Raw genomic sequence first — 56,631 nt, 5'->3', positions numbered from 1 at the left:
ATGATTAAAACCGACCACATCCTCTTCATCGCTTCCGGCGCCTTCCATTTAAGCAAACCCAGCGACCTGATTCCCGAGCTGCAAGGCCGCTTCCCCATCCGCGTGGAATTGAGCAGCCTTACTGTGGAAGACTTCCAAGCCATCCTCACCAGCACCGATGCCAGCCTCACCAAGCAATACCAAGCCCTGCTGGCTACCGACGGCGTAGAGCTCGATTTCGCCCCCGACGGCATCACCCGCCTGGCCGAAATCGCTTTCCAGGTGAACGAGAAAACCGAAAACATCGGCGCCCGCCGCCTGCACACCGTGCTGGAAAAACTGCTGGAAGACGTATCTTTCCACGCCCCGCAAGGCACTACGCAGATTACTGCCGCCTATGTAGACGAGCGGCTGGCCGAAGTAGCCGAACAGGAAGATTTGGCGCGGTATGTGCTGTAAGCCGTTCGGATAAGGAAAAGGCTACCTGAAAATTTTAGCTTCGCAGAAACTCGCGAGCTCGTTTTCAGGTAGCCTTTTCCTCTGTATACAGCTTTATTTCAGTCGGCCGCAGGCAGCTTTAGCTTCAGTTGGCTAGGCGTTCGTTTTCGGTGGCGTTCGGTGGCGAAGCTGTAGTATTGGGCGAGGCGGGTGGCGGCGGTAGTGTCGCCGTTTTCGGCTTTGGTTTGCAGGCGGGCGAGTTGATGTGGTTTGAGCTGGAAGATGCTGCTGGTAAATCAAGGGGGCTTGGGGGATGTCGTGTTGTTCGTCCAACACTGTTTGCAGGCATGGTGGCAGGGCAATGCCGCGCTATTTGAGCCGGTATGCCCAGCTGGCAGCATCAAGATAGTGGTATTGAGCGAGGAAGCTTTCGGTGGCGGCGAGCTGGGTTGGGCGTTGAGCATAGCGGGGATTTTTGGCAGGTGGTGAAGGAAGAGGGGGCAGGTGTTGTATGGTTATTTGTCTATGCTCTGGCAGTTTTGTATTGGATAAAGGCTACCTGAAAAATCGAGTCGGCGAAGTTTTAGGTGGTTTCTAACCTTTACTGCCTGCTATACCGAAGTGCCAGGCACCGATATCGAGGCGCACACAGAGGTAGCGCCAGAGCAGGGGGCGGCGAACGGGGAGGGTGGCGGCAAGGGGGCGTAGCAGGGCGATTTTGGCGGGATCGGTGAGCAGTAACGCGCCTTTCACGGCGGTTTGCAGTTGTTTGGGCGAGAGCTCGCCAGCGCGGGTTAGGGCTGCGGCAGCAGGATGTTGCGCGAGGCGGCCAGTTGGCGGGGTGGGGGCAAGATAGGCTTTGAGCAGCAGCCAGAGATAGGCTTGCTCGAGGTTAGTGCCGTGTTGGCGGAAGCGGTTGCGGATTTGGTCGAGTAGGGCTTGCAGGACATGCTCTTCCTGCATTACGAGGGCGGGCAGGAGATGTTCGAGCAGCTCGGTGCTGGGCAGCAGGGGATGCTGCTGAAGGCGGGCGAGCTGCTGCCAAACGAAGGGGCTGATGCCGCCGTTGTGTTCGGCCTGGTGCCAGCAGCTGGCGGGCAGGGCGGGCACTTGAAACAGGCAGAGCAGGGCGGCAGAGGCATATTCGCCATCGTAGGCGGCGGCTTGCCAGTCGGCTTGCAGGGGCAGATACGGGGCAGACGGGCGGTGGCGGTGGATGCGCGCCTGCATCAGGGCCTGCCGCTGGCGGTAGAGGTTTTCGGCTTCTTCAGCTTCGGCGCTCATCGGTTGCGGGGCGGCGAAGCTGAGGTGAACGGGGGAAGGCAGGGTGAGGCTGTCAGCGTCGGCCAGTTCTCCGGCCAGTCGGCGGGCAGCGGTGGCATCGAGCCTGCGGATGCGTTCGATAAGTGGCGGGTGGGTGGCGGCGAGGCTGCCGGGGCGGATGCGGCCGAACATCAGGTGGGCGTATTCGGGGGCTTCGGGGGAGGCGAGGCGGCAGGAGGCGGTACGGGCGCTTTTGCGCAGGGCTTCGATGAGCGGGGCGGTTTGTCGGGTGAGCTGCACGGCGGAAGCGTCGGCCATAAATTCGCGCTCGCGGCACACGGCGGCCTGCAGCCAGAGGGCAAACACGCTGCCCGCCGAGCCCAGCGCAATCAGGAGGACGCCGAGGGCTTGCAGCGGCAGGGACTGCATCACGATTTCCACGCCGTTGTCGAAAGGATGGTTGTCTACATTTTTGCGGCGGCGGTATTCCAGATAATGTTCGTTATCGCGGCCGTAGAGGAAATAGCGCCCGCTGCTGGCGATGCCCTGCAGGCCGTGCAGCCAGGCGGCCAAATAGCAGTTGAGGCGCATGTCGCCGTTGCGGATGTGGCTGAATTCGTGGGCAACGATGGCTTGCAGCTCGTCGCGCGTGAGCAGGTTGATGGCGCCTTGGGTAACGCCGATCACGGCGCTGCGCGGGCTCATGCCGGCGGCAAAGGCGTTGATGCTGCCGTCGCGGCGCAGCAGGTACACCGGCGGGGTGGGCAGGCCGGCGGACAGCGCGGTTTCCGCCACCACGTTGAGCAGCCGCCGTTCGGCAAAGGTGGCGTCGGCCAGCTGCAAGGCTTCGCCACCCAGCCGCTTAGCTATCGCTTCGCCGCCACGCCGCAACTCGCGCAGGCGGTGCAGGCTCAGGCCGATGGTGAGCGCGCACACAAACAGGGCGGGCGGCAGGTAGTACCACCACAGGCTGTGCTGTACTTTGGCGCCGAACAAAAACGGCAGGCTGCCGAGCCCGGCGGAAGTGATGGCGACTGTGCCGATCAGTGCCAGCACATAGAACACCACTAGCCGCACGGTGCGGTGGCGCGATTGCTGCTGGCGGTGGAAGAAGCGCATGGGGAAATCCTTGGGAGGGGGAATATGGCTAAAATCATGATTTCTTCCCACAAGGCGAGCCAACGCAGTAGGAAGGAAGCTATAGCTTGAATATAGCCAATCCGGCGGGCGAGGTAAAGGCTACCTGAAAGAGGGTTGGCATTGGTTTTAACTTCGTTGAAGCGGCGCTTTAGCTTCGCAGAAACTTAGCCTTGGCTTCGCCAAGATTTCGTTTTAACTTCGTTGGAGCTGCGCTTTCAGGTAGCCTTTCTGCCGCCCACTTGGCAAACCTGCCGTCGTGCTATACCCTTGCCCCGATTCGTTAAACCACCTAAAAGGAACCGAAATGCCCGCCTCTTGCCCGCTGTGCCGTGCCGAAAATGAAACCGTGCTGTGGCAAAATAGCCGCCTGCGCGTGATTGCCGTAAACGACACGCCCGCCGCACCCGCGTTTTGCCGCGTGATTTGGCGCGACCATGTGGCCGAGATGACGGATTTGCCCGCAGCAGAGCGGCAGGAAATGATGGCGGCGGTGTGGCGCACCGAAGCGGCGATGCGCCGGGTGTTGCGCCCGGCTAAAATCAATCTGGCCAGTTTCGGCAACCAAGTGCCACACCTGCATTGGCATGTGATTGCCCGCTTTGAAAACGATGAGTTTTTCCCCGATTCGATTTGGGCCGCCCCGCGCCGCGAAGCCGTGCCCGAGCTGCCGGAAGGCTGGCAGCGGCAGGTGGCCGAATTGTTGGCCAAGGAAGGGGCGGCGGACGGGCTGGTATAATGCCCGCCGTCTGCCAAATTTGAAGGCTACCTGAAACATGGTTGGCACAACATTTTCAGGTAGCCTCCACACCACTAACAGGTTGTCTGAACCTCAGTTTGATTTTTCGTTTTAACTGCGTTGAAGCTTGCGCTTTCAGGTAGCCTCCACTCAATGATTAAGGAAACCCGCCATGCTGTTCCCCCATCTTTCCCGCCGCCGTTTTCTCAGCGCCTCCGCCACCCTGGCCGGAGCAGGCGTGTTGCAGGCGTGCAGTGCTCCCGCCATGCCCGTGCTGCCGACCAACCAGAGCAGCACAGGCAGCGGCAATACGTCAGCCCGCCCTGCCCGCAGCGGTAGCGGCACCACCTTGCGCGTGGTGGCTCCTTCCGGCTTCGCGCCCAAGCCCGAACAGGCGCAGGCCGGGCTGTTGCGCCTGTATAACGCCGGTTTCACCATCACCAACCAGCAGGCTGTGGAGCGCCGCAGCCAGCGGTTTGCCGGCACCGATGCCGAACGCATCGCCGATTTCCAAGACGTGGCTTCCGGCAAAGTGCCCACCCCGCAAGTGCTGATGGGCATGCGCGGCGGCTACGGCGCAGTACGCTTGCTGCCCCATATCGACTGGCCTTCGCTCGGCGCACGCATGCGCGAACACGGCACCCAGCTTTTCGGCTTCAGCGACGTGTGCGCCATCCAGCTCGCCCTGCTCGCCCAAGGCAATATGTGCAGCTTCGCCGGCCCCATGCTTTATAGCGGCTTCGGCAAAGCCCAGCCCTCGGTATACACCATGCAAGCCTTTATCGACGGCAGCACCCGCGCCGATTTGAGCATTCAAGTATCGGAAGTGCAGGCCGCCAACGTGCCCACCCTGCACGGCACTATGTGGGGCGGCAACCTCAGCGTGATTGCCTCCCTGGCCGGTTCGGCCTACCTGCCTCAGCCCGAAGGCGGCATCCTCTTCCTCGAAGACGTGGGCGAACAGCCCTACCGCCTCGAACGCATGCTGCAAACCCTGCATCTGGCCGGCATCCTCAAACGCCAACAGGCCATCGTGCTCGGCAACTTCCGCATGGGCAGCGCGCGCGACGTGTACGACGGCGGCTATGACCTCTCCAGCGTGATCCGCACCCTGCGCCGCATCAGCGGCATCCCCGTGCTCACCGGCTTCCCCTTCGGCCACATCAGCGACATCGCCACCTTCCCGCTGGGCGTGCAAACCACCATCCGCGGCAACAGCCCCGGCGGCTACAGCGCCTCCTTCAGCGGCCACCCCACGCTCAACCCCGCCGCCCTCACGCTCAGCAACCTGCTGCCGCCCCCGCCCTCGTTCGACAGCCCCGCCGCAGCGGAAGACAACAGCGAAGCCAGCGAATAGCCGTAGGATTTCAGGTAGCCTTCTCAAAGCAAAAAGGCTACCTGAAAAATAACAAGCAGAGCGTATTCTGCCGCCCAATCCCTTGCCAGCCAAAGGCTACCTGAAACCCAAACCATGACCCGCAAAAAAAACGACGCCTTTACCCGCCTCACCCAAGCCCTCGAAGTTTTGCCCAACGTCGGCCCCAAATCCGCCCGCCGCATGGCCTACGAACTGTTGCGCCACAAGCGCGAAGGCGCCGCCGAGCTAGCCGCCGCCCTGCAGCACGCCCTCACCGCCGTGCAGCATTGCCGCCTGTGCAACACCTTCTGCGAAGGCGAGCTCTGCGTCATCTGCGCCGACCCCGCGCGCGACGGCCGCCGCCTGATGATTGTGCACCTGCCCGCCGACGTGGCCGGCATGGAAGCCGCCCATTGCCACGACGGCCTCTATTTCGTGCTCATGGGGCAAATCAGCCACGCGCAGGGCATGGATTTGCAGCACATCGCGCTCGACAAACTCGTTGCCCGCCTGCAAGAGAGCGAAGTGGAAGAAGTGATTATCGCCACCGCCTTCACCCCCGAAGGCAATGCCACCGCCTATGTGTTGGCCGAGCTTTTTAAAAATCTGCCCTACCGCGTGAGCCGACTGGCGCAGGGCATGCCGCTGGGCAGCGAGCTGGAATACATCGACGCCGGCACACTGGCGCAATCCGTGTATGAACGGCGGCTAGTGAAAGAGCAGGGAGGAAAGGGCGAATAGCCAGTGGGCAGGAAAGGAAAAGAGGCTACCTGAAAGGTTCAGGCAGCCTTTTCCGCACACCGCCAAGCCGTATTTTATTCTTTATCAAAACCACTTCCGCCCGAAGCTGCTAAAATCCCTCATGCCGCACAGTTTGCGGCGATCAGCATAAAGGAGGCATCTCATGGATCTAACCCGATTAGCCGAACAAACCCGCGCCCTTGCGCTCGATATCCTGCACCAATCCGCCATCGGCGAAGGGCAGATTTTCGTGCTCGGCCTTTCCACCAGCGAAGTGGTCGGCGGCCGTATCGGCAAAAATTCCAATCAGGAAGTGGGCGAAGTGATCGTGAAAACCCTGCTCGACATCCTGAACGAACGCAAAATCTACCTCGCCGTGCAAGGCTGCGAGCACATCAACCGCGCCTTGGCCGTGGAGCGCGAGCTGGCCGAACAATACGGGCTGGAAATCGTGAACGTATTGCCCGGCCTGCATGCCGGCGGCAGTGCGCAGCTGGCCGCCTTCAAATATATGCGCGACCCGGTGGAAGTGGAATTCATCACCGCCCACGCCGGGCTCGACATCGGCGATACTTCCATCGGCATGCACATCAAACACGTGCAAATCCCCCTGCGCCCGCAACAGCGCGAACTGGGCTCCGCCCACGTCTGCGCCCTGGCCAGCCGCCCGCGCCTGATCGGCGGCGAACGCGCCGGGCACTATAAAGACAGCATCCGCCGCGTGTGAAGCCAACCGGCAGGACAAAGGCTACCTGAAAGTATGAGCCGCAACGCAGTTCAAATCACGGCACGCTTTTCAGGTAGCCTTCAAGCAGCGGGATAGATGTTTACAATATCTTGTTTTTTGTTACAATCCGATCATCGGCAATACCCTTTTTCCCCTTTCAAAACAGACAGGAGCGGCAAGATGAAGCAAACCATGATGAACACGGCAGCGGGCGTATTGGTGGCAGTGCTATTGGGCGGCGCGGGCTTGGCTTGGGCACAACCCACACCAGCGCAAATTCAGCAACAACAGTTCCAGCGGCAGCAAAACGAACTCGGTATGTATTACCAACAGCAGCAGAATAATCAGCAAGCTGCTCCACGCGGCCCCACCGCCGCTGAAATACGCGCCTGGGAGCAGCGCGAGGCGGAGGTGCAAGCCGAAATCGCGGAACTGCGTCGCACGCCGTTTTATGGAGTGGTTGTGTTTGATTTTTCTGCCAACAAGTTGGTATGGGTAGCCGGTTTTAAGAGTGAGCAAGTGGCACGGCAAAAGGCAATGCGCCGGTGCTCGACATCCGATTGCCGAGTGGTGGCGGTATTCAACAACACCTGCGCGGTGCTGACCACGCCAGACAGCGGAGTGAAGGCACCGTCTGATTTATTCTTCGGCTACGACACAGACGACAAACTCGCGGCAGAAAAATCCATGCAGCAATGCGAGCGGGCAAACGGGCGGGGTAATTGTGGATATTCCTCCGTGGAAACGAAACATGGCACGGCATTCTGTACGGGCTACGATTACAGTGCGTACGGGCAGTAGATAAAATCCCCGGTTGGAGGCTGAAAAGGCTACCTGAAATATTTTCAGGTAGCCTTTCCTCTTGCCGGCCCGCCAATACTGCTACAATGCCCGCCTTCCGAAACCACCTGCCAAAGGCTACCTGAAATGTCTGCCGACCGTTATGCCGTGTTTGAAAACCTAAACACTCCCGAAACCAGTGCTTTCGCTGCCGCCGAACATGCGCAAACGCAGGCCTGGCTGGAGAGCCGGCCGGATTACGAGCCGATGCGCCGCGATATTTTGGCGGTGTTGCAAGACGAGCAGCAGATTCCGTTTTGTCAGGAGCACCGCGCGCGGATGTATCACTTTTATCAGAGCGAGGAGTTTCCGAAGGGCGTGTACCGCGTGTGCAGCACGGCTTCGTATCGCGCCGGGCTGCCGGAATGGGAGGTGTTGTTTTCGGTGGCGGATTTCGATGAGGTGTTGGGCGCGGATGTGTATTTAGACGGCGTGTCGCACTATGTGGAGCAACCGAACCGGGTGTTGCTCTCGCTCAGCCCGGGCGGCGGCGATGCGGCGTTTACGCTGGAATTCGATTTGGAAACGCGCCAAGTGGTGCCCAACGGTTTCCACTTTCCGGCGGGCAAAAACCATATTGCCTGGCGTGATGAAGACAGTGTGTGGGTGTGCCCGGCTTGGGACGAGCGCCAGCTTACGGCTTCGGGCTATCCGCGCGAGGCGTGGCTGTTGCGGCGCGGGCAGAGTTTCGAGGAAGCGCAGCCGCTGCTGCAAACGGCGGCGGAATCGGTGTGGGTGCACGCTTGGCGTTATCTGGATGCGCAGGGCGCGCCGCTGGATTTGCTGGAAGAAAGCACGGGCTTTTTCAGCCGCCGTTATTTTCAGGTAGCCTCCGACGGGGCGTTGCTGCCTTTGGGGCTACCTGAGACTTGCGAAATCTGCGGCTATTTGGGCTGCTGGCTGCTGGTGTTGCTCAAGCACGACTGGCAGCGGGCCAACCAAAGCTATGCGGCGGGCAGCCTGGTGGCGGTGAAGCTGAACAAGGGCGTGTTGGGGAAGGCGCAATGCCTGTTTGCGCCGCAGTCGGGGCAATCGGTGGAGGACGTGGAAACCACGCGCCATTTTGTGGCGGCCACCTTGCTGGATAATGTTTCAGGTAGCCTCAAAGCCTGGCGTTTGCAGCAGGGGCAGTGGCAGCCGGCCGAAGTGCCCGAACTGCCTCTGGAAGGGGCGGGCGTGCTGGAATTTGCCGACCAGCCTTGGGGCGGTGATGTGCTGTATATCGCGGCCAGCAGCTTCCTTTCGCCGCTCACGCTCTATACGCTGGATTTGCAGAGGCAGGAGTGGTGCGTGATGCGGCGGCAGCCTGCGCAGTTTGATCCGGAGGGGTTGGGCGTGCAGCAGTTGCACGCTGTGTCGGCCGACGGCGAGCGCATTCCGTATTATCACGTGGGCAACGGCGAGCCGAAGGCGCCCGCGCTGGTGTATGCCTACGGCGGCTTCGGCGTGCCGGAACTGCCGCATTATTTGGGCATCATCGGCCGGCATTGGCTCGCGCAGGGCGGTGCGTTTGTGTTGGCCAACATCCGGGGCGGCGGCGAATTCGGCCCGGCTTGGCACGCTGCCGCCCAAGGCGCGGCGCGCAAACATAAAAGCGCGGAAGATTTGGTGGCTGTGGCGCAGGATTTGGCCGTGCGCGGTTTGTCTGCGCCCGAACGCATCGTGTTGCAGGGCGGCAGCAACGGCGGATTAGTATGCGCCGCTGCTTATTGTGCCGCGCCGCAGAGCATCGGCGGCATGGTGTGCGAAGTGCCGCTCACCGATATGTTGCGCTATCCGCACCTCTTAGCCGGCGCTTCGTGGCAGGAAGAATACGGCAATCCCGATGCCGAGCCGGATAGGGGCTACCTGAAAAAACTTTCGCCCTACCATAATCTGCACGATGGCCAAACCTACCCGCCCGCCCTCATCACCACCAATCTGAGCGACGACCGCGTGCACCCCGCCCACGCGCTCAAATTCCACGCCCGCCTGCGTGAAATCGGTGTGAATAGCCGCCTCTACGCCCCCGAAGCCGGCGGTCATGCGGGCAATGCCTCGCAGGAAGAAGTGGCTGCCGAGCTGGCTGCTGTGCTGGTGTTTTTGCGACAAACGGTGGGCAAATAGCGGTATGGCTGCAGCGGATACCGGGTTGGCGAATGCCGCAGCGGTTGCCGAAATTTCACTATAAAGGCAGATGCCTGCTATTGCTTGTTGATATCGGCTTTTTGGCGCAGTTTGCAAAGGCCGTGCGCTATGCTAATATGCGCACCGTTGTTTTCAGGTAGCCTCAAATCTTTGCAGGGCACGGATAGCAAAACGCATATAAATCCGTTACAATGCCGTTTTTAGAGAACTACCTTTAAAAATTTTTTCCCCGTTTATTTAAGGACAAGGACCCCGCAATGGAAAATATCGAACAACGTGTGAAGAAAATCGTTGCCGAACAATTGGGTAAGAGCGAAAGCGAAGTGAAAAACGAATCTTCTTTCAGCGAAGATTTGGGCGCCGACTCTCTGGACGTGGTTGAGCTGGTAATGGCTTTGGAAGAAGCTTTCGGCTGCGACATCCCCGATGAAGAAGCTGAAAAAATCACTACCGTTCAACAAGCCATTGACTTTGTTACTTCCCGCTCCAACTAATCGGCAGCAGGTTTAACAGCAGAATATCAGCCTCTGCCCCGGCGCATTTCCCGCCAAGGGCAGGGGTTTTTGTTATTGCGGCCGCTTTTGGGCAGGCCGGAGGATAGATAACTAATCATGAGTCAGAGAAGAGTGGTGGTAACCGGGCTGGGGCAGATTTCCCCGGTGGGCAACAACGTGGCCGATGCCTGGCAAAACCTGTTGGCCGGCGTGAGCGGCATTGGCCGGATTACCCGTTTTGACGCGGGCGAATTAAGCGCCCAAATTGCCGGCGAAGTGAAAGATTTCCAAATCGGCGATTATATCGGCGCCAAAGAAGCGCGACGCATGGATGCCTTCATCCACTACGGCATTGCCGCTGCCTTGCAGGCTGTGGCCGACGCTGGGCTGGACGACTACGCCGCCTTGGATAAAACCCGCGTGGGTGTGAACATCGGTTCCGGCATTGGCGGCCTGCCTTCCATTGAAGAAACCGGTATTGTGGTGCACGAAAACAGCCCGCGCCGCATCAACCCCTTCTTTATTCCCGGCTCGTTGATCAACCTGATTGCTGGCCACGTCACCATCCTTAAAGGCTACCAAGGCCCCAGCTACGGCATTGTGTCTGCCTGTACCACCGGCGCGCACTGTATCGGCGATGCCGCCCGCATGATTCAATACGGCGATGCCGACGTGATGTTGGCCGGCGGTGCCGAAGGCGCGGTGTGTATGCTTGGCGTGGGCGGTTTTGCCGCCATGAAGGCGTTGTCTACCCGCAATGACGACCCCGCCACTGCTTCCCGTCCGTGGGATAAAGACCGCGACGGCTTCGTGATGGGCGAAGGTGCCGGCGTGCTGGTGTTGGAAGAATACGAACACGCCAAAAAACGCGGCGCGAAAATCTACGCCGAACTGGCCGGTTTCGGCATGAGCTCCGATGCGCACCACATTACCGCGCCGAATGCCGAAGGCCCCGCCTTGGCCGTGGCACGCGCCCTGAAAGATGCCGGTCTCAATCCGAGCGACATTGATTATGTGAACGCGCACGGCACGTCTACCCCGCTGGGCGATGCCAACGAAACCACTGCGCTGAAACTTGCCTTCGGCGAACACGCCAAAAAACTGGTGGTCAATTCCACCAAATCCATGACCGGCCACCTGCTCGGCGGTGCCGGCGGCGTGGAGGCCGTGTACTCTGTGTTGGCGCTGTACCACCAAAAATCACCGCCCACCATCAATATCTTCGAGCAAGACATTGAAGGCGGCTGTGATTTGGATTACTGCGCCAACGAAGCCCGCGACCTGCCCATCCGTGCAGCTATTTCCAACTCATTCGGTTTCGGCGGCACCAACGGCACGCTTGCGTTCAAACGTTTTAACGGCTGATTAAGCACCGGTATTTAGAGTATAAAAGGCTACCTGAAAACGCAACGAAGCGGAGTTTCTGCAAAGCTAAAACCCGTTTGCCGTTTTTCAGGTAGCCTTTATAGCAAATAAATACACTGTCGATACCGGACAGCGAGCCATGGGCAGTGCAGATAGCACGGCAAGGTAAGCCAACACAGTGGCGAAAGTTAAGTTAATTTGGTATATCACCAGCAATCAACACAGGAGCACACCATGCAAATCTGCATCATCGGCGCCGGCGCTTGGGGCACGGCATTGGCCATCCACTTTGCCCAAAACGGCCAGCAAGTTTGCCTGTGGACACGCGAAACCGAACATGCCGCCACCATGCGTGCCGAGCGCATCAACTCAGGCTACCTGAAAGATTTCCCCTTCCCCGAAGCGCTCAGCATTGCCGACACACCGCCGCCCAAGCCCGAGCTTGTTATCATCGCCACGCCCACCGCCGGCTTGCGTGGCAGCCTGCAAACCATGCGGCAATGGGGCTGGGGCGATATTCCCGTGCTCACCGCCTGCAAAGGTTTCGAGCAAGGCAGCGGCCTGCTGCCACACCAAGTGGTGCGCGAAGAGCTGCCAGATAACCCGCGCATCGGTATTTTGTCCGGTCCCAGTTTTGCCCAAGAATTGGCGCAACAGCTGCCCTGCGCTGTTACCCTCGCTTCCGACAACACTGCCTGGATTGAATCACTCGCCACCACGCTCAGCTCCGCCGTGCTGCGCCTGTATGCCAACGACGATATGGTGGGTGTGGGCGTGGGCGGTGCAGTGAAAAATGTGATGGCCATCGCGGTGGGCATCGCCGACGGCCTGCAATACGGCCTTAACGCCCGCGCCGCCCTGATGACGCGCGGCTTGGCCGAAATCAACCGCCTGGCGCTGGCTTTGGGTGCAAAGCAAACCACCCTGATGGGTTTGGCCGGCATGGGCGACCTGATCCTTACCTGCACCGGCTCGCTCTCGCGTAACCGACAAGTTGGCCTCAAACTGGCCGAGGGCAAACCACTGCCTGTGATTTTGTCTGAACTCGGCCATGTGGCCGAAGGCGTGTACACCATCCGTGAAGCTGGCGCACAGGCGGCCAAACTTGGCATTGAAATGCCTATCACGCGCATCCTGAACGAGCTTTTAGACGGCCGTGTTGATGTGAATGATGTGGCCGAGCGGCTGATGCTGCGCGAAATCCGCAGCGAATAATTACCACCGGAACCTATCTTGCCATCGTAATGCGAGCGGATTTTAAAGAAGGTTAATTATAAATTTTCCCGGCGCTTGTTCCGTATGGCGCAAGTTTCAGTATAATGCGGCCAGGTTGCTGATTCTGGCAGCCAGAGATTTAGCAAGAGACAGATTCATGAATAATCAACTTGAACATTTGCAAAACTCCATCGAAACGCTGGTGAGCCGTTATCAGGCTGCTGTGCGTGAAAAGCAGGCGCTGAGCAAAAAAATCAGCGAGATGGATGCGGCATGGCAGAAACAGCGCCATGACCATCGCGCTACCATGGATGGCTTGCAATTGGCCTACAGCGAAAGAATGTCGCGCCTGGAGCACGAGCTCTCTAGCCAGATTGAAGCTTTACAGCAAGAAAACGCCGTTTACCGCAAGCTATTGGAGCAAAGTGCCGCGGATATCCGCGCCTTGCTACAACGCTTGCCGGTGCCCGCCGCCAAGGAGCAGGTTGTATGAGTATCGAACAAGTCAATGTAGATATCTTAGGCCGTCAGTTCAACATCGGCACGCCCAACAGCGAGAAAGAAACCCTGCTGCAGGCGGTGCATATGCTGAACCAGAAAATTGGCGTGATCCAATCTTCCGGCCGGATTGTGGAAACCGACAAGATCGTGATTATGGCCGCGCTGAACCTTACTCACGACCTGCTCAAAATGAGTGCGAAAGACGGTTTGGCAATTGGTGAAATTGAGCGTAGAATAAGCACCATGATAGAAAGTTGCGATAAAGCACTTGATTTGGAAAAGTAAACCGATTATTCTTCTTTAATAACCCTGCGGTGTTTGTGAAGGCACACTATTCCTTTGAACCAATAATTTCGCTTCAGGCTGCAGATTGAGTGGTGGGCGTGCGCGTTCCTCGTGGACGTACCCGAAACTGCCGGAAGTGGCCAACCTTGATTCAAGGTTCAAGCGAATCGAGCCAAAGCGGCATTCGCGGGGTTACCCATACTAAAAGCCGGTATCGTGGATGCCGGCTTTTGTGTTGGCTGCAAGATTTTCAGGTAGCCTCCTTTCCGGTTGAGGCTACCTGAAAAGTTTAATTCCGACCGAAGCACTCAGCCAATATGTTAAAATAACCGCTTATTCCCATAGTTAAACACACACCAACCACCATGGCACTCCTACAAATCGCCGAGCCCGGCCTCTCTGCCGCCCCGCACCAACACCGCCTAGCCGTCGGTATCGACTTGGGCACTACCAACAGCTTGGTTGCTACCGTGAAAAGCGGCCATGCTGGTTGTCTGCCCGATGAAGAAGGCCGTTTCCTACTGCCTTCGGTGGTGCGCTATGGTGCTGATGGGCAAATCATCACCGGCCGGGCTGCCCTGCAAAGCCAAACTGCCGACCCGGCCAACACCGTCAGCTCCGCCAAACGACTGATCGGCCGTAAATTAGAAGATATTGATACCAGCCATTTGCCCTATCGTTTCGGCCAATCCAACCAACTTATCGACCTGCATACCCGCCAAGGTTCGAAAACGCCGATCGACGTATCTGCCGACATCTTGCGCGCACTCAAAACCCGTGCCGAACAGAGTCTTGGTGGCGAGTTAGTGGGTGCGGTCATCACCGTGCCGGCCTATTTTGACGATGCTCAGCGCCAAGCCACCAAAGATGCCGCCCGCCTGGCCGGGTTGAATGTACTGCGCCTGCTCAACGAGCCCACCGCCGCTGCCATTGCCTACGGGCTGGATAATGCCGCCGAAGGTACCTTTGTGGTGTACGACCTCGGCGGTGGTACCTTTGACGTATCCATTTTGCAGCTCTCCAAAGGCCTGTTTGAAGTGAAGGCCACCGGTGGCAATTCTGCGCTCGGCGGCGACGATTTCGATCACCGCATGCTGTGCCATCTGATTGAAGTGAATCGTCTTTCTATTACCAACGCCCAAGACAGCCGCCTGCTGTTCAGCCTGGTGCGCCGTGCCAAAGAAGAGCTTAGCAGGCTACCTGAAAGCCGTATCCAAGCCGTGCTAAGCGATGGTACATCGATCGACACCATCTTCACCCGTACCCAATTCCATGCCCTCACCCAGCACCTCGTGGCGCAAACCCTTGTGCCGGTGAAGCAGGCGTTGAAAGACGCCGGCATCAGCAAAGGCGATATCGGCGGCGTGATTATGGTGGGTGGTGCCACTCGTATGCTGCATGTGCAACAGGCCGTGGGCAACTTCTTCGGCCAGACCCCGCTCACCAACCTAGATCCCGACCAGGTGGTCGCACTCGGCGCCGCCATGCAGGCCGACGTGCTGGCTGGCAACAAGCGCGACAACGACTGGCTGCTGCTCGACGTTACCCCTCTCTCACTTGGTCTCGAAACTTACGGCGGACTCGCCGAAAAAATCATCCCGCGCAACAGCACCCTGCCTACTGCCCGCGCCCAAGAATTCACCACCTTCAAAGACGGCCAAACCGCCATGACCATTCACGTGGTGCAGGGCGAACGCGAGTTGGTGGCCGACTGCCGCAGCCTCGCCAAATTTACCCTGTGCAGCATCCCACCGATGGTGGCCGGTGCCGCCCGCATCCGCGTAACCTTCCAAATCGATGCCGACGGCCTGCTTTCTGTGTCTGCCCGCGAGCAAACCACCGGTGTGCAGGCGCAAATCGAAGTAAAACCTTCCTACGGCCTCGACGACGAAACCATCACCCGTATGCTGGCCGACAGCATCAGCCATGCCGGCGGCGATGCCGCCGCCCGTGCCCGTGCCGAGGCCGTAGTGGAAGCCGAAAGCCTGATTGATGCAGTGGAAGTCGCGTTGGAGCTGGACGGCGACCTGCTCGATGAGAGCAGCCTGGCCGCCATTCGCGCTCAAATCGCCACCTTACAAAGCCTGCTCCCCGAGGCCGAAGCCAACCCCATCCGCAACGCCACCGCCGCCCTTGCCGCCGGCACCGACGACTTTGCCGCCAAACGCATGGACCGCAACATCCAGCGCGCTCTCACCGGTCAGCGGGTGGAAGATATGGCGTGAATAAGGCAGAGTTTGATAGAGGCTACCTGAAAACGAGGTTTCTGAAAAAAGAAGTGGAGTTTCTGCGAAGCTGAAAATTTCAGGTAGCTTTCTTCCCATTGAGGCTGCCTGAAACCCATCCCATCCCGCCGCTTGCCGCAGCAGACGGGATTTGTTATCATCTGCGGCGCATTAAGAGTTGGGAACCCATGCCAACCTGCCTGCCGCAAACGGCGCGTAAGGTGGACGGCCGAGAGGCCGATGTGGCTCGTCTGAATCAGGCCGGGCAATATCTCTTCCCGCCTGGTGCGGGATTTTTTATTGCCCGTTGAGCCCTCCTTGCTAGGCTGCAAGGTTTATCTATTATCTGAAAGACATATCATGAGCGAATACCTCTTTACCTCCGAATCTGTTTCCGAAGGCCATCCCGACAAAGTGGCCGATCAAGTATCCGATGCCATTCTCGATGCCGTCCTCGCCCAAGACCCCAAAGCCCGCGTGGCTGCCGAAACGCTGGTGAACACCGGCCTGTGCGTGCTGGCCGGGGAAATCACCACCACCGCACACGTGGACTACATCAAAGTGGCGCGTGAAACCATTGCCAAAATCGGCTACAACTCTTCCGAGCTCGGCTTTGATGCTAACGGCTGCGCGGTGGGCGTGTATTACGACCAGCAATCACCCGACATCGCCCAAGGCGTGAACGAAGGCGAAGGTATCGACCTGAACCAAGGCGCGGGCGACCAAGGCCTGATGTTCGGCTATGCCTGCGACGAAACTCCCACTCTGATGCCCTTTGCCATCTATTACAGCCACCGCCTGATGCAGCGCCAGAGCGAACTGCGCAAAAGCGGCCAGCTGCCTTGGCTGCGCCCCGATGCTAAAGCGCAAATTACCGCCGTGTACGACAGCGAAACCGGCAAAGTAAAACGCATCGATACCGTGGTGCTTTCCGCCCAGCACGATCCGTCTATCGGCCATGAAGAACTGAACCAAGCCGTGATTGAGCACATCATCAAGCCCGTGCTGCCGCCTGAAATGCTTACCGCCGACACCAAATACCTCATCAATCCCACCGGTCGCTTCGTGATTGGCGGGCCGCAGGGCGACTGCGGGCTCACCGGCCGCAAAATCATTGTCGATACCTACGGCGGCGCAGCCCCGCATGGCGGCGGTGCATTCTCCGGCAAAGACCCGAGCAAAGTAGACCGCTCCGCTGCTTACGCTTGCCGCTATGTGGCGAAAAACATCGTGGCCGCCGGCCTGGCCACCCAATGCCAGATTCAGGTTTCCTACGCCATCGGCATCGCCGAGCCCACTTCCATCGCCATCGACACCTTCGGCACGGGCAAAATTAGCGAAGACAAACTCATCGCCATCGTGCGCGAACATTTCGACCTGCGCCCGAAAGGCATTGTGCAGATGCTCGATCTCCTGCGCCCGATTTACAGCAAATCCGCCGCCTACGGCCACTTCGGCCGCGAAGAGCCCGAGTTTACTTGGGAGCGCACCGATAAGGCTGCGGCTTTGAAAGCGGCAGCAGGTTTGTAATCCCGTTTTCCAAACAGATTAGAGGCTACCTGAAATTTCAGGTAGCCTCTTTAAATGGTGTAATCAAAAAGGATGGACAACAAGCTCTCACTCTATCTTGCTACGCTATTATGGAGTAAGAAGCTTCATTACTGTCTGACTAATTTGAGGGTTAAGTGTAACAGCAATCGTACATATGTTTGCAGCCATACATAAGGCGTTATTAAATTTTTCTTTTAACTCGTGTTTATCTGTATCTTCAAATATTTCCCGTCCTTCCTTATCCATACCTATATGGCCAGCAAGAGCTTCAATTGCCGATAATATCTCTTCGGAACTGGAAATTTTATATTGTTCAACCAAATGAATAATACGATTGATATATTTACATATGCTCAATTGTAATCTTTCGCTTATGTTATCTGCTGCCATAACGCTATTTTTTAAATTTTGCATTTCTTGGAGAATTTTTTCTAGGTCAGATTTCGCCAATCGTTTTCCGATTGTGTGGTTTCGCATTATCCGAGAGAAATTCCGTAGATCTTTTAGAACATGTTCATCAAAATAAGTTGTAAATGTATGCATTTCCCCTGATAAATCTTGTCCCATCATTGCTTGAGAAAATCTGGATTTTAAGTATTGGCAATCTTGTTCTGCATCAGGTTCATAGACAATCAAATATTCAATAATTCCTTCAAGCAACATTGTTATCTTGGCAAAGGCAATCGGAAAATCCTCTCTCTTTTCAATGGATAAGACATCCTGCCAAACATCCCAACAATATTCTTTTTGTCTTAATCTTAATTCTTCCAATAAATCTAATAATTTCTGTGCGGGATTATCATTTATCATATTAACTCCTACAAAATCTCTAAAAGCAACCTGCACTCCGAAATGCTAAAGTGCAGGCTACCTGAAACTCATATCAACACAAAATCAGATTAGCCCAATCGTCTCCGCAAGCTCTTTTTGTAGCAGTGTGACAAAGTCTTCCAGCTTCATGCTGCCCAAATCCTCGCCTTTATGGCGTACGGCCACTTGGCCGTTTCCCATTTCCTTATCGCCCACCACCACTTGGTAGGGGTAACGCATTTGGCTGTTGTCGCGGATTTTGTAGCCGATTTTTTCGTTGCGCAGGTCGGCTTCGGCGCGCAGGCCGGCGGCTTTGAGTTTGTTGACCACTTCCAGGCAGTAATCGGCCTGTTTTTCGGTGATGTTCATCACCACCATCTGCACGGGCGCGAGCCACAGCGGGAAGGAGCCAGCGTGCTCTTCAATCAGGATGCCGATGAAGCGCTCCAACGAGCCCAAAATGGCGCGGTGCAGCATCACGGGGCGGGCGCGGCCGTTGTCTTCGGTGACGTATTCGGCACCCAGGCGTTCGGGCAGTACGAAGTCGAGCTGGATGGTGCCGCACTGCCAGGAGCGGCCGAGCGCGTCTTTGATGTGGTATTCCACTTTGGGGCCGTAGAAGGCGCCTTCGCCGGGCAGCTCTTCCCATTGCACGCCGCAGGCGGTGAGCGCGTCGCGCAGGCCTTGCTCGGCTTTATTCCAAGTTTCGTCGGTGCCGGCACGCTGTTCGGGGCGCAGCGAGAGTTTGATGCTGACGTGCTCGAAGCCGAATTGTTTGTAAATTTTCATGACCAACTGGTTGAAAGCGCGGGTTTCTTCGGCGATTTGGTCTTCGGTACAGAAGATGTGGGCATCATCTTGCACGAAGCCGCGCACGCGCATCAGGCCGTGCAGCGCGCCGGAAGGCTCGTTGCGGTGGCAGGAGCCGAATTCGGCCAGGCGCATGGGTAGGTCGCGGTAGGAGCGCAGGCCGTGGTTGAAGATTTGAACGTGGCCGGGGCAGTTCATCGGTTTCACGGCGTAGTCGCGTTTTTCGGAGGAGGTGGTGAACATATTATCTTTGTAGTTCGCCCAGTGGCCGGATTTTTCCCAGAAGGTTTTGTCGAGGATTTGTGGGGTTTTGACTTCGCGGTAGCCTGCGGCATCAAGCTCGCGGCGCATATGCTGCTCGATGGTTTGCCACAGCGTCCAGCCGCGCGGATGCCAAAACACCATGCCGGGGGCTTCGTCTTGCAGGTGGAAGAGGTCGAGCTGTTTGCCGAGGCGGCGGTGGTCGCGTTTTTCGGCTTCTTCAATACGGGTGATGTAGGCTTTGAGCTCGTCTTTGGTGGCCCAGGCTGTGCCGTAGATGCGCTGCAGCATTTCGTTGTTGCTGTCGCCGCGCCAGTAGGCACCGGCTAGCTTGGTGAGCTTGAAGTGTTTTAAAAACCGGGTGTTGGGCACGTGCGGGCCGCGGCACATATCCACGTATTCTTGGTGGTGGTACATGCCCATGGCTTCCACTTCGGGCATGTCTTCAATCAGGCGCAGTTTGTATTCTTCGCCGCGCTCTTGGAAGATTTTGATGGTTTCGGCGCGCGGGGTCATGATTTTGACCACATTGTAATCTTGATTAATCAGCTCTTTCATCCGTGCTTCGATGGCGGCTACGTCTTCGGGTGTGAAGGGTTTTTCCATGGCGATGTCGTAGTAGAAGCCTTCTTCAATCACCGGGCCGATTACCATTTTGGCGTTGGGATAGAGCTGTTTCACGGCATGGCCGACCAAGTGCGCGCAGGAGTGGCGGATGATTTCCACGCCTTCCGGGTCTTTGGGCGTGATGATTTGCACGGCGGCGTCTTCGGTAATCGGGTCGCACGCATCGCGCAATACGCCGTTCACTTTGCCGGCCACGGTGGCTTTGGCCAGTCCGGAGCCGATAGAAGCGGCGATTTGGGCAACGGTTACGGGGGCTTCGTATTGGCGCACGGAGCCGTCGGGCAGGGTGATGTTGATTTGGGACATGATGGTTTGTCTTTCTTTGAAATGGATAAACAGATGAATGGTTTGGGTTTCAGGTAGCCTTTATCGTTGCATTAGGCGAAACCGAAAAAGTAAAACAGCAGGAACAGGCCGGCAAATGCTATGGCGGCCAATGCGGCCAGTGTAAGCAATAGCGCAAGCGCGGGAGGTAAACGGCGCATATGGCGGGTTCCTTGCAGCGGTTTGGCCGGAGTTTCAGGTAGCCTTAACAGCAATCCAAAAGGCTACCTGAAACAATGTTTCTAAAGGAAGCCAGGTTTCTGCAAAGTTAAAACTAGTAGCGGGCGGCCAAACAAAAAAGAACAACTGAAGTTCCCCAGAAACCCCTGTTGTTCCCACGAATTCTGGTAGGCACGATTGGATTCGAACCAACGACCCCCACCATGTCAAGGTGATGCTCTAACCAACTGAGCTACGTGCCTGTTTAAGGGGCAGCATTATACTGTTTTCCCACCCCCCGCGCAAAGAAAGCGCAGGGCCGGCGGCGGTTTGCCATATCGCCGAAGTAATCATTTTTTCTGCTAGGCAGCGGGCGGCAGACAATATGGTCAAGACGGTAAGGCGGGCTGACGCAGTAGGAAGAAAGAAGTGCTTTAGCTATAATCGCCGGATTATTGATAACGTGTTATTCCCCATGCTCAAATTTACCCTTCATAAAAAAGACGGCCACGCCCGCCGCGCCACCATCGAACTCAACCACGGCAGCATCGAAACCCCCGTATTCATGCCCGTCGGCACCTACGGCTCGGTCAAAGCCATGACCCCGCAAAACCTGCACGACATCAAGGCCCAAATCATCCTCGGCAACACCTACCATTTATGGCTGCGCCCCGGCTTGGAAGTCATCGAACAATTCGGCGGCCTGCACGACTTTATCGGCTGGAACAAACCGATTTTGACCGACTCCGGCGGTTTCCAAGTGTTTTCGCTATCCGACATGCGCAAACTCACCGAAGAAGGCTGCACCTTCAAAAGCCCGATTAACGGCGATAAGCTTTTCCTCTCGCCCGAAATCTCGATGAAAATCCAAACCGTGCTCAACTCCGACATCGCCATGCAGCTCGACGAATGCACCCCCGGCGAAGCCACACGCGAGCAGGCCGAAAAATCGCTGCAAATGAGCCTGCGCTGGGCGGAACGCAGCAAAAAAGCCTTTGAAGACCTCAAAAACCCCAATGCCCTGTTCGGCATCGTGCAGGGCGCGATGTACGAAGACCTGCGCGAACAGTCCCTGCGCGGGCTGGAACAGCTCGACTTCCCCGGCCTCGCCATCGGCGGCTTATCAGTGGGCGAACCCAAGCCCGAAATGTACCGTATGCTGCGTGCCGTCGGCCCCATACTGTCCGAACACAAACCGCATTACCTGATGGGTGTCGGCACGCCGGAAGACTTAGTGTACGGCGTGGCGCATGGCGTGGACATGTTCGACTGCGTCATGCCCACCCGCAATGCCCGCAACGGCTGGCTGTTCACCCGCTTCGGCGACATCAAAATCAAAAACGCCAAGTACAAACACGATACCCACCCGCTCGACGAATCATGCACCTGCTACGCTTGTACGCATTTCAGCCGCGCCTACCTGCACCACTTGCACCGTGCCGGCGAGATTTTGGGTGCGCAGTTGAACACTATCCATAACCTGCATTTCTACCAAACCATAATGGCCGAAATGCGCGAAGCCATCGAACAGGGCAAATTTGCCGACTGGCAGGAGCAATTCCACGAGAATCGGGGGAGAGGGGTAGATTGAGTTGTAGAAAAGGTTGCCTGAAAACAACCTGAGTTAATTTGGAATGATGAACCAAGCATCAAAAATTTATCGGATTTTTTAAGTTTTAAATAGCAAGTAATGGTTTGGCAAACTTTTTGATAGAACGATTCTGATCATATATAGTCAGAATTATTAAATATGGAATACAGACTTTTGAATTTTTGACAATAAATTGTTTGGTATAGTAGGACTACTAAGTTTTATGGCATTAATTTTAGCAGTAGACGCTTTATTGCAAAGATTTCGGGAAATCGTCATCATGAATAACATGAATAAAAAGTTACTTTCAATTTTGGTTTGTGCTTTGGCCTTATCAGCCTGCAAAAAAGACGAACTCGATGCATCCGGTAATACTGACTCAAACCAGCAGATAACTCAACCTGTGGCAAAGCAAAATGAGGGTACGACTAATCTGGACATACCGGGAATAGGAAACTCTCCCCGGAATCAAAATATTAGTGTAGGTACGGGTAATAGTAATGGAAATAGCAATGGCAACCCCAGAATTACTAATGGCAACAATTCTGGAAATAATGTTGCTAATAATGCCAATAACAATAACAGGAACGATAATAATGGAAATAACAACGTTAAAACCGTCTTCCTGAAGGAAGCAGCTGGTGATGTGCCTGGCTACGGGCGTGGTTTTTACCGTTATGGTAAAGACCCTTCCCAAATTACCGATGCCGACTTGGAAGATGCCTATCGCGCAGGCTACCACCTGATGTATATGCCGGCAGATTTATCTCAATGGCGGAATCAGGATTTGCCCCAGTCGTATCTAAATGCATTGGATCAGGGCTTATCCAGAATGAAAAATGTTAATGCCATTTTGCGTTTCTCATATGATTACACGGCAGCCGGCCAAGATACCAATCTGGCACAGGTTCGACGCCATATTGAGCAGCTGCGGCCCATTTTGGCTAGAAACCGTGACAATATTTTCGTATGGCAGGCGGGCTTCATCGGTGCATGGGGGGAATGGCATTCCTCTGCCAATCATTTGGATACAGATCAAAATAAAGCTGAAGTATTTAAGGCGTTGCTGAATGCAAACAATAACGGCATTTATGCCAAACTTCAGTTGCGTTACCCAGGCGATTTGATGGATTTTCTCAATAACAGTAATTTGCCTAAGGGGGTGGTCTTTACAGGTATGCATAATGACTGTTTTATGGCAGGAACGCACGATGTAGGTACCTATTTCCCACATAACGGGCGTTCATCCGAAGCTTTGCGTAGCTTTGTACGAGCTAATAGCATACACCAGGTATTCGGTGGCGAAACCTGTGAACCGCAAGCAGGCGCTCGTACGAGCTGTGCTGACATTTTGAGAGAGGGTCGTGAGTATCACGTATCGTATCTGAACTACGATTACCACAAAACCTTTATCAATAATTGGGAATCTGGCTCCTGTATGACAGAAGTCCGTAAGAGAATGGGCTATCGTTATGTAGTGGAAGAACTCAGTGCTTATGCTGACCAGCAAAACAGTAATATCATCCATTGGTCGGCAAAAATTGCCAACCGAGGCTGGGCTAATGCACCTGATTGGGGCTATAGACTCTATCTCGTGGTAAACGGTGAAAAGATCTTGTTGGACAAGAGATTCTCAGTGCAACCCAGCACTGCGCAAAGCTTCCGTGGCAGCTTCTTGAAGAGCCAGCTGAACGGAAAAGCGCCGATTCTGCTGATTGATACAGAAGACGCCAATTATTCCGGTCCGCATCCGCTGCAATTTGCCAATGCAGATGATGCCAACGCACAAAAAGTAAAGGACGGCTCATTCAGCACCGGGTTGGCACTCAAATGGCTGTTGTCAATCTAAGCTAATTTGGCCAACACAGCAGGGAAACTTCTGTTTTGAAGTTTCCTGCTGCCTGTTTATGACGAACAGGAACAACAGGGTTAGATTTTCAAGTAGCCTTCCCGCGCGACAGGCTACCTGAAAGCATAAATACCATAATCAAATACCCAATCTATCGAGATACGGCTATGTTCCCCAAAAAACTTTGCCGCCTTCTGCCTCGGCGCAATCGCTACTCTGTTCTTGTTTCCCACTCACTATTCTAGTCATCGCCGCCAAGCCGAAATCGAACAGTAAATCAAACTGCTTACTCCATGCAGAAGCAATTGGCCGCCGAGTTGGTCAACGGCGGCATTCGCAGCAGTCTGCAAACCGTTCAGGAAGACTACCCGAGTGTACAGGCGGTGGATGGATTTTGCTGCACACACCTCACGTTTTAAGCAGGAAGCGGTGCTGATTCCGTAAGCAGACGGCGCAGACATCCGCTGGTCGGCACATTACAATGATACGGATCAGGTGGTAGATAGCAGAGCTTTATGTTTTAAATTCAGGTGGCCTTCTCCACCAGAACAAAGCCCTGCCATTCGGCAGGGCTTTGTTGCGTTGTGTTTCAATTCTGGCTTATTCCCACTCGATCGTGGCAGGCGGTTTGCCGCTGATGTCGTACACTACGCGGTTGATGCCGCGCATTTCGTTGATGATGCGGTTGGACATTTTGCTCAGCAGCGAATAGGGCAGTTCCGCCCAGTGTGCGGTCATGAAGTCGCTGGTGATGACGGCGCGCAGGGCGACCACGTAGTCATAAGTTCGCCCATCGCCCATCACGCCCACGGATTTCACGGGCAGGAACACGGCAAATGCCTGGCTGGTGAGGTCGTACCAAGAGGTGCCGTTTTCGTCTTTATGGTTGCGCAGTTCCTGAATGAAAATGTCGTCTGCCTGGCGCAGCAGGTCGGCGTATTCGCGCTTCACTTCGCCCAGAATCCGCACGCCCAAGCCGGGGCCGGGGAAGGGGTGGCGGTACACCATTTCGCGCGGCAGGCCGAGCGCCACGCCCAGTTCGCGCACTTCGTCTTTGAACAAATCGCGCAGCGGTTCGAGCAGTTTCAGCTTCATGTTTTCAGGTAGCCCGCCCACATTGTGGTGCGATTTGATGGCGTGGGCTTTTTTGGTTTTCGCGCCGGCGGATTCAATCACGTCGGGGTAAATCGTGCCTTGCGCCAGCCATTTGGCGTTGGTGAGTTTTTTCTCTTCGGCGTCAAATACTTCGATAAATTCTGCGCCGATGATTTTGCGCTTCTGCTCGGGGTCGGTCACGCCGGCGAGTTTCGCCATAAACTGCTCGCTGGCATCCACGTGAATCACGCGTACGCCCAAGTTGTCGGCAAACATTTTCATCACGTTTTCGGCTTCGTTCAGGCGCAGCAGGCCGTGGTCGACGAATACGCAGGTGAGCTGGTCGCCGATGGCGCGGTGGATGAGCGCGGCGGCCACGGAGGAATCCACGCCGCCGGACAAGCCCAAAATCACTTCGTCGCTGCCGACTTGTTCGCGGATTTTGGCCACAGCTTCGTCGATGTAGTTCGGCATGGTCCAGCTGGGCTGTGCGCCGCAGATGTCGAGCACGAAGCGGTTGATTAGGGCGCGGCCTTGTTTGGTGTGGGTGACTTCGGGGTGGAATTGGATGCCGTAAAAGTGGCGTTCGGCGTTTTCCATCATGGCGATGGGGCAGGAGGGCGTGCTGCCGATGGTGCGGAAGTTTTCAGGCAGCCTGCACACTTTGTCGCCGTGGCTCATCCACACGTCCAAGGTGTTCGGTGCGCCGTCTTGAATGCCGCTGGTGAGCGCGCTGTCTTGCGTTTGCACTTGCGCGTAACCGAATTCGCGCTGGTTGCCGGCCCGCACTTCGCCGCCCAAATGGTGCGCCATAAACTGCATGCCGTAGCAGATGCCGAGCACGGGCACGCCCAAGTCGAACAGCCCCGTGTCGGCTTGATATTCACTGTCGTACACGGAGTTGGGGCCGCCGGAAAGGATGATGCCTTTGGGATTGAAGGCTTTGATGTCGGCCAGCGGCATGTCGTAGGGGTGCAGCTCGCAATACACATGGGCTTCGCGCACGCGGCGGGCGATGAGCTGGGCGACTTGCGAACCGAAATCGAGGATGAGGATTTTGTCGGGGCTGGTCATATCGGTATCTCTGTGTGGATTTGGATAGGATTTCTGGTTTCAGGGAGCCTCTACACGCTTTGGGCGGAAGTTCAGGCTACCTGAAATCTGGGGGTTAAGTGCGGCAGGTTGGTCGGCTTAACGGTAGCGTCGCAAGATGCGCTGAATGTGTGTGCGGCGCTGCCGGCACACCGCCGCTGTGTCTGCATCGGCGCCGGTGTCATAACGGGCGCGCTCAGCTTCCACCTGTGTGCCATTTTGCCACCACCATGCTTCTTGGTCGCGGTTGAAACATGGTTTGCTCAGCTGCATCAGTTTGTCGGCTTGCTGCTCGGCGGCTTTGGGAAGCGCGAAATTATCGTTGTCGGCACAGGCGAACAGATAAGTCATGACCTCGATACTGTCGCGGTTAATCTGCCGGCATTGCTGGGCGGTGGGCTGGGCGGCAGCGGCCAAGGGTAGCAGGGCCAATATCATCGCTAAACGTTTCATGCCTACTCCTTACGTGAGAAAAAAAGCCAAACGAAGCATTGGGATAGTGTTTTCAGGTAGCCTCACCATCATGGCAGGCTACCTGAAAACTCAAGCAAACAGTTTTTTCACTTCCGCGCCCACATCGTCGGCGCGCATGAAGGTTTCGCCGATCAGGAAGCTGTGCACGCCGTGGCTGCGCATGAATTGTACGTCTTCGCGGCTGCGGATGCCGCTTTCGGTAATCACGATGCGGTCTTCGCCGGCGATTTCTGGCAGCAAATCCAGCGTTTGCTGCAGGCTCACTTCAAAGGTGCGCAAGTTGCGGTTGTTCACACCGCGTAGCGGTGAGGAGGTAGCATCGGCGGCTACTTCTTGCTGTTGGGTGGCGAGGATGCGGGTGAGGATGCTGCTCATCGGTGGGTTTGTTCTTCGGGCAGGGCGGCGTGGCGCCGGTTGAATTGCTCTAGGGTTTCCAGATTGTGCAGAAAGCGCGAAAGCTCTCGCAGGGCGTTGGTGTATACGTCTTTTTTGAATTCAATCACTTCGTCGATGGGTGCCCAATAGTCGTGCCAGCGCCAGGCATCGAATTCCGGCTGGCTGCTGGCGCGCAGGTGCACATCGCTTTCGCGGCCGGTGAGCCGCAGCAAATACCAAATCTGTTTCTGCCCGCGATACGCGCCGCGCCATTGGCGGCGCACCCAGTTGCCGGGCACGTCGTAGCGCAGCCAGTCGCGGGTGCGGCCGAGGATTTTCACGTGATGCGGCAAAAGGCCGACTTCTTCGGCCAGCTCGCGATACATGGCGGCCTCGGGGCTTTCGCCGGGCTTGATGCCTCCCTGCGGAAACTGCCAGGAATGCTCCTGCACGCGTTTGCCCCAGAAAACTTCGTTGTGCTGGTTGGTGATGATGATGCCGACATTGGGGCGATAACCTTCTCTGTCCAACATAATATTTTTCGCCCAATTTGAATAATTTTAAACGTACGGATTTTCCCACAAAACGGCACGGCAGGCTACCTGAAAGCTTTCAGGTAGCCTGCCGCCTTGTTCCATTTTCATTTGAATCCGCTATATCTTGTTTACCTACGCGGATGATGCTGTGCTACCAGCTGTTTGAGCCGCTCGTTGGCCACGTGGGTGTAGATTTGCGTGGTGTTCAGGCTAGCGTGGCCGAGCATCATCTGCACGCTGCGCAGGTCGGCGCCGTGGTTTACCAGATGGGTGGCGAAGGCGTGGCGCAGGCCGTGCGGGCTGAGCTCGCTGATGCCGACTTCTGCGGCGTAACACTTCACCATCTGCCACACCAGCTGGCGGCTGATGCCGCTGCGTTTTTGCCCCACGAACACGAAATCGCACGGGGTGTGCTTGAGCAATTCGCCGCGCGCGGTTTTCAGGTAGCGTTCCAGCCAATGCACGGCTTCCGCGCCCAGCGGCACGATGCGCTGCTTGTTGCCCTTGCCGATTACGGTAACCACGCCGCGCTGCAAGTCTAAATCCTGCAGCTGCATTTGGGCGGCTTCGGACACGCGCAGGCCGGTGGCATACAGCGTTTCCAGCACGGCTTTGTCGCGCAGGCCGAAGATGGTTTCCGTGTCGGGCGCGGCCAACAGCGCGTCGATTTGCGCTTCGCCGATCAGCGGCGGCAGGGCGCGGCCTTGGCGCGGCGGGCGCAGGTGTTGCGCGGGGTTGTCGCTGCGGCGGTTTTGTAGCTGCAAAAAGCCGTAGAGCTGTTTGACGGCGGAGAGGGCGCGGGCTTGGGAAGCGGGTTTTTCATCCGGGGCATACACGGCATCGGCCAAGGCGTCGGCATCGGCCTGCTGCCAATCCAATCCTTGCGCGTGCAGGCGGCGGGCGACTTTTTCCAGGTCGCGCCGGTAGCCGGCCAGGGTATTGGCGGCGAGGCGGTGGGTGAGGAAGAGCTCGTCCAGCGTTTGCTCGATGGGCTCTTGCCAGGCGGCGGGCAGCGGTTTGGCCGGATTCACAATGCCACTCCTTCGTGCGCGAGCAGCCAGCGTTTCACTGCTAGGCTGCGCTCGGCATCGCCGCCCATGCTGAAGCCGCCCAGCCCGTTGGTTGAGAGCACGCGGTGGCAGGGGATCAGCAGCGGCAGCGGGTTTTTGCCGCAGGCGCCGCCCACGGGGCGCGGGTGGCTGCCGATGCGCCCGGCAATCCATTGGTAGCTGCGGGTTTCGCCGAACGGAATCTGGGCAATCTGCGCCCACACGGCCTGCTGAAACGCCGTGCCTGCGGGGGGCACAAACGGTGGCAGCGGGGCAGGGCTACCTGAAAAGTAGCTGTCCAGCCATTGTGCCAGCGGGGTTTCGTTTGGCAGTGCGGGCAGGAAGGGCGCGGCGCTGTGCTGCAGCAGGATTTCGGTGGGCAGGTCGTTGTGCAGGCGGCACAGCAGCGTGCCGAAGGGGGCTTGGTAGCAGTATTGCATGGCGGTGTTCCGCTAGGCTGTTTCACGCAGCGCGTCGAGCACGGCTTGGGCGTGGCTGGCGGTTTTCACTTTGCGCCATTCGCGCGAAATGTTGCCTTGTGCATCCAAAACGAAGGTGCTGCGTTCGATGCCGAACACTTTTTTGCCATACATGTTTTTCTCTTTGATGACATCGAACAGGCGGCACACGGTTTCATCCTTATCCGACAAGAGCGGCACTTCCAGCGCGTATTTGCATACGAATTTCTGGTGGCTGGCCACGCTGTCGCGCGATACGCCGGCTACCTGAAAACCGAGCGCCTGAAATTCGGGCAAGAGCGCACTGAATTCCTGCGCTTCGGTGGTGCAGCCTGGCGTGCTGTCTTTGGGGTAGAAATACAGCACCAGCGGCAGGTGGTCGGCGGCGGCGAAATCGTTGCCGTTTTGGTCGGGCAGGGTGAAAAGGTAATTGGTGCTCATGGCGGCTCCTAACGGGATGAAATCGGCTGGCATTATAACGTTAAACCGGGGCGTGTGTTTCAGGTAGCCTTAATGTGTGGTATAAGCACGGCGTTTTGTTTTCAACGCACACTTTAAGGATTAACCCCATGAACGCAATCGATTTGCTCACTACCCGCCGCTCGGTGCGACACCTTGCCGAACCCGCCCCTAACGATGCTCAGCTGGAAATCATTTTGCAGGCTGCCACGCAAGTGCCTGACCACTGCAACCTCACGCCGTGGCATTTTGTGGTGGTACAAAGCGAAGCGAGCCGGCCGGCATTCCGCCATATTTTGAAGCAATGTGCCGAAGAAATCGGCGGCGAAGCGGTGCGCAAGGCTGAAGTGGTGGGACAGATGGCGCCGATGGTGATCGGCGTGGTGTCCAAGCCCAAGCTGGACTGCCTCAAGCCGAAGCCAGAGTGGGAGCAGATGCTCAGCGCCGGCTGCGCTGCCTATGCCGCCCAACTGGTTGCCAAGGCGCAAGGCTTTGACAATGTGTGGATTACCGGCCTGTGGGTTAACATCGCCGCGCTGCGTGAAGCCTTCGGCCGCGGCGCACACGATAAAATCATCGGCCTGTGATGATCGGCACGGCACAGAAAGAGGCCGACGGCCCGAAAAATACGGATTTGAGCGGATTGGTCAGCCGTTGGTAATTAAGAATTTCAGGTAGCCTTTTGCCGACTCTTTACTGGGAGCAGATGGTTCCAACTTATCGTGGAATTGCAGCTGATGTGCGGGAGTCCAAGCTGCCCGTTACTTGGCTTTAGCTTTGTTGCAGCTGAAGCTTTCAGGTAGTCTGTTGCATAGCACTATCTGGATTGTCCAAACAACAAAAAGGCTACCTGAAATTTTCAGGTAGCCTTTTATTATTCAGCTTAATGCCAATCTTACTTGGCAGCTTGGTCTACGCGTTCGCGCAACTCCTTGCCGGCTTTGAAATGTGGCACGTATTTTTCAGGTACGTTTACTTTCTCGCCGGTTTTCGGGTTGCGGCCGATACGTGCCGGACGGTGGTTCAGGTCGAAACTGCCAAACCCACGAATCTCGATACGCTGACCACGAGCCAGTGCCCGGGTCATGGCGTCTACCAAAACCTTCACGCTTTGCTCCACATCCTTAACAGTTAGGCGGGAATGCCCTTGAGCCAGGTACTTCTCGGCCAGATGGCCCATCAACTCTGATTTGGTCATTTTGTGCTATCCTTATTCATTTTCGCCGCCAAGCTTGGCCTTGAGCAAATCGCCCAGGCTGGTGGTGCCGGCATGGCTAGCCGCTGCGTTCACGGTGTTGAGCGCTTCGCGGTTTTCTTTGGCAGTGCGGGCTTTTACTGACAGCTTGATATTGCGGTTTTTGCGGTCTACAGTAACGATGACAGCTTCCACTTCGTCGCCTTCTTTAAGCTTGGTGGTTAAGTCTTCCACGCGCTCACTGTCGAATTCGGAAGCGGGTAGGTAGGCTACCACTTCATCGGCCAGCTGCACTTCGGCACCTTTGGCTTCAACGGATTTCACGGTGCCTTTCACCAAGGCGCCTTTGTCGTTGATGCTGATGTAGCTGCCGAAGGGGTCGCCTTCGAGCTGTTTGATGCCCAAGCTGATGCGTTCTTTCTCTACATCGATAGACAATACAACGGCTTCCACATCCTCGCCTTTTTTGTATTTACGTACGGCTTCTTCGCCGCTTTCGCTCCAAGAAAGGTCGGAGAGGTGTACCAGGCCGTCGATGTTGCCGGGCAGGCCCACAAAAATACCGAAATCGGTGATGGATTTAACTGCGCCGGTGAGTTTGTCGCCTTTGTTGAAGTTGGCGGCAAATTCTTCCCACGGATTAGCCTGGCATTGTTTCATGCCCAGGCTGATGCGGCGGCGGTCTTCGTCGATATCCAGAATCATCACTTCTACTTCGTCGCCCAGCTGAACCACTTTGCTCGGGTGAACGTTTTTGTTGGTCCAGTCCATTTCGGAAACGTGTACCAAGCCTTCGATACCCTGTTCGATTTCAACGAACGCGCCGTAATCGGTGAGGTTGGACACCTTGCCGAACAGGCGGGTGCGGGCAGGGTAACGGCGGGCGAGGCCGCTCCAGGGATCTTCACCCAGCTGTTTCATACCCAAAGATACGCGGCTGCGGTCTTGGTCAAATTTCAATACTTTAGCTTCTACTTCCTGGCCCACTTCCAGCACTTCGCTGGGGTGTTTTACGCGGCGCCATGCTAAATCGGTGATGTGCAACAGGCCGTCGATACCGCCCAAGTCTACGAATGCACCGTAGTCGGTAATGTTCTTCACGATACCTTTCACCACGGTGCCTTCCTGCAAGCTTTCCAGCAGGGCCTGGCGCTCTTCGCCCAGGGTTTCTTCCAATACAGCGCGGCGGGATACCACTATGTTGTTGCGTTTTCTATCCAGCTTAATCACTTTGAATTCAACTTCTTTGCCTTCAAAGTGAGAAGTGTCTTTCACCGGGCGCACATCTACCAAAGAGCCGGGCAGGAAGGCACGGATGCTGTTGATCATCACGGTGAGGCCGCCTTTGACCTTGCCGTTGATCACGCCGGAGAGGATCTCGCCGCTTTCCATGGCTTCTTCCAAAGCCAGCCAATCGGCAGCGCGTTTGGCTTTTTCGCGGGAGAGTTTGGTTTCGCCGAAGCCGTTTTCTACGGATTCGATGGTTACGGTAACGAAATCGCCGACGTTAACTTCCAGTTCGCCTTGGGTGTTTTTGAATTCGTTCAAATCAATCAGGGATTCGGATTTCAGGCCGGCGTTCACGATAACGTGTTTGTCGGTAATCGCCACCACTTCGGCGGTAATCACCTCGCCCTGATTCATTTCTTGTACGGCTGAGTATTCTTCCAGTAACTGGGCAAAATTTTCCATAAGGTTTTGTCTTTTCCACGCACGGCCAAGGAGTGCGGAGGGTTGGAGTTGATAGAAGCCTGCCACCCTTGGCGCGGCAGGCGTGAGTTAAATCAATTGTTTATGCAACACAGCCGCGCCCAAGCGGAGCGGATGCGCCGAAAACGCAGCATTATACAGTAACTTTATTTTTCCCGATACCAATCAAGCACTTTTTTTACCGATTCTTCAATCGTCAGCGCCGAAGTGTCGAGCAGATGGGCTTCAGGTAGCTTTTGCAGCGGCGCAACGGCGCGGTTGCGGTCGGCTTCGTCGCGCGCTTCGATGTCGGCCAAAATACGCTCGAAACCCGCGCCCGCAAGCGGTACGCCGATTTGTTTGGCACGGCGTTCGGCACGCACCTGTGGTGAAGCAGTGAGGAAAACCTTGAGCACGGCATCGGGGAATACCACCGAGCCCATATCACGCCCGTCGGCCACCAGCCCCTGTTCGGTTAGAAACGCGCGCTGCCGCTGCAGCAAAGCCGTGCGCACCGCCGGCAACGCCGCCACCCGTGATGCACCCATGCCGATTTCCTCGCTGCGGATGGCGGCGGAAACATCTTCCCCGTCCAACAGCACCGCGCCCTCGACAAACTCTGCCGGCAAAGCCTGCGCCAGCGCGGCCACTGCAGCTTCGTTATCCCAAGCGGTTCGGCGGTTGCGCGCATAGAGCGCGGTGATGCGGTAGAGCGCGCCCGAATCCAGATAACGCCAGCCCAAGGCATCCGCCACCCGCTGTGCCACCGTGCCTTTCCCCGATGCGCTTGGCCCGTCGATTGCGATTACTTTTTGCGGCATAGCTGTCTCCGAAAAAAACGCCATCTTACCCGAGATTGCCGATGAACGGGGCAGGGATGGCGCAGATAGGGGAGGTGTGGGCAGAAAAGGCTACCTGAAAAATGGGGCGGCTAAATGGTAGGAAACAGATTTTCAGGTAGCCTTTAAGACTGTTTTGGCAGGGCGCGGAACTTGTGCACATGGGTAGTATTTCTAAATTGAGTGCGCCTCTACAGCATGCGTCTAGCCATGCAGATTCTGCTTTTTCCATTTGCGGATGTGCACTCGGAAGTTGGTAAACGGTGCAACCGTATTGATGTGCACCCATTTCCAGATCGGCCATTTTGCCTGGTTGTCTGCCCATTTGCGCTGGTTGGGTTTAAATAACTCCTGTTCGGACAGTGTTCTCAGCCATGTACAGATTTGGGCAACCTGCTCGCGCAGTTGGGCTTGCGCCTCCTGCAGCGTGAGGCTGCCGTATTGCCGGTAAAACTGCTGGTACAGCCCGCCCAAATCGTTCCATTTGTAGCCTTCGGCGGGCGTATGAACGGTTTGACCTGCCTGCTCGTCTCGCTCCCATTGCAACAGCAGGCCGGTCCAACCGAGCTGGTAGGCCAGATGTTCGGCCGGAGTTTTGCCATCGGGCACAGCACGGCGGTGTTTGTCGGCTTCGGCAATGTCGGCAAATTCAGCGAGGTATTTGTCTAGCGCGGTGTGGATGGCCGTAATCAGTGCGGCGGCGTTGGCGTAGGTTTTCATGGAGCTGTCTTTGTGTTGATTTGCGTGCATACAATTTGGGTTATCACTTAGCCAAACCATCATGCGCCCAAGTGGGTTACAGATAAGGGAACAGGTTTCCAGGCAGCCTTTTAATCCGCTCCCCCCCCCCCCCCAGCATCCCCAGCAACTCCTCCTCGCTCAACACGGCCACGCCCAGCGTCTGTGCTTTTTCCAGTTTGCTGCCTGCGGCTTCGCCCGCCACCACGAAATCGGTTTTTTTGGACACGCTGCCGCTCACTTTGCCGCCGGCGGCTTCGATGAGGGCGGCGGCTTGGTCGCGTTTCAGGGTGGGCAGGGTGCCGGTCAGGACAAAGGTTTTGCCGGCGATTGGGCTGTTTTCGGGGTGCAGGCTGCCTGAAACGTCGCCTGTGCTGTTTTCAGGTAGCCCTTCGGTGAAGGCGGTGATTTCTTGCAGCAAGGCGGCGTGTGCAGGCTGCTTGCGCCAGTCTTGCCATTCTTGCGGCAGGGCTTGGTCGGTTTGCAGGGCGTGCAGGCTGCCTGCGAGTTGCCAGAGTTCGGCGGCGCGTTTTTCGCTGAGTTTGATGTTTGGCAGGCGTTGCAGCCATTGTTTGGGCGCGGCGTGGGCGCGGGTTTGGGGCGACGGGGCAGCGGCTTGGGGGGCGACGTGTTGCAATAGGTCGTCCAGCATTTTTTGCTGTGCAGGCTGCCTGAAATAGTGGGTGATGGCGTGGGCGACGACGCTGCCGATGTCGGGCAGGCAGGCGAGTATGGGTTCGGGGGCGCGGCGCACGGTGTCGAGATTGCCGAATGCGGCGGCCAGCTGTTTGGCGGTGCTTTCGCCGACGTGGCGGATGCCGAGGGCGAACAGGAAGCGGGCGAGCGGCGGGGTGCGGCTTTGGGCGATGCTGTCCAAGATGTTTTGCGCCCATTTGGTGGCGGCGGATTTGCTGTCTTTGATGGTTTGCAGTTTGGCGATATCCAGTTGATAAATATCGGTAAAACTGTGCAATACGTCGGCGGCGACGAGGGCTTCGATTTGTTTGTCGCCCAGCCCGGCGATGTCCATGGCTTTGCGGCTGGCGAAGTGGATAAGCCCTTGTGCGCGCTGGGCTTGGCAGAGCATGCCGCCGGTGCAGCGGGCAACGGCTTCGCCTGCTTCGCGTTCGACGGCGCTGCCGCACACGGGGCAGGTTTCAGGTAGCCTGAACGGCTCGTACTTCGCTTCCATTTGTTCGCCCAATAAATCAACGGGCTGCATCGGGCGGCGTTCGGGCAGCACGCGCACCACTTCGGGAATCACGTCGCCTGCGCGGCGCACGACCACGGTGTCGCCCACGCGCACGTCTTTGCGCGCCACTTCGTCTTGGTTGTGCAGCGTGGCGTTGGTCACGGTAACGCTGCCCACGAACACGGGCGCAAGCCGTGCCACGGGGGTAACCGCGCCGGTGCGGCCGACCTGCACGTCAATCGCTTCCACGGTGGTGAGCGCTTCTTCGGCGGGGAATTTGTGCGCAATCGCCCAACGCGGCGCGCGCGACACGAAGCCGAGTTGTTGCTGTTCGTCCAACGAGTTCACTTTGACGACCATGCCGTCGATTTCATACGGCAGGCGGGGGCGGTGTTCGGCCAGCCGTTCGTATTCGCGCAACACGGCCGCCGCGCCGGTGTACGCGCCGAAATAGCCTTCGGGCAGCGAAAAGCCGAGTTCGTGCAGCAGCGCGAGTTCTTCGATGTGGCTTTCAGGTAGCCTTTGGATGCCGGAAAGCTGGGCGATGCCGTACGCGAAAAAATGCAGTTTGCGCTGCGCGGTGATTTTGGAATCGAGCTGGCGCAGGCTGCCTGCGGCGGCATTGCGCGGGTTGACGAAGGGCTTCTGCCCAGCCTCAAATTGGCACTCGTTGAGCGCGGCAAAATCGGCTTTGAGCATCAGTACTTCGCCGCGTACTTCAATGGTTTCGGGCAGTGTGTCGCCGTGCAGTTTCAGCGGGATATTGCGCACGGTTTTGATGTTTTCGGTAACGTTTTCGCCCGTGGTGCCGTCACCGCGCGTGGCCGCCTGCACCAGTACGCAGTTTTGATACAGCAGGCTGACGGCCAGCCCGTCAAACTTCGGCTCGGCGGCGTATTCAACCTGCGATACGCCCAATTCCTTGCACACGCGCTCGTCAAACGCCAAAAATTCGGCGTGGTCGAACGCGCCCGTTTCGTCGTCGCGCGGCGAAAACGCGTTGTTCAGCGACAACATCGGCACGGCGTGCACCACGGTTTCAAAGCCGTCCAGCACCGCGCCGCCCACCCGCTGCGTGGGGCTTTCGGGCAGCCTGAACTGCGGGTATTCGGCTTCCAGGGCTTCCAGCTCGCGGTAGAGCCGGTCGTATTCGGCATCGGGCACGCTGGGCGCGTCCAAAGTGTAGTATTCATGGGCGTAGCGGTTGAGCGTTTGCACGAGGGTGCGGATGCGGTGTTGAGGGGTGGACATGGTGGCGGGTGGTGTGAACAAAAAAGACGGCGCATATTATCACGCGCCCAAGGGGAAGAGGCTACCTGAAAGGAAGGAATAAAGGCTTTCAGGTAGCCTGTATAATACGCGGCATCTCTAAAGAAGGAGCCTGCCATGGCCGAACTGAACGACCATACCTACGAGCAAATCACCGCGCTGTGCGAACAAGGCGACGAGCTGGCCGATGCGGAGCGCTATGCCGAAGCCATCGAACGTTTTTGGCAGGCATGGGATTTGCTGCCCGAGCCGCAAACCGAATGGGAAGCCGCCACTTGGATACTGGCTGCGGTGGGCGACACCGAATTTTTGCGCGGCAGCCACGAAGCCGCCCGCGAAGCCCTCAGCCACGCCATGCGCTGCCCAGATGCCATCGGCAACCCCTTTTTGCATTTGCGGCTCGGCCAGGCGCAATTTGAGTTGGGCAACTTCGAGCGCGCCGCCGACGAACTCATTCGCGCCTACGCGTTGGGCGAAGAGGAAATGTGGGCGGGCGAAGACCCGAAATACCTCGACTTCCTTGCCACTGTGTGCGAGGACATCGAAAACTACAGCCGTAAACATTGAGCCGCGTTGTTTTGCCATTTAAGGCTACCTGAAAGCACAGCTTCAATGAAGTTATAGTGAATTAAATTTAAACCAGTACAGCGTTAGCTCGCCTTGCCGTACTATTTGTACTGTCTGCGGCTCGCCGCCTTGTCCTGATTTAAATTTAATTCACTATAAAACAAGGCTTTCGCAGGAGGCTGAGTTTCTGCGGAGCAGGCCGAGGCCGCAACGAATTGAAGCAAGCCGAGTTTCTGCATAGTTAAACTGTAAGCTATTGTTTCCATATAGCCAGCAACTTTCAGGTAGCCTCTTACCCTATGGATTGATAAACCACCCATGCCCCCACGTTCCCGCCCGCTCACCCCCGCCGAAACCAAACTCGCCCGCAGCGTGTTTGGCAGCGGGTTGCGTTATGAACGCATCCGCCTGCACGGCGGCGCGTGGTGGCTGCTTACCCGCAATATTGCCATTGCCCCTTCGGCCACGTTTACTTCCCCGCCAACCGCTTCTGCCCCGATTTCGCCAAGCGCCCCTTGATCGAACGCGCCTGGCTGGTGCACGAGCTGACGCATGTTTGGCAGCATCAAAACGGCTTCCCCGTGTGGCTTGGCGGCAGTTTGCAGGCTTTGCGTTTGGGCTACCTGAAAAATCGCGCCTACCGCCTGCCCATGCTCGATACCGTACCGCACTTAAACCGCCTCAATATGGAGCAGCAGGCTGAAATCTTCGCCCTGTATTACCGCGCCGCTCTTTGCTGCGACCCAGTGGCCACCCCCTACCTGCTGCAGCTGCAACGCCTGTTGCAGCCGTTTTTCGCCAATCCGAAAAGCCGCGAACTATGGCCGAAGTGGTTTTGAGGGCGGGAGTGTAGCTGTTTTTTCAGGTAGCTTTTTGTGGGTGATGGAAAGGCTACCTGAAAATATCCAGCTTAGACTTTTTTCTCCTATCCATTTGTTTATAAAGATGGGAAATGGTTGAAACTAGGAAGAAATTTTAAAACTGACTCAATAATTTGAAAAATAATAGAAAATCAAGCTGTTTGCATTAATTGCATTCTTGCAAAGCAGCAGATTTATCGCTTGCATATTGCCGTGCCGCAAACTTACTCACTGAGAAATTTTACGCATGGTGTTTTATTATTCACCTACTTTTGAAGGAGTATCCATAAACACCATTCCACCTCTCCGGCTACCCGCGCATCGGCACGAAGCGCGAGCTGAAATTTGTTGTTGAAGCCTTTTGGAAGGGTGTGAAATGCGAGGCTGAGATTTAAGCTGTAGCGGTCGACATTTGTCGCATCAACTTGGCCACCCCAAAGCTACTGGTGCGGATTTGCTGTGTATTCTGGGCGGTATTCCCTCTCGTTTCGGCTTCGACGCAGCCAAACTAACCCTGCCGGAATACTTCCAGCTGGCACGCGGCAACGCCACCCAGTTTGCGATGGAAATGACCAAATGGTTCGACACCAACTACCACTTCATCGTGCCCGAATGGTCGGCCGATACTGAATTTAAGGTAAACGCCAAAAACCTGATTGCGCAAATTAAAGAAGCCAAAGCGCAAGGCCATGACATCAAGCCCACGCTGGTGGGCCCGGTTACGCTGGCTTGGTTGGGCAAGAAAAAAGAGGACTTCGGCTGCCGCGTAACCAAACTGCTGCTGCCCAAATTGCTGCCTGCTTATGCACAACTCTTGCGCGAGCTGGCTGTCGAAGGCGTGGATTGGATTCAGATTGACGAACCGATTTTGGCTGCCGAAGCTTCACAAGTGTGGCTGGACGCATTCGCCCCCGTGTATCAGGAACTGGCCAACACCGGTGTGCGCATCGTTGTCGGCACTTATTTCGCCTCCGTGGCTGAACATCTGAACTTGCTGAAATCCCTGCCCGTACACAGTGTGCACATCGATTGCGTGCGCGCACCGGAGCAGCTCTCCGTGTTTGCCGACGGCTGGCCGGACAACCGCGTGCTGTCTGTGGGCTTGATTGACGGCCGCAACGTATGGCGCGCCAACCTGAACAAGGTAATCGACACGCTCGAGCCCGTGAAAGCCAAATTCGGCAATAATATTGTGGATTGCCTCCTCCTGCTCGCTGCTGCACAGCCCGCAAGACTTGGCCGTGGAAGAAAAACTGGACGGCGAAATCAAATCTTGGATGGCTTTTGCCGCACAGAAACTGGTGGAACTGGGCGTGGTGAAACAAGCGCTGGCACACGGCAAATCTGCTGTTCAGGTAGCCTTGAACGAATCCGATGCCGCTGCCGCCGACCGCGCCACCAACAAGAAAATCCACAATGCAGCCGTGCAAAAACGCGTGGCCGACCTGCCCAAAGGCGCCGATCAACGCAAATCGCCGTTTGCCCAGCGCATTAAGGCACAGCAGGAATGGATGAAGCTGCCCGTGCTGCCCACCACCACCATCGGCTCCTTCCCGCAAACCACCGAAATCCGCCAAGCGCGCGCCGCGTTCAAGAAAGGCGAGCTCTCCGCTGCCGACTACGATGCCGCGATGAAGAAAGAAATCGCCTACTGCGTGGAAATCCAAGAGAAATTGGAACTGGACGTGCCCGTACACGGCGAAGCCGAGCGCAACGATATGGTGGAAGACTTCGGCGAACAGCTGGCCGGTTACTGCTTCAGCCAATTCGGCTGAGTGCAGAGCTACGGCAGCCGCTGCATGAAACCGCCGATTATTTTCGGCGATGTATCCCGCCCGAATCCGATGACCGTTTATTGGTCTACCTACGCGCAAAGCCTCACCAAACGCCCGATGAAAGGCATGCTCACCGGCCCGGTAACCATGTTTAAATGGTCGTTTGTGCGCGACGACGTGCCGCTGAGCGTGGTGGCTAAGCAAATCGCACTGGCGCTGAACGATGAAGTGCTGGATTTGGAAAAAGCCGGCATCAAGGTTATCCAGATCGACGAGCCCGCCATCCGCGAAGCCATGCCGCTGAAAAAAGCGCAGTGGGACGAATACCTGGCCTGGGCTTGCGAAGTCTTCCGCTTGAGCAGCACCGGCGCGGAAGACGGCACCCAAATCCACACCCATATGTGCTATTCCGAGTTCAACGACATCCTGCCCGCTATCGCCAGCATGGATGCAGACGTGATTACCATTGAAACTTCACGTTCCGACATGGAATTGCTCACCGCGTTCAGCGACTTCAAATACCTGAACGACATCAGCCCCGGCGTGTACGACATCCACAGCCCGCGCGTGCCCACCGAAGCCGAAGTGGAACGCCTGCTGCGCAAAGCCATGGAAGTGGTGCCCGTAGAGCGCCTGTGGGTCAACCCCGACTGCGGCCTGAAAACCCGTGGCTGGAAAGAAACCTTGGAACAGCTTGAAGTGATGATGGAGGTTACCAAGAAACTGCGCAAGGAATTGGCGGATAAAAACGTTACCCGCTAAATACTGAGGCAGTTGGAATAATAGGCTACCTGAAAATGAGCGACGCGAATTTCTGCGAAGCCAAAATTTTTGGATGCTTTAAAGATAGTCGGCCAGATTGCCCAATGCACTTTGCCAATCGCTGGGGGCGATGCCGAAGGCGGTGTGGATTTTGCTACAGTCAAGGTGGGAGTCGGCGGGGCGGCGGGCAGGAGTGGGATAGTCGGCGGTGGTGATGGCATGTAGTTCGGGCACGCGGGGCAGGATGCCTTGCTCGGCGGCGCGGCGGAAGATTTCGGCGGCAAAGCCGTGCCAGGTGGTGTAGGGGCTACCTGAAAAGTGGTAGAGGCCGTAGGGGCAGTTTTCGGTTTGGGTGCGCCCGGCGATGTGCAGCAGGGCGGCGGCGATGTGGCCGGCATAGGTGGGGGCGCCGCTTTGGTCGGCTACGATGCCGAGGCTGTCGCGTTCGCGGCCGAGGCGGAGCATGGTTTTCACGAAGTTGTGGCCGTGTTCGCCAAACACCCAGGCGGTGCGCAGGATGATGTGGCGCGGGCAGGTTGCCTGCACGGCTTGTTCGCCGGCCAGTTTGCTTTGACCGTATACCGTTTGGGGATCGGGAGTGTCGGTTTCGAGGTAGGGGCGTTCGGTGCGGCCGTTGAAAACGTAGTCGGTGGAAATATGCAGGATGGCGGCGTTTACGGCGTGGGCGGCGCGGGCAAGGTTTTCGGCACCTTCGGCGTTGGCGGCATAGGCGGCGGCCGGTTCGCTTTCGGCTTTATCCACGGCGGTATAGGCGGCGGCATTGATGATCACGGCGGGCTGCTCGCGCTCGACGGCTTGCAATACGGCGGCACGGTCGGCGATGTCCAGCTCGCTGCGGTCGTAAGCGGCTACCTGAAAATTGTGGGCGGCGGCCTGCTGGATGAGGGCTTGGCCAACTTGGCCATGGTGGCCGGTGATGAAGAGTTTCATGGTTAGGTTGGTTTCAGGTAGCCTTATTTGCTTTGAGGTTACCTGAAAATAGGTTTAGGGGTGTGTTAGGATTTTGTAAATATATTGACGGTGTTGGCGCGTAGGGCGGCGCGGATACGGGCTTGCAATTCGGCTTTATTTTCTTGCTGCACTATGCCCAGCATAGGTAGTGTAGTAGGCTCGGATTTTATTTTGCAGCACCTGCCAGATTTTAGGCTGGCGTCGGCAGGCATGGTTCAGCGGCTATATTGGTTGCGGACATTTTCCATTTCTTGCAGCAGGTGCATATAGCGGGGGTAGAGCGGTGCGATGCGGGCGCGGTTGGCAGGGCTGCAGAATTGTTGCAGGCGCTCAGGGTTGTGCATAATGGCTTCGTAGTGCTTTGTTAAGTCGGAGAGTTCTTGGCGTTGCTCTGGAGTAAGGGCGCAGCGGTTGAATTCTTCATTGCCAGATTTGCTGTTGAGCTCGCCAATGGCATACTAGCCGATTATGGCTTGGCGGCGGGTTTGCTCAGTGTCGGCTTTTTCGCAGTAGCGGCCGTCAACATACATTTTCATGCTGTCGATAACGGCTTGTTTGCATTCGGCCGTGCTCATGGGATGAACAAAGGAGATGTCAGCGCAGGCGAATGGGGCAGCGAGCAGGAGGATGAGGAGGATTGGTTTCATGATTGGTAAGCAGAGGGAGGTTATTTTTCTAGCAGCCGCAGCAGGTATTGGCCGTATTGGTTTTTGGCCATAGATTGGGCCAAATCGGCCAATTGCTCGTTGGAAAGCCAGCCGTTACGCCAGGCGATTTCTTCGAGGCAGGCTACCTGAAGGGCTTGCACGTTTTGGATGGTGCGCACAAATGAGGCGGCTTCGTGCAGGCTTTCATGTGTGCCGGTGTCGAGCCAGGCGAAGCCGCGGCCGAGCAGTTGCACGGAAAGGCTACCGTCTTCGAGATAGAGTTGGTTGAGGTCGGAGATTTCGAGCTCGCCGCGTGCGGATGGTTTGATTTGTTTGGCGAATTCAACTACGCGCTTGTCGTAGAAATAGAGGCCGGTTACCGCCCAGTTGGATTTGGGTTGTTTGGGTTTTTCTTCGATAGATAGGGCTTTGAGGTGCGGGTCGAATTCGACCACGCCGAAGCGTTCGGGGTCTTTCACTTGGTAGGCGAATACGGTGGCGCCGTGGGTTTGGGCGGCGGCTTGCTGCAGGGTTTGGGTGAAGGATTGGGCGTAGAAGATGTTGTCGCCCAATACGAGGCAGACGTTGTCGCCGCCGATAAATTCTTCGCCGATGATGAAGGCTTGGGCAAGGCCGTCCGGGCTGGGTTGTACGGCGTATTGCAGGCGGATGCCGAAGTCGCTGCCGTTGCCGAGCAGGCGGCGGAAGGCGGCGTTGTCTTCGGGGGTGGTGATGATGAGGATGTCGCGGATACCGGCCAGCATTAACACCGATAGGGGGTAATAAATCATCGGTTTGTCGTATACGGGCATGAGTTGTTTGGCTGCACCACGTGTAATGGGGTACAGCCGTGAGCCGCTGCCGCCGGCGAGAATAATGCCTTTCATACGGTTGCCTTTCTGTGACAGAAGGCTACCTGAAAACAAATGTTTCAGGTAGCCTTTTTATGGTTTGCTGTGCCTATTCCGCGCCCAGTAGTTTGCCGTTGTAGCGGCCGAAGAATTCGCTGATTTCAAAGAATACTTCTTTGCGCTCGCCGTTCGGGCCGACTACGCTGATGCGGTCGTAGATGCCGTTTTGCCCTTGAACCAGGGCTTGGCCGACTTTGCGGTAGCCGGGCATGTTTTGGGCAATCCAGTGGTTTTCGGCGGCAATACCGCGCGGGGTGTCGTTTTCGTGGATAACCACGGCGCGCTCTTGGCTGCTGCCGTCGGCACGTTGCTGCTGCTGGGCGGCGGCAGGTGCGCGGTGGGGGCGGGTTTTGGCTTCCACGCTGCCGGAGAGGGCAAGGCCGAGGGCAAGGAAGCCGAGTAGTGTGGTGTTGCGGATGTTCATGAATAGGCTCCAATTTATCGGATTGATGAATGGCCGAGCCGTTCCAGGCGGTAGCGGCCATCGAGGATGCGGTGCCACCAGATTTTGTTATCCAAGTACCATTGTACGGTTTTGCGCATACCGGATTCAAATGTTTCCTGCGGCTGCCAACTCAGCTCGCGGCCGATTTTGGCGGCATCGATGGCATAGCGCAGATCATGGCCTGGGCGGTCGGGCACAAAGGTAATCAGGTCGACATAACGCGACACGCCAATAGGTTTTTCGGGAGCAAGTTCTTCCAGCAGGGTACAGATGGTTTGTACCACTTCAAGATTGGTTTTTTCGTTGTGGCCGCCGATATTGTAGCTCTCGCCGATTTTGCCTTGGGTAATGACTTGATACAGCGCACGGGCATGGTCTTCCACAAAGAGCCAATCGCGGATTTGCTGTCCGTTGCCGTAGACAGGCAGGGGTTTGCCGGCTAGGGCGTTCAGAGTCATCAGCGGAATGAGTTTTTCGGGGAAGTGGTAGGGGCCGTAGTTGTTGGAACAGTTGGTAAGGATGGCGGGCAGGCCGTAGGTATGTAGCCAGGCGCGCACAAGGTGGTCGCTGGAAGCCTTGCTGGCAGAATAGGGGCTGGACGGGGCATAGGGCGTAGTTTCTGTAAACAAATCGCTGGTGCCGTGCAAGTCGCCAAACACCTCATCGGTGGAGATATGGTGGAAGCGGAATGCCACGCGGCGGCTTTCAGGTAGCCTTTGCCAATAGGAGCGGGCTGCTTCGAGCAGGTTAAAGGTGCCGACAATATTGGTTTGGATAAATTCGCCAGCGCTGTCTATGCTCCTATCCACATGGCTTTCTGCTGCCAGGTGCATCACCGCGTCGGGCTGATGCTGGGCAAATATGCGGTCGAGCTCGGCACGGTTGCAGATATCAATTTGCTCAAAGGTATAACGGGGGCTACCTGAAACTTCTGCCAAGGATTCGAGGTTGCCTGCGTAGGTGAGCTTGTCGAGGTTGATAACAGAATCTCGAGTGTGATGGATGATATGGCGGATAACTGCCGAGCCGATAAAGCCGGCTCCACCGGTGATGAGGAGGTGCATAAAGCAGATACTTGGAGTGTTCTAATTATGTTCCAGCTCTTCCAGCATGGCATAGAGCTTGGTTATATGATACTCAAGAGTAGGATTGTAAGCTAATGCCGATAGTGGTTTGTCGATTTTATGTCGGCCTTGCTGTTTAAGAGCAACAGCTTGGCGAATAGCTTGATCCAAACTGTGCTTATCTTCCCGCGAGAAGAAGAAGCCTGCCTCGTTATTCATAACTTCGCAGCATGCTATATTTTCCGATAAAACAACACGAGTGCCACATAACACTGATTCCACGCCCACTAAGCCGAAAGGCTCATATAGCGAGGCCATGATGGTGTAATCAGCGGCGCGGTAAAGATCTGGCATATTTTTGCAAAAGCCTAATTCCTGCACGTTTGCAATCGGATAAGGAAGCGGTGACCCGGCAACGGCAAGTCGGATGGGCAAGGTAATAGTTTTAAAATAATCTGCCAATAAATCTAATCCTTTGCGTTTATGGCCTGTGGACGGGAATAGGAAAATAACATCCTCATCTTTCCACCCATATTGTTGCCGGATAGAGGCAATTCCTTCTGAATGGCGGGTGAAGCGGTTTGTATCGGCAGGCGGGTGGATTGTTTGGATTTTTTGTGCCGGAATATTATATAGATTAATCAGCTCCTGACGCATCATTTCTGAGTGCGCCATAATGGATTTTGCAGTGGTATAATTGGTACGATTTCGATATACAGCCAATTTGTCAATCAAGTTTGGCGATTGCTCCATGGCTTTTAGGTAGCCTAAATGAGTCCCACCACAAATATAAATATCGGCATAATCAGAAGGGTTGCAGGCAATCAGATATTCATCAGTGTGATGAATTTTATTTAGCTGTCTGGTAAAGAAAAATGGCCGCAGTTTTTTCAGAGTATGTTTTTGATTAATTAATACTGGTTGAATTTTGGAGTATTCCGGTAAGCTATGATCAAATTTCGAGGCATAAACCTTAACTTTTTTTCCATCATTTGAAAGCTGCTTTGCCAAATCAATCGTATAACTTTCTATTCCACCACCAGTGGCGAATTTATGGGTACTTAATGCGATGGGTTTATGCATTTTGTTGCTCCAAAATGGTGGTGATTTGTTGGTTTAACCAGTTTGCAGCTTTTGCAATAGGGAAATCTCCACGATGTTGCCAGCTAATTTCCTCACTTTCTGAAAAACATTCCTCAGAGTGGGAAACTGCCATAAAATGGGGAACATCTTTGTGATGCAGTGGGCCCCATGTATTTATATTATGGTCAACATAAAAACTTAGAAGAGGTTTTTTCAGGGCACACGCTAAATGCACTGTACCACTATCTACCCCAATAACAATATCAGATGATGCTGTTAGCGCAATATATTCCTCTAGTGAGGTCTTTGGAGCAAGTGATAAATCAATGTCAGAAGTACATAATAGTTTTAATTTTTTAAAATATTCTTCTGAGTTTTTAGTGTTGCATACAATAAATTTAGCTTGACTAAAATAATTTTTATTGAACAAGTTCAGTAACTCTGATAACTCTTTTTCTGGCAAGCATTTAAAAGGAACGCTACCCTGCGGTGCTAAAAATATACGAATCTTCTTTTCGGTATCACATTGCCAGAATTTCCCAGAAATTTGTTCAGTTAGATGGATTTTTAATTCTGGGATAGCCTCTGGGATAGAGAAGTATTGGGAAAAAGATGATGTATGTAAATGTCGAACTACGTGATCATTTGGATTGTAGGGACAGTAAAAGTCATAGTTATGAACATTTTGCATAGAGTAATATTTACGTGCCCGTTTTTTAAAAATCATAATAGCACGAGGAGAAAGAATAGATGAAGCGGTAATGCTTCTACTATCCAGGCATTCACCAAAATCTAGGAGTAAATCCCATTTTTTTCGCTGCCTAAGATAGTTGATAGGAGTTCTATCTATCGTTTTATCTATTAATGGAGAGTTGGAAAAAATATTTTTATTTCTATTAGTAACCAGTACGCCTAATTGGATATTTGAGTAAATGTTTTTTAATTGCTTGGCATAAGCTAGATTGATAATTGCATCGCCGACAGCATCCCCTAATGGGCGGATTAGGATGGATTTTATATTATTAAAATCAAAGCCAATAGAGTGTCGCTTTTGACCAAACAGGCGGATAATAATTTTTTTTGAAAATGGAATGTTCATAATGTTAATGGTAATGAATTACTAGAACACTTCTAAAGAGTCGATGGCTTCATTTATGCGGTAAGTTAAATCTATTGAGCTAGCTTTGGATATATAGTCATAGTCCACAACAATTTGTATGCTGTTTGGGTTATTTGGATGCCAGAAAACCGTGCTAATAGAGAAGAAGTTAGATATTTTGTTAACTGGTATGCCATATAAACCATATTCCATTTGGGTGTAATATAGCCAGTAGTTGTATTTTATTAGATCTAATTCGCTCTGTGGAGGGCTTGGTATATGAACTTTAGATGAGTGTGGGTAAATGGCGATGGTATTCTTATTGAAAGTGGTTGCAATATGAATAATTGATGTGTCAACACTAACAATTAACTTTGCTTTCTTCACCAAAGGAATTATATCAATAATATTTCTAGATTGAAAAATAATGCTTTCGCTAAATCCTAGTATGCTTAGTTTTTCTTTTTCTCCAGTAATAAAGATTTTATACCCTAAGATATTCAGTTGATCGTATATGCATTGAGCTTGTTTTGGGGATAAACAATGCGTGTTTTTACTACCAAGTGGATTAAATATTATGAAATTTTTCTCAGATACTTGGCTTGCAACATAGTCCTCTTCAGCTTGAGAAAAAAATAAGTCATAAGACATGTCTCTATAAGTTATATTTTTACCAAATATATCTAATATTCTTCTTAAAGGTTCGATTACATGTACTTGTTGCAATTTGCAAGGGATAGTTACATTAAAAGTTTTAAACATATCCTTATTACAACCAATTAATATTGGTGATTTTATCAATGCATGATAAAGTAAGTCTTTATAGGAGGGTTTTCTCGCAATGCGTACTTCGATGGCTAAATCAAAATTCTTTTTTCTAAGTAATAATAAGGAGTAAAAGAAATTTGTTAGTTTGTTATCATTGTAAAGAAAGGTTTCTTTTATATAAGGGTTATATTTTAATAAATCCAAAGATTGCTTTCGTGATGAAACAGAAACTTCATAACCTAATTCTACTAAATTTCTAAGCAGGCCAGTACAGACTACAGTGTCACCAATTACATTATTGAATATTAATAATATATTGCCTTTTTTGGGTAAGTTGGATACAGGTTTTCTTGCAAATATTGTGTCGATAGCTAATAAAGGTAAGTAATAGAAGAAAATTTTTGCCTTCTTGTAGGTAAATTTACGCTTGTAATTCCATAATTTTAACTTATATTTAAGTGACATTTTGATCTTTATTATACAACCAACCGACATTACGAAATTTGTTGGGATAACCATTTTACTGCCAACTCAATAGGGAAATTTTCAGTAGCTACTGGGTTGTTATTGTTTTGAGAGGCAGTAATCATCAAGTGAGGAGTGTTTGGATTTGATAATGGATGCCAAGTATCTATATTATGTCGTGCATAGAAGCTTAATAATGGTTTTTGTAATGCACACGCTAGATGGACAGTTCCGCTATCTACGCCAATGATAATATCTGCTGATGCTGATAAAGCTAAATATTCTTTTAAAGTAGTGGGTGGTGATAGACCTAATAGTATGTCATAACGGCATAATTCCTTGAGGGTTTGGAAATATTCTTTGCTACCAATTGTGTATCCCATTAATACCCTGATTCTGGAGAATACGGGAAGACTTTCGTTAAGTAGTTGTGCTAACTCTGAGGGGGGAACTTGTTTTTTCAATTGAGCATTCCCTTGAGGGGCTAGCAGTATATTTAGAGTCTTGCCAAGATTAGCAGGTAGGGTAAATAGCCTATCCCAAATAGGCGACACTTTATCTATTTCCACGTGTGGAATTGTTAATTTCGGAATAATTCTCGGTAAGTCGAAATATTGACCAAATATAGAAGTCTGAAGATGATTTACGACATGACTATTTGGATCAAACGGGCAGCAGAAATCATAATTAGAAATTGTCTCGCGATTATAGTATTCTTTATCTTGTTTAGAGAAAATTATTGTCGTCTCAGGAGATAAGATTTTATCAGCGATTAAATCAGGGGTATTGTATGTTTCTCTGAAGTCTAATAGTAACTGCCATTTTTTATGATTTTTCGTATATTCAAGAAAATTACAAGGAATAATTTTATCAAAGAGATTACTTGCTATAAATAAATCTCGGTTTCGTCCAGCCATAATGCCTAACTTTAGATTTGGATATATACTCCTTAATTGTTCTGCAAAAGCGAGATGTATCAGGCTGTCACCTAAGGCAAAACCAAATGGGCGAATTAGAATTGATGATATATTATTCAAATCAAAGTTGTTGCACTTCTTTTTTCTCCCAAATAAATAAGCAATAATCACTTTGGATAATTTCATATAATTATAAGCCGTTAATTAAGATAAATTGTTTAAAAGTTTGGCTTGTCTACGTCAGGATGAAATAAATGGACATCTGTAAGCTCATTATCCTTATTTATTCGCTGTTTCAGATATATTGCATAATAGTGTAAGGCTTCAGAATGTTCTTTTTTTTGCCATAGCCGTTTGGAAAGTAAGCGGTATTCACTATGCCCTACCTTAAGGTGATCTAAGATTGGGTCACTTTTGTGAATGGCTAATAGGTTGATATCTTTGGTGAAGAATGTGTATCCAAGGCTTTGGAAAAAATCAACTATTTTATCTCCGCCAGATTTTAAGATTTCGACCAACATAACGGGTCTATTTTTTTTAATGCTATCTGTTGCGCCATTTAACACTTCTATTTCCATTCCTTCCACATCCATTTTGATTAAGTCAATTCGTGACAAATCTAAAGTGTCAATAGATAGTAATGGTACTTTTTGCGTATGCTTCTGATAGTCTATTTGTTGGCCAATAAACTCATTATGGTCAGAAGGGCGTAGTTCTAAGCTACCAAACGATGCATGTTTGGTGTAGTCAGGAACTGGTATATCCAAGAAGTGGGTAGATGGATCTGGTAGTATTTTGGTATTACCTAAAGCAGCGTGAATGGCTTTTACATTGAAACAGTTATTTAAAGCTATGTTTCCTGCTAAGGCATAATAAATACGTTCTTGAGCTTCAAAAGAAATAACGTTACCCCATCCTGTCATTTCTATGCCCCAGGCAATGGTATGTGCACCTATATTCGCACCACAATCTAGTGCAACCACTCCTTCGCCATGATAATTCTTACGTAAATTCAGTAGGTTCAGAACTAGTTCGATTTCGGAAGGGTCGAAACTACCTTGGCTGAGATATTGATATCCTACTCCATAACAATTACCTTGTTGATCATAGGCATAATCTTGGTGATTCACGATCATTGCTCCGGTATTTGTAGATGTCAGCACGAATGGTAACGGGCGGTGAATATGCTTCATAAAATTATTTCCAAGTATTAAAGTTGAGATTAGTAATAAAATGCTTGATATTTCAGGTAAATTTAGCTACTCGCTCAACACAGCAATATCCGCCACCGCGTTCATCTGCTCTGCCAAGCGGTTCAGCAGGTTCAGGCGGTTTTGTTTTACGGCGGGGTCTTTCGTCATTACCATCACGCCGTCGAAGAAAGCATCGACTTGCGGCTTGACAGAGGCCAGTTCGGATAAGGCCGTCTGGAAATTGCCTTCGGCAATGGCGGCGGTAATTTTCGGTTGCAAGCCTTGAGTGGCGGCGTACAGGGCTTTTTCTTCGTCCTGTTGCAGCAGGCTTTTATCGACTTCTCCCAGCGCGGCATCGGCTTTTTTCAGCAAGTTTTGTACCCGTTTGTTGGCGGCGGCGAGCGCAGTGGCTTCGGGCAGTTGTTTGAACGCGGCGACGGCTTGTAGTTTGGCAGTCAAATCGTCCAGACGGCGCGGCTGTTTGGCGAGTACGGCGGCAACGATGTCTTGCGGATAGTCGTTTTGCAGCAATATGGCAAGGCGCGCTTGCATGAAGTCGGCGGTTTCAGACGGCGTTTTCTCGTTGAGCAAACCTTTGGGGAAGCTGTCGAAGGTCGTCTGAATCAGCTCGTTCACGTCTAAACCATACTGCATCAGCATCCTCAGAATGCCCAAAGCGGCGCGGCGCAGGGCGTAGGGGTCTTTGTCGCCGGTAGGAATCAGACCGATTCCCCAAATGCCAACCAAAGTTTCCAGCTTGTCGGCCAGCGCTACGGCGGTGGCGGTTTTGCTTTCAGGTAGCCTATCGCCGGCAAAACGCGGCTGATAGTGCTGCTCGATGGCTTCGGCGATTTCTTCGGTTTCGCCGGCCAAGCGGGCGTAGTATTTGCCCATCGTGCCTTGCAGTTCGGGGAACTCGCCAACCATTTCGGTAACCAAGTCGGCTTTTGCCAAACGCGCGGCGCGTTCGGCTGCGGCGGCATCCGCGCCCAAGGCCTTGGCGATGTGGGCGGCGATGTTTTGCAGGCGTTCGATGCGTTCGGCTTGCGAGCCGATTTTGTTGTGATACACCACGTTTGCCAGCTTGGGCAGGCGGCTTTCCAAAGTCGCTTTTTGGTCTTGTTTGTAGAAGAACTCGGCATCAGACAGGCGCGCGCGCAAAACGCGTTCGTTGCCTTGGATGATGTGCGACGGGTCTTCGGTTTGCAGGTTGGAGACCAGCAGGAAGCGGTTCATCAGTTTGCCGTTTTGGTCGAGCAGCGGGAAGTATTTTTGGTTTTGTTGCATGGTCAGAATCAGGCATTCTTGCGGCACGGTGAGGAAATGTTCTTCAAAACCAGCTTCCAAAACAATGGGGTATTCGACCAGCGCGGTTACTTCGTCCAGCAGCGCTTCATCGGCGGCAACGGTAGCTTTCAGACGATCTGCTTGTTCGTTCAAGGCCGTCTGAATCGCGGCCTTGCGCTCGGCAAATGAAGCGACGACTTTGCCTTGCTCGAGCATTTGTGCGGCGTAGCTGTCGGCATTTTCAATGGTGATTTCGCCGTTGAACAGGAAGCGGTGTCCCAAGGTTTGATTGCCGCTTTGCAGGCCCAAAACACTGACGTTTACGATGTCGCCGCCATGCAGCACAATCAGCCCGTGAACGGGACGCACGAAGGTAAATGTGCTGCTGCCCCAACGCATTACTTTCGGAATCGGCAGTTTCTTAACTGCTTGATTGATAATGTCTTCCAAGAGTTCGCCCAACGGTTTGCCGGTTTGGATATATTCGTAGGCGTACACGTCTTGCTTGCCGTCGTGGATGATGGTCAAGTCTTCGATTTTTGCTCCCGCGCCGCGCGCAAAACCTTCCAAAGCCTTGGTCGGCGCACCGTCTTTCATGGCATTCGACACGGCAGGGCCTTTTTTTACGATTTTCTGATCGGCTTGCACGGCTTTGACGTTTTTGACTTGAACGGCCAAACGGCGCGGTGAAGCGTAGGCGATATATTCTGATGCGCCGTCAATCAGTTGCGCTTTTTCCAAGCCTTCGGCAACAGAAGCAGCGAAGTGGTTGCCAAGATTGTTCAGAGCCTTGGGGGGGAGTTCTTCGGTGAGGAGTTCGATTAAAAGGGTTTGGGTGTTCATTGCAGCGTGTCGTTTGGTTTCAGGTAGCCTGCCGTTGCTGTAGAGGGTGCTGGGCTTTTGATCAGGAGGCGGGCAGCACTTGTTTGTTAGGTTGGTGAGAATTCTAGCATTTTCAGGCTGCTTGCGCCTTGTTTTTAATCAGCGGGAAGCCCAGTTTCTCACGGCTTTCCACGTATTTATGCGCCACGGTGCGGCTCAGCGCGCGGATGCGGCCGATGTAGGTGGCGCGTTCGGTAACGGAAATGGCGCCGCGTGCGTCTAAGAGGTTGAAAGTATGGCCGGCCTTGAGGACGAGTTCGTAGGCGGGCAGGGCGAGGCTGGTGTCTTCCACGGCCAGCAGGCGTTTGGCTTGCGCTTCGTAGTCGTTGAATTGGCGCAGCAGCCAGTCGGCATCGCTGTATTCGAAATTGTAGGTGGATTGTTCGACTTCGTTTTGGTGGTACACATCGCCGTAGGTAACGGTGTTGCCGTCCGGCGTTTTTGCCCAAACGAGGTCGTAAACGTTTTCCACGCCTTGCAGGTACATCGCCAGGCGTTCGATGCCGTAGGTGATTTCGCCAAGCACGGGGGTGCAGTCGATGCCGCCGACTTGTTGGAAGTAGGTGAACTGAGTCACTTCCATGCCGTTGAGCCAAACTTCCCAGCCCAAGCCCCATGCGCCGAGGGTGGGGTTTTCCCAGTCGTCTTCCACGAAGCGGATGTCGTGCACTTTTGGGTCGATGCCCAATTCGCGCAGGGAATCGAGATAGAGGTCTTGAATATTGGCCGGGGCGGGCTTGAGGGCTACCTGAAATTGATAGTAGTGCTGCAGGCGGTTGGGGTTGTTGCCGTAGCGGCCGTCTTTGGGGCGACGGCTGGGTTGAACATAGGCGGCAAACCACGGTTCGGGGCCGAGCGCGCGCAGGCAGGTGGCGGGGTGGGATGTGCCGGCGCCAACTTCCATATCGAGCGGCTGGAGCAGGGTGCAGCCTTGGGCGGCCCAGTAGTTTTGCAGTTTGAAGATGATTTGTTGGAAGGTGAGCATGGTTGTGCAGGAAAGTTGGAAAAAATAATGGCGGTATTGTACTTGGTTTGCCGATTAAACAAAACAAAGCTAAAGGCTACCTGAAAAATGGTTGTTGGGATTTTCAGGTAGCCTTTTCATCTTTAAGGCATGGCTGAAGCACTGTGCTTCATCAGGCATTATGGTTTGCCGCTTGCCGGCCGTTTTAAGGCTACCTGAAAAATAATCAGACGATTTCAGGTAGCCTCTGTCAAACCGGCTAGGCTTCGGCAAAACGCACACCGGTAAGCTGGGATTTCAGAATGGCTTGGCGCAATGCCTGCAATGCCTGCGGGCGTACAAAGTTGCGGCGCGAGGCCAATACGATGCGGCGGTTGGGTACGGGCGGCTCGAAGGGGATGATGGAAAACAGCAGGTGGTCGTTGTCCGTGAGAGCGCTGGAGGGCAGTACGCTGATGCCCAGGCCGCTGGCCACCATATGGCGGATGGTGTTGATGGAACTGCCCTGCAGGGTGTTGGCCAGGCCGAGGATGCGCTGGCGGGAGGCCAATTTGCTACAGCTTTCTAAAACTTGGTCGCGCATGCAGTTGCCTTCGCTGAGCAGCAGCACTTGCTGTTCTGTCAGCTGCTGCACGGATACGGCGTCGAGCTCTTCGAATTCGTGCCCCTTCGGCACGATGACGAAAAACGGCTCGTCATACAGCGGCTCGGTGATGATGCCCGGCTCTTGGAAGGGCTCGGCCACCACGATGGCATCCAATTCGCCTTTTTTCAGGGAATCGGTGAGGTTGGCGGTGTGGTGCTCTTCCAGCATCAGGGGCATATCGGGTGCCACTTTGCGCAGCGATAAAATCAGACGCGGCAAAAGGTAGGGAGCCACGGTAAAAATCAGCCCCAACTTGAACACGCCAGCCAGCTCATTTTGCTCGGAGGCGGCCAGATGTTTGATACGGTCGGCTTCTTCCAAAACACGGTGCGCCTGGGTGATGATGCGCTCGCCGGTTTCGGTGGGTCTGACTTCGTTGCTACTGCGGTCGAATAGCGAAACCGAGAGTTCTTCCTCCAACTTTTTAATGGCGATGGAGAGGGTGGGCTGGCTGACGAAGCAGCGTTGGGCGGCACGGCCGAAGTGGCGTTCTTGTGCAACGGCCACAATATAGCGCAATTCGGTCAGGGTCATGGCTTAGCCTTCTTCGCTTTTGCGTTGGAAGTCAGGCAGGATGATGTTGAGCTCCAGCACGTCCACACCGTTTTGTGTTTCCTGTGAGATACGGATATCGTCGAGGGAAACGTGCACGTATTTCGATAATACCCCCAACAGCTCTTTCTGTAGGGTGGGCAGGTAGTCCGGTGCTTGGGATTTCACGCGCTCCTGTGCAATGATGATTTGTAGGCGGTCGCGGGCGATGCTGGCGGATTTGGGCTTTTTGCCGAACAATATATCAATCAATGACATGGCTTACCCTCCGAACAGGCGTTGCAGGAAGCCTTTTCTCTCTGCTTCCAAAAAACGCATTGGCCGGTTTTCGCCCAGTAGGCGGGCCACCACGTCTTTATAGGCTTCGGCGGCAGGTACGCCTTCTTGATGGATCACAGGCAGGCCAACGTTGGAGGCTTGCAGCACGTTTTGCGATTCGGGAATCACACCCAAGAGCGGGATGCGCAGTACGTCTTCGATGTCTTTTACCGAAAGCATTTCGCCGCTTTCTACACGATCGGGATTGTAGCGGGTAATCAACAGGTGTTCTTTCACCTGTTCACCTTTTTCGGCATGGCGGCTCTTGCTCTGCAAAATGCCCAAAATGCGGTCGGAATCGCGCACGCTGGATACTTCGGGGTTGGTGGTAACGATGGCTTCATCGGCAAAATACAGTGCCATCAGTGCGCCGGTTTCGATGCCGGCGGGCGAATCGCAAATCACAAATTCGAAGTCCATTTTTTCGGTGAGCTCGGTGAGCACGTGTTCCACGCCTTCGCGAGTGAGCGCGTCTTTGTCGCGGGTTTGTGAGGCGGGTAGAATGAACAGGTTGTCGCAGTGCTTGTCTTTAATCAGCGCTTGGCGCAGCGAGGCTTCGTTTTGGATAACGTTGATTAAGTCGTACACCACACGGCGTTCGCAGCCCATGATGAGGTCAAGGTTGCGCAGGCCGACGTCGAAATCGATAACGGCGGTTTTGTGTCCTTTTAGAGCCAGGCCGCTGGCGATGCTGGCGCTGGTGGTGGTTTTGCCCACACCGCCTTTGCCGGAGGTTACTACAATAATTTTTGCCACGGTTATGATCCTTTCCCTTATGTGAATCTGTTTTGTTGAAATGGGTTGTTACGTTTGGCGGGCTACCTGAAGAAGGCTACCTGAAAATGGTTTGCCGCCGTTTGTATTGTGTAGCTAAATAAATATGTGTTGTTTCAAATAATCTTGTTGAGGGCGGCGATGGACAGCCGCTCTTTTTGCAAATATATCTGCACGGCCTGACGGTGGAGGTGCGGCGGCAGCTGTTGGTCGAAAGTGCGGTAGATGCCGGCGATGGATACCAGCTCGGCCTGCATCGATTGGGTGAAAATGCGGGTATTTTGGTTGCCGCTGGCGCCAGCCAGGGCACGGCCACGCAGGGGAGCGTAAATATGAATATGGCCGTCGGCAATGACTTCGGCCCCTTCGTTTACCAAGCCCAGTACGATGAGGTCGGCATTTTCGGCATACACCTGTTGGCCGGTGCGGATAGGTTTCTCCACCACAAGGGTTTGGTGCACGGCAGGAGCGGGCGGTGTGTTGGGCGTTTCGTGTTGCGTGTTTTCAGGTAGCCTTTTGTGTTCTTCACCATTGGCGTTATCGCTGCAAAAGGCTAAGTGATGGGCGCGGGCGGCAGCCTGCCATTGCTCGTCGTGATGGCGCAGGGTGCCGATGGGTAGGCTGTGCTCGGCAAACAGACCGAGCAGGCTGTCTAAATCTAGGTTGTCCGGCGAGTCGAATGCCTGCACGTCAAGCAGCAGCGGCATATCGCTGAGCTCGCGGTATTGTGCGGCGCGCTCGGTGAGGGTTTGTCGGATGGCCGCCAGTTCGGTGGTGTTGAGCTGGATGGCGAGCGCGTCGAGACGGGCGGATTTGATGTCGAATGCTGGCTTCATCGGTGCGATGGAGTCGTAATTTAAGAATTGAAACGGCTTGCAGTTTACCGTTTTATGTAGGCTACTTCAAATCTGTGTGACTCTTGGCTTATATCAGGCTACCTGAAAACTTGGCTTATAATAATGCGGCGAATCGGTTTTCAGGTAGCCTGCTTGACAAGCCGGAGGTTACCTGAAAACCAGTTTGAGTAATTTAAAGGGAAAAACTATGCGGAAGCCGATACGGATTTTGGGCATCGACCCGGGCAGCCGGGTAACGGGATTTGGCATTATTGATGTGCTGGGGCAGAATCAGAGCTATGTGGCATCCGGCCGCATCAAAACCATTCCCGGCGACGAGCTGGCCGGACGAATCGGCATTATCGTGCAGCACATCGGCGAGATTATCGATACTTATCGACCGAACCAAGCGGCGGTGGAGCAGGTGTTTGTGAACGTCAATCCCGCTGCCACGTTGATGCTGGGGCAGGCGCGCGGGGCAGCAGTGGCAGCGTTGGTGCTGCGCGGGTTGCCTGTATATGAATACACGGCTTTGCAGGTGAAACAGGCGGTGGTGGGGCAGGGTAAGGCAGCCAAGGAACAAGTGCAGCATATGGTGGTGCAGATGCTGAGGCTGTCAGGGAAGCCGCAAGCCGATGCGGCCGACGGCTTAGCCGTGGCGCTTACCCATGCGTTACGTAATCATAGTTTGGCAGCGAAATTGCGCAATGCTTCGCAGATTAAAGGTGGCCGGTTTCAGATTTGATTTTCAGGTAGCCAGTGGTCAGTTGTATTTATGCCGGGTAAATTTCATTTCACCTTAGTGATTTAGTTTTTGTTTGTGGATATTTTGTTTTCCGGTATTTGACAAAATATTCTGGTAGGCGTATAGTCCGCATCTTCGCTGTTCCTTACGGCACGGTTTTGTTGTCGGTTTTACGGTTCAGCAGCTCTTTAACAATCAGATTACCGATAAGTGTGGGTGTTTTA

At 54.4% G+C, this 56,631-nt stretch carries 55 protein-coding genes, 1 tRNA gene, 1 other RNA gene and 2 pseudogenes (1 of these 59 only partly in view); 26 read left to right on the top strand and 33 right to left on the bottom strand.

The window, feature by feature from the left end; translation table 11 throughout:
• Positions 1-438: the 3' end of an ATP-dependent protease ATPase subunit HslU gene (gene hslU / locus A7P99_RS08990; RefSeq protein ID WP_197474753.1), read on the top strand. The gene continues 900 nt to the left of window position 1, outside the view; 438 of the gene's 1,338 nt are visible here — the last part of the coding sequence; its start codon lies off the left edge, out of view; its stop codon occupies positions 436-438.
• Between the two features lie 261 nt (positions 439-699).
• Positions 700-906: a hypothetical protein gene (locus A7P99_RS08985; RefSeq protein ID WP_067448529.1), complete on the top strand. Its 207-nt coding sequence runs from the start codon at positions 700-702 to the stop codon at positions 904-906.
• A gap of 105 nt (positions 907-1,011) precedes the next feature.
• On the opposite strand, the gene A7P99_RS08980 is transcribed toward A7P99_RS08985, so the two are convergent.
• Positions 1,012-2,799, bottom strand: coding sequence for a M48 family metalloprotease (locus tag A7P99_RS08980; protein ID WP_067687286.1), 1,788 nt, complete (start codon positions 2,797-2,799; stop codon positions 1,012-1,014).
• Between the two features lie 325 nt (positions 2,800-3,124).
• Between A7P99_RS08980 and A7P99_RS08975 the strand changes: the two genes are divergently transcribed.
• From A7P99_RS08975 to metK, 15 genes are all read left to right on the top strand, one after another.
• A complete protein-coding gene (locus A7P99_RS08975; protein WP_067448525.1) occupies positions 3,125-3,556 on the top strand; it encodes an HIT family protein in 432 nt (143 codons plus the stop codon).
• Between the two features lie 172 nt (positions 3,557-3,728).
• Positions 3,729-4,913, top strand: a complete 1,185-nt coding sequence (locus A7P99_RS08970; protein WP_067448523.1) for an LD-carboxypeptidase — start codon at positions 3,729-3,731, stop codon at positions 4,911-4,913.
• A 114-nt stretch (positions 4,914-5,027) separates the two neighbouring features.
• Entirely contained in the window at positions 5,028-5,654 is a 627-nt protein-coding gene (recR, locus tag A7P99_RS08965; protein WP_067687283.1) for a recombination mediator RecR, read from the top strand.
• Between the two features lie 163 nt (positions 5,655-5,817).
• A complete protein-coding gene (locus A7P99_RS08960; RefSeq protein WP_067448519.1) occupies positions 5,818-6,381 on the top strand; it encodes a TIGR01440 family protein in 564 nt (187 codons plus the stop codon).
• Positions 6,382-6,561: 180 nt separating this feature from the next.
• Positions 6,562-7,182, top strand: coding sequence for a DUF4189 domain-containing protein (locus tag A7P99_RS08955; protein WP_067687280.1), 621 nt, complete (start codon positions 6,562-6,564; stop codon positions 7,180-7,182).
• 126 nt (positions 7,183-7,308) lie between these two features.
• Complete coding sequence (locus tag A7P99_RS08950; RefSeq protein WP_067687278.1) at positions 7,309-9,327, top strand: prolyl oligopeptidase family protein; 2,019 nt, start codon at positions 7,309-7,311, stop codon at positions 9,325-9,327.
• Between the two features lie 278 nt (positions 9,328-9,605).
• Complete coding sequence (gene acpP / locus A7P99_RS08945) at positions 9,606-9,842, top strand: acyl carrier protein (protein ID WP_003824915.1); 237 nt, start codon at positions 9,606-9,608, stop codon at positions 9,840-9,842.
• A 117-nt stretch (positions 9,843-9,959) separates the two neighbouring features.
• Positions 9,960-11,207 carry a beta-ketoacyl-ACP synthase II gene (gene fabF / locus A7P99_RS08940; RefSeq protein WP_067687275.1) on the top strand — a complete coding sequence of 416 codons (1,248 nt, stop codon included), beginning with the start codon at positions 9,960-9,962 and terminating at the stop codon, positions 11,205-11,207.
• A 234-nt stretch (positions 11,208-11,441) separates the two neighbouring features.
• Positions 11,442-12,422, top strand: coding sequence for an NAD(P)H-dependent glycerol-3-phosphate dehydrogenase (locus A7P99_RS08935; RefSeq protein WP_067528755.1), 981 nt, complete (start codon positions 11,442-11,444; stop codon positions 12,420-12,422).
• A 157-nt stretch (positions 12,423-12,579) separates the two neighbouring features.
• The gene (locus A7P99_RS08930; protein WP_067529544.1) at positions 12,580-12,915 is read left to right on the top strand and encodes a hypothetical protein; all 336 of its coding nucleotides are present in this window, start codon (positions 12,580-12,582) and stop codon (positions 12,913-12,915) included.
• Entirely contained in the window at positions 12,912-13,208 is a 297-nt protein-coding gene (locus A7P99_RS08925; protein ID WP_064105706.1) for a cell division protein ZapA, read from the top strand. The genes A7P99_RS08930 and A7P99_RS08925 overlap by 4 nt, the downstream gene beginning before the upstream one ends.
• Before the next feature lie 18 nt (positions 13,209-13,226).
• A non-coding RNA gene (gene ssrS / locus A7P99_RS08920) (6S RNA) lies at positions 13,227-13,405 on the top strand.
• Between the two features lie 168 nt (positions 13,406-13,573).
• Positions 13,574-15,433, top strand: a complete 1,860-nt coding sequence (gene hscA, locus A7P99_RS08915) for a Fe-S protein assembly chaperone HscA (RefSeq protein ID WP_067687272.1) — start codon at positions 13,574-13,576, stop codon at positions 15,431-15,433.
• Positions 15,434-15,621: 188 nt separating this feature from the next.
• Positions 15,622-15,744 (top strand): hypothetical protein, encoded by a 123-nt coding sequence (locus A7P99_RS10615; protein ID WP_255361311.1) that lies wholly within the window; start codon positions 15,622-15,624, stop codon positions 15,742-15,744.
• A gap of 49 nt (positions 15,745-15,793) precedes the next feature.
• On the top strand, positions 15,794-16,963 hold the full coding sequence (gene metK / locus A7P99_RS08910; RefSeq protein ID WP_067528749.1) for a methionine adenosyltransferase: 1,170 nt from the start codon (positions 15,794-15,796) through the stop codon (positions 16,961-16,963).
• Positions 16,964-17,071: 108 nt separating this feature from the next.
• Here metK and A7P99_RS08905 read toward each other — a convergent pair whose 3' ends face one another.
• The 3 genes from A7P99_RS08905 to A7P99_RS08895 form a co-directional block, all read right to left on the bottom strand.
• Positions 17,072-17,794 (bottom strand): hypothetical protein, encoded by a 723-nt coding sequence (locus tag A7P99_RS08905; RefSeq protein WP_067687269.1) that lies wholly within the window; start codon positions 17,792-17,794, stop codon positions 17,072-17,074.
• 84 nt (positions 17,795-17,878) lie between these two features.
• The gene (thrS, locus tag A7P99_RS08900) at positions 17,879-19,798 is read right to left on the bottom strand and encodes a threonine--tRNA ligase (RefSeq protein ID WP_067687266.1); all 1,920 of its coding nucleotides are present in this window, start codon (positions 19,796-19,798) and stop codon (positions 17,879-17,881) included.
• Positions 19,799-20,161: 363 nt separating this feature from the next.
• A tRNA-Val gene (locus A7P99_RS08895) sits at positions 20,162-20,238 on the bottom strand.
• Between the two features lie 212 nt (positions 20,239-20,450).
• Between A7P99_RS08895 and tgt the strand changes: the two genes are divergently transcribed.
• The 3 genes from tgt to A7P99_RS10610 all read left to right on the top strand — a co-directional run bounded on the left by tgt (position 20,451) and on the right by A7P99_RS10610 (position 23,834).
• A complete protein-coding gene (gene tgt, locus A7P99_RS08890) occupies positions 20,451-21,566 on the top strand; it encodes a tRNA guanosine(34) transglycosylase Tgt (protein WP_067448502.1) in 1,116 nt (371 codons plus the stop codon).
• Positions 21,567-21,789: 223 nt separating this feature from the next.
• Positions 21,790-23,415 (top strand): DUF4874 domain-containing protein, encoded by a 1,626-nt coding sequence (locus A7P99_RS08885; protein ID WP_067448500.1) that lies wholly within the window; start codon positions 21,790-21,792, stop codon positions 23,413-23,415.
• Between the two features lie 293 nt (positions 23,416-23,708).
• Positions 23,709-23,834, top strand: a complete 126-nt coding sequence (locus tag A7P99_RS10610) for a hypothetical protein (protein ID WP_255361310.1) — start codon at positions 23,709-23,711, stop codon at positions 23,832-23,834.
• Between the two features lie 181 nt (positions 23,835-24,015).
• Here A7P99_RS10610 and guaA read toward each other — a convergent pair whose 3' ends face one another.
• The 7 genes from guaA to A7P99_RS08850 form a co-directional block, all read right to left on the bottom strand.
• Positions 24,016-25,584 carry a glutamine-hydrolyzing GMP synthase gene (gene guaA, locus A7P99_RS08880; RefSeq protein ID WP_067448498.1) on the bottom strand — a complete coding sequence of 523 codons (1,569 nt, stop codon included), beginning with the start codon at positions 25,582-25,584 and terminating at the stop codon, positions 24,016-24,018.
• Positions 25,585-25,701: 117 nt separating this feature from the next.
• Positions 25,702-26,055, bottom strand: coding sequence for a hypothetical protein (locus tag A7P99_RS08875; protein WP_067448496.1), 354 nt, complete (start codon positions 26,053-26,055; stop codon positions 25,702-25,704).
• 90 nt (positions 26,056-26,145) lie between these two features.
• Positions 26,146-26,451, bottom strand: a complete 306-nt coding sequence (locus A7P99_RS08870; protein ID WP_067448494.1) for a hypothetical protein — start codon at positions 26,449-26,451, stop codon at positions 26,146-26,148.
• The gene (locus tag A7P99_RS08865; RefSeq protein WP_067528743.1) at positions 26,448-26,984 is read right to left on the bottom strand and encodes an RNA pyrophosphohydrolase; all 537 of its coding nucleotides are present in this window, start codon (positions 26,982-26,984) and stop codon (positions 26,448-26,450) included. The genes A7P99_RS08870 and A7P99_RS08865 overlap by 4 nt, the downstream gene beginning before the upstream one ends.
• 131 nt (positions 26,985-27,115) lie before the next feature.
• Complete coding sequence (gene xerD, locus A7P99_RS08860) at positions 27,116-28,021, bottom strand: site-specific tyrosine recombinase XerD (RefSeq protein WP_067448622.1); 906 nt, start codon at positions 28,019-28,021, stop codon at positions 27,116-27,118.
• Positions 28,015-28,476, bottom strand: a complete 462-nt coding sequence (locus A7P99_RS08855; protein ID WP_067448490.1) for a methylated-DNA--[protein]-cysteine S-methyltransferase — start codon at positions 28,474-28,476, stop codon at positions 28,015-28,017. Before A7P99_RS08855 ends, xerD begins: the two co-directional genes overlap by 7 nt.
• Positions 28,477-28,488: 12 nt before the next feature.
• The gene (locus tag A7P99_RS08850) at positions 28,489-28,935 is read right to left on the bottom strand and encodes a peroxiredoxin (protein WP_067448488.1); all 447 of its coding nucleotides are present in this window, start codon (positions 28,933-28,935) and stop codon (positions 28,489-28,491) included.
• A 128-nt stretch (positions 28,936-29,063) separates the two neighbouring features.
• Here A7P99_RS08850 and A7P99_RS08845 point away from each other — a divergent pair.
• Positions 29,064-29,614: pseudogene (locus A7P99_RS08845) on the top strand (nitroreductase family protein).
• A 234-nt stretch (positions 29,615-29,848) separates the two neighbouring features.
• Here A7P99_RS08845 and A7P99_RS08840 read toward each other — a convergent pair.
• The 5 genes from A7P99_RS08840 to ligA all read right to left on the bottom strand — a co-directional run bounded on the left by A7P99_RS08840 (position 29,849) and on the right by ligA (position 35,857).
• The gene (locus A7P99_RS08840; protein ID WP_067448486.1) at positions 29,849-30,151 is read right to left on the bottom strand and encodes an integration host factor subunit beta; all 303 of its coding nucleotides are present in this window, start codon (positions 30,149-30,151) and stop codon (positions 29,849-29,851) included.
• Between the two features lie 12 nt (positions 30,152-30,163).
• Positions 30,164-31,840 carry a 30S ribosomal protein S1 gene (gene rpsA / locus A7P99_RS08835; protein WP_067528742.1) on the bottom strand — a complete coding sequence of 559 codons (1,677 nt, stop codon included), beginning with the start codon at positions 31,838-31,840 and terminating at the stop codon, positions 30,164-30,166.
• Between the two features lie 164 nt (positions 31,841-32,004).
• On the bottom strand, positions 32,005-32,658 hold the full coding sequence (gene cmk, locus A7P99_RS08830; protein ID WP_231863753.1) for a (d)CMP kinase: 654 nt from the start codon (positions 32,656-32,658) through the stop codon (positions 32,005-32,007).
• Positions 32,659-32,880: 222 nt separating this feature from the next.
• Positions 32,881-33,426, bottom strand: coding sequence for a ClbS/DfsB family four-helix bundle protein (locus A7P99_RS08825; protein WP_197481768.1), 546 nt, complete (start codon positions 33,424-33,426; stop codon positions 32,881-32,883).
• Between the two features lie 46 nt (positions 33,427-33,472).
• Positions 33,473-35,857 (bottom strand): NAD-dependent DNA ligase LigA, encoded by a 2,385-nt coding sequence (gene ligA / locus A7P99_RS08820; protein WP_067687259.1) that lies wholly within the window; start codon positions 35,855-35,857, stop codon positions 33,473-33,475.
• 135 nt (positions 35,858-35,992) lie between these two features.
• Here ligA and A7P99_RS08815 point away from each other — a divergent pair, with 135 nt between their 5' ends.
• From A7P99_RS08815 to metE, 4 genes and pseudogenes are all read left to right on the top strand, one after another.
• Positions 35,993-36,442 (top strand): hypothetical protein, encoded by a 450-nt coding sequence (locus A7P99_RS08815; RefSeq protein WP_067528734.1) that lies wholly within the window; start codon positions 35,993-35,995, stop codon positions 36,440-36,442.
• Positions 36,443-36,760: 318 nt separating this feature from the next.
• The gene (locus A7P99_RS08805; protein ID WP_067687256.1) at positions 36,761-36,961 is read left to right on the top strand and encodes a hypothetical protein; all 201 of its coding nucleotides are present in this window, start codon (positions 36,761-36,763) and stop codon (positions 36,959-36,961) included.
• Entirely contained in the window at positions 36,868-37,281 is a 414-nt protein-coding gene (locus tag A7P99_RS08800) for a type IV secretion protein Rhs (RefSeq protein WP_197481767.1), read from the top strand. Before A7P99_RS08805 ends, A7P99_RS08800 begins: the two co-directional genes overlap by 94 nt.
• A 317-nt stretch (positions 37,282-37,598) precedes the next feature.
• A pseudogene (gene metE, locus A7P99_RS08795) lies at positions 37,599-39,839 on the top strand (5-methyltetrahydropteroyltriglutamate--homocysteine S-methyltransferase); the annotation flags it as partial.
• Positions 39,840-39,917: 78 nt separating this feature from the next.
• Here metE and rfbD read toward each other — a convergent pair.
• From rfbD to minC, 17 genes are all read right to left on the bottom strand, one after another.
• Complete coding sequence (rfbD, locus tag A7P99_RS08790) at positions 39,918-40,790, bottom strand: dTDP-4-dehydrorhamnose reductase (RefSeq protein ID WP_067528732.1); 873 nt, start codon at positions 40,788-40,790, stop codon at positions 39,918-39,920.
• A gap of 236 nt (positions 40,791-41,026) precedes the next feature.
• Entirely contained in the window at positions 41,027-41,155 is a 129-nt protein-coding gene (locus A7P99_RS10605; protein ID WP_255361309.1) for a hypothetical protein, read from the bottom strand.
• Positions 41,156-41,269: 114 nt separating this feature from the next.
• Positions 41,270-41,458 carry a hypothetical protein gene (locus A7P99_RS08785; RefSeq protein ID WP_067448471.1) on the bottom strand — a complete coding sequence of 63 codons (189 nt, stop codon included), beginning with the start codon at positions 41,456-41,458 and terminating at the stop codon, positions 41,270-41,272.
• Between the two features lie 20 nt (positions 41,459-41,478).
• A complete protein-coding gene (gene rfbA / locus A7P99_RS08780; RefSeq protein ID WP_067448469.1) occupies positions 41,479-42,345 on the bottom strand; it encodes a glucose-1-phosphate thymidylyltransferase RfbA in 867 nt (288 codons plus the stop codon).
• A gap of 73 nt (positions 42,346-42,418) precedes the next feature.
• Entirely contained in the window at positions 42,419-42,793 is a 375-nt protein-coding gene (locus A7P99_RS08775; RefSeq protein ID WP_082880716.1) for a hypothetical protein, read from the bottom strand.
• A gap of 14 nt (positions 42,794-42,807) precedes the next feature.
• Positions 42,808-43,878: a dTDP-glucose 4,6-dehydratase gene (gene rfbB, locus A7P99_RS08770; protein WP_067448467.1), complete on the bottom strand. Its 1,071-nt coding sequence runs from the start codon at positions 43,876-43,878 to the stop codon at positions 42,808-42,810.
• 21 nt (positions 43,879-43,899) lie between these two features.
• On the bottom strand, positions 43,900-44,961 hold the full coding sequence (locus A7P99_RS08765) for a glycosyltransferase family 4 protein (protein ID WP_067448465.1): 1,062 nt from the start codon (positions 44,959-44,961) through the stop codon (positions 43,900-43,902).
• On the bottom strand, positions 44,954-46,060 hold the full coding sequence (locus A7P99_RS08760) for a glycosyltransferase family 9 protein (protein WP_067687250.1): 1,107 nt from the start codon (positions 46,058-46,060) through the stop codon (positions 44,954-44,956). The genes A7P99_RS08765 and A7P99_RS08760 overlap by 8 nt, the downstream gene beginning before the upstream one ends.
• Before the next feature lie 21 nt (positions 46,061-46,081).
• On the bottom strand, positions 46,082-47,293 hold the full coding sequence (locus tag A7P99_RS08755; RefSeq protein WP_167508165.1) for a glycosyltransferase family 9 protein: 1,212 nt from the start codon (positions 47,291-47,293) through the stop codon (positions 46,082-46,084).
• Positions 47,294-47,322: 29 nt separating this feature from the next.
• Positions 47,323-48,396: a glycosyltransferase family 9 protein gene (locus tag A7P99_RS09840; RefSeq protein WP_082881561.1), complete on the bottom strand. Its 1,074-nt coding sequence runs from the start codon at positions 48,394-48,396 to the stop codon at positions 47,323-47,325.
• Positions 48,397-48,428: 32 nt separating this feature from the next.
• Positions 48,429-49,340 carry an FkbM family methyltransferase gene (locus tag A7P99_RS08750; RefSeq protein WP_197474140.1) on the bottom strand — a complete coding sequence of 304 codons (912 nt, stop codon included), beginning with the start codon at positions 49,338-49,340 and terminating at the stop codon, positions 48,429-48,431.
• Positions 49,341-49,469: 129 nt separating this feature from the next.
• Positions 49,470-51,533: a glycine--tRNA ligase subunit beta gene (glyS, locus tag A7P99_RS08745; protein ID WP_067687247.1), complete on the bottom strand. Its 2,064-nt coding sequence runs from the start codon at positions 51,531-51,533 to the stop codon at positions 49,470-49,472.
• Between the two features lie 112 nt (positions 51,534-51,645).
• Positions 51,646-52,557 carry a glycine--tRNA ligase subunit alpha gene (gene glyQ, locus A7P99_RS08740; protein WP_067448457.1) on the bottom strand — a complete coding sequence of 304 codons (912 nt, stop codon included), beginning with the start codon at positions 52,555-52,557 and terminating at the stop codon, positions 51,646-51,648.
• A 238-nt stretch (positions 52,558-52,795) separates the two neighbouring features.
• On the bottom strand, positions 52,796-53,716 hold the full coding sequence (locus tag A7P99_RS08735; protein ID WP_067448455.1) for a hydrogen peroxide-inducible genes activator: 921 nt from the start codon (positions 53,714-53,716) through the stop codon (positions 52,796-52,798).
• A gap of 3 nt (positions 53,717-53,719) precedes the next feature.
• On the bottom strand, positions 53,720-53,992 hold the full coding sequence (minE, locus tag A7P99_RS08730; RefSeq protein WP_067441713.1) for a cell division topological specificity factor MinE: 273 nt from the start codon (positions 53,990-53,992) through the stop codon (positions 53,720-53,722).
• Positions 53,993-53,995: 3 nt separating this feature from the next.
• Positions 53,996-54,808: a septum site-determining protein MinD gene (gene minD, locus A7P99_RS08725; RefSeq protein ID WP_067441717.1), complete on the bottom strand. Its 813-nt coding sequence runs from the start codon at positions 54,806-54,808 to the stop codon at positions 53,996-53,998.
• A 134-nt stretch (positions 54,809-54,942) separates the two neighbouring features.
• On the bottom strand, positions 54,943-55,662 hold the full coding sequence (gene minC, locus A7P99_RS08720; protein ID WP_067687244.1) for a septum site-determining protein MinC: 720 nt from the start codon (positions 55,660-55,662) through the stop codon (positions 54,943-54,945).
• Between the two features lie 208 nt (positions 55,663-55,870).
• On the opposite strand from minC, the gene ruvC reads away from it, so the two are divergent.
• The gene (gene ruvC, locus A7P99_RS08715) at positions 55,871-56,407 is read left to right on the top strand and encodes a crossover junction endodeoxyribonuclease RuvC (RefSeq protein WP_067528726.1); all 537 of its coding nucleotides are present in this window, start codon (positions 55,871-55,873) and stop codon (positions 56,405-56,407) included.
• Positions 56,408-56,631: the final 224 nt, after the last annotated feature.

It is taken from the genome of Eikenella sp. NML120348, assembly GCF_001648435.1.
Classification (GTDB): Bacteria; Pseudomonadota; Gammaproteobacteria; order Burkholderiales; family Neisseriaceae; genus Eikenella; species Eikenella exigua.
Note: the sequence above shows the minus strand (reverse complement) of the source record. Positions and strands in the feature narration are given on the sequence as shown.

Coding starts and splice junctions, on each gene's coding strand:
- A7P99_RS08985 (WP_067448529.1), top strand. CDS start 700: ATGCTGCTGGTAAATCAAGGGGGCTTGGGGGATGTCGTGTTGTTCGTC.
- A7P99_RS08980 (WP_067687286.1), bottom strand. CDS start 2,799: ATGCGCTTCTTCCACCGCCAGCAGCAATCGCGCCACCGCACCGTGCGG.
- A7P99_RS08975 (WP_067448525.1), top strand. CDS start 3,125: ATGCCCGCCTCTTGCCCGCTGTGCCGTGCCGAAAATGAAACCGTGCTG.
- A7P99_RS08970 (WP_067448523.1), top strand. CDS start 3,729: ATGCTGTTCCCCCATCTTTCCCGCCGCCGTTTTCTCAGCGCCTCCGCC.
- recR (WP_067687283.1), top strand. CDS start 5,028: ATGACCCGCAAAAAAAACGACGCCTTTACCCGCCTCACCCAAGCCCTC.
- A7P99_RS08960 (WP_067448519.1), top strand. CDS start 5,818: ATGGATCTAACCCGATTAGCCGAACAAACCCGCGCCCTTGCGCTCGAT.
- A7P99_RS08955 (WP_067687280.1), top strand. CDS start 6,562: ATGAAGCAAACCATGATGAACACGGCAGCGGGCGTATTGGTGGCAGTG.
- A7P99_RS08950 (WP_067687278.1), top strand. CDS start 7,309: ATGTCTGCCGACCGTTATGCCGTGTTTGAAAACCTAAACACTCCCGAA.
- acpP (WP_003824915.1), top strand. CDS start 9,606: ATGGAAAATATCGAACAACGTGTGAAGAAAATCGTTGCCGAACAATTG.
- fabF (WP_067687275.1), top strand. CDS start 9,960: ATGAGTCAGAGAAGAGTGGTGGTAACCGGGCTGGGGCAGATTTCCCCG.
- A7P99_RS08935 (WP_067528755.1), top strand. CDS start 11,442: ATGCAAATCTGCATCATCGGCGCCGGCGCTTGGGGCACGGCATTGGCC.
- A7P99_RS08930 (WP_067529544.1), top strand. CDS start 12,580: ATGAATAATCAACTTGAACATTTGCAAAACTCCATCGAAACGCTGGTG.
- A7P99_RS08925 (WP_064105706.1), top strand. CDS start 12,912: ATGAGTATCGAACAAGTCAATGTAGATATCTTAGGCCGTCAGTTCAAC.
- hscA (WP_067687272.1), top strand. CDS start 13,574: ATGGCACTCCTACAAATCGCCGAGCCCGGCCTCTCTGCCGCCCCGCAC.
- A7P99_RS10615 (WP_255361311.1), top strand. CDS start 15,622: ATGCCAACCTGCCTGCCGCAAACGGCGCGTAAGGTGGACGGCCGAGAG.
- metK (WP_067528749.1), top strand. CDS start 15,794: ATGAGCGAATACCTCTTTACCTCCGAATCTGTTTCCGAAGGCCATCCC.
- A7P99_RS08905 (WP_067687269.1), bottom strand. CDS start 17,794: ATGATAAATGATAATCCCGCACAGAAATTATTAGATTTATTGGAAGAA.
- thrS (WP_067687266.1), bottom strand. CDS start 19,798: ATGTCCCAAATCAACATCACCCTGCCCGACGGCTCCGTGCGCCAATAC.
- tgt (WP_067448502.1), top strand. CDS start 20,451: ATGCTCAAATTTACCCTTCATAAAAAAGACGGCCACGCCCGCCGCGCC.
- A7P99_RS08885 (WP_067448500.1), top strand. CDS start 21,790: ATGGCATTAATTTTAGCAGTAGACGCTTTATTGCAAAGATTTCGGGAA.
- A7P99_RS10610 (WP_255361310.1), top strand. CDS start 23,709: ATGCAGAAGCAATTGGCCGCCGAGTTGGTCAACGGCGGCATTCGCAGC.
- guaA (WP_067448498.1), bottom strand. CDS start 25,584: ATGACCAGCCCCGACAAAATCCTCATCCTCGATTTCGGTTCGCAAGTC.
- A7P99_RS08875 (WP_067448496.1), bottom strand. CDS start 26,055: ATGAAACGTTTAGCGATGATATTGGCCCTGCTACCCTTGGCCGCTGCC.
- A7P99_RS08870 (WP_067448494.1), bottom strand. CDS start 26,451: ATGAGCAGCATCCTCACCCGCATCCTCGCCACCCAACAGCAAGAAGTA.
- A7P99_RS08865 (WP_067528743.1), bottom strand. CDS start 26,984: ATGTTGGACAGAGAAGGTTATCGCCCCAATGTCGGCATCATCATCACC.
- A7P99_RS08855 (WP_067448490.1), bottom strand. CDS start 28,476: ATGCAATACTGCTACCAAGCCCCCTTCGGCACGCTGCTGTGCCGCCTG.
- A7P99_RS08850 (WP_067448488.1), bottom strand. CDS start 28,935: ATGAGCACCAATTACCTTTTCACCCTGCCCGACCAAAACGGCAACGAT.
- A7P99_RS08840 (WP_067448486.1), bottom strand. CDS start 30,151: ATGACCAAATCAGAGTTGATGGGCCATCTGGCCGAGAAGTACCTGGCT.
- rpsA (WP_067528742.1), bottom strand. CDS start 31,840: ATGGAAAATTTTGCCCAGTTACTGGAAGAATACTCAGCCGTACAAGAA.
- cmk (WP_231863753.1), bottom strand. CDS start 32,658: ATGCCGCAAAAAGTAATCGCAATCGACGGGCCAAGCGCATCGGGGAAA.
- A7P99_RS08825 (WP_197481768.1), bottom strand. CDS start 33,426: ATGCACGCAAATCAACACAAAGACAGCTCCATGAAAACCTACGCCAAC.
- ligA (WP_067687259.1), bottom strand. CDS start 35,857: ATGTCCACCCCTCAACACCGCATCCGCACCCTCGTGCAAACGCTCAAC.
- A7P99_RS08815 (WP_067528734.1), top strand. CDS start 35,993: ATGGCCGAACTGAACGACCATACCTACGAGCAAATCACCGCGCTGTGC.
- A7P99_RS08805 (WP_067687256.1), top strand. CDS start 36,761: ATGCCCCCACGTTCCCGCCCGCTCACCCCCGCCGAAACCAAACTCGCC.
- rfbD (WP_067528732.1), bottom strand. CDS start 40,790: ATGAAACTCTTCATCACCGGCCACCATGGCCAAGTTGGCCAAGCCCTC.
- A7P99_RS10605 (WP_255361309.1), bottom strand. CDS start 41,155: ATGCACAACCCTGAGCGCCTGCAACAATTCTGCAGCCCTGCCAACCGC.
- A7P99_RS08785 (WP_067448471.1), bottom strand. CDS start 41,458: ATGAAACCAATCCTCCTCATCCTCCTGCTCGCTGCCCCATTCGCCTGC.
- rfbA (WP_067448469.1), bottom strand. CDS start 42,345: ATGAAAGGCATTATTCTCGCCGGCGGCAGCGGCTCACGGCTGTACCCC.
- A7P99_RS08775 (WP_082880716.1), bottom strand. CDS start 42,793: ATGAACATCCGCAACACCACACTACTCGGCTTCCTTGCCCTCGGCCTT.
- rfbB (WP_067448467.1), bottom strand. CDS start 43,878: ATGCACCTCCTCATCACCGGTGGAGCCGGCTTTATCGGCTCGGCAGTT.
- A7P99_RS08765 (WP_067448465.1), bottom strand. CDS start 44,961: ATGCATAAACCCATCGCATTAAGTACCCATAAATTCGCCACTGGTGGT.
- A7P99_RS08760 (WP_067687250.1), bottom strand. CDS start 46,060: ATGAACATTCCATTTTCAAAAAAAATTATTATCCGCCTGTTTGGTCAA.
- A7P99_RS08755 (WP_167508165.1), bottom strand. CDS start 47,293: ATGTCACTTAAATATAAGTTAAAATTATGGAATTACAAGCGTAAATTT.
- A7P99_RS09840 (WP_082881561.1), bottom strand. CDS start 48,396: ATGAAATTATCCAAAGTGATTATTGCTTATTTATTTGGGAGAAAAAAG.
- glyS (WP_067687247.1), bottom strand. CDS start 51,533: ATGAACACCCAAACCCTTTTAATCGAACTCCTCACCGAAGAACTCCCC.
- glyQ (WP_067448457.1), bottom strand. CDS start 52,557: ATGCTCACCTTCCAACAAATCATCTTCAAACTGCAAAACTACTGGGCC.
- A7P99_RS08735 (WP_067448455.1), bottom strand. CDS start 53,716: ATGACCCTGACCGAATTGCGCTATATTGTGGCCGTTGCACAAGAACGC.
- minE (WP_067441713.1), bottom strand. CDS start 53,992: ATGTCATTGATTGATATATTGTTCGGCAAAAAGCCCAAATCCGCCAGC.
- minC (WP_067687244.1), bottom strand. CDS start 55,662: ATGAAGCCAGCATTCGACATCAAATCCGCCCGTCTCGACGCGCTCGCC.
- ruvC (WP_067528726.1), top strand. CDS start 55,871: ATGCGGAAGCCGATACGGATTTTGGGCATCGACCCGGGCAGCCGGGTA.